Genomic DNA, 57,671 nt, shown 5'->3' with positions numbered 1-57,671 from the left:
GAAACGGAATCGGCGATAGCTGAAGGTAATTACGAACTGCTCGCAGATGGCCGCGGATTGCCAGCGCCAAGCGGTGTTCGCCCGCCAATCGTATCGGATAATTCTCGCTCTGTCGCGCAGAATGCAGCAGTTCCGAAACCGGTGGTGACGATGACCGAAAAAGAACGAGCCATCAAGAATGCCCAAAGCGCATCGCCGGGCTTTGAGACGGCAATCGGTCAGGGCACGGGAAGAGAGAATTCACCAGCTGTTGTCGCGCTTCCGCAGGTAGCCAGCGGCGCAGACACCAGCGGACCGCCCCTCGTCTCCCGTTCGGTGGAACGCAAAGTCAAAATTGGCAATGTTGAGCCACCTGCTGACAAGCCTGAAACTGTCACCAAACAGCCGGTCCAGCTGGTTAATTTTGATCTGGCGGAATCACTTCCGGATCGCGGTCCGCCGGCCAATAGCGGAGCCGAGAAAAAAGCACTTTCAGAGATAATCGGATCTATTGAGATTCCTGATTCCGAAAAAGCGTCCGGAGTCGTGCCAGTAGATCTCGCCGCCATCACACCTGCAAAACCGAAGGTCAAAGAAGTGGTGAAGGTGGAAGAAGCGAAACCGAAGAAAGTTGAGCCCAAACATCCGAAACGATTTTGGGTTCAGATTGCAACCGGTTCGAACATGAACGCCCTGAAATATGACTATCGCCGTTTTTCGAAAAAAAATACCGTTCTGTTCAAGGGCGTCGAAGGCTGGACTTCTCCATGGGGGCGAATGACGCGACTGGTCGTAGGACCATTTAGCGATCTGAAAGCCGCGAAAAAATTCGAGGCTGGCTACAGGAAAACTGGCGGAGACGGATTCGCCTGGGTCAGTGCCAATGGCACAGAAGTCAAAAAGCTCGCTGCAAAATGATTCAACCGGGATGATGTCGCTTGTTAGCTATGCATCTCATCCGGCTGAAAGTCGGGGACGCCTGCACAATGAAGCGCGTGGGCCGGTTCCCAATCTAATACGCGGACCGCGAGATGATTTTCAGCGTGACAGGGATCGCATAATCCACTCCATCGCATTTCGCAGATTGCGACATAAAACGCAGGTTTTCGTTGCGCCGGACGGCGATCATTTCAGGGTCAGATTGACGCATAGCCTTGAAGTCGCGCAAATCGGCAGGACAATTGCGCGTGCTCTGGGATTGAATGAAGATCTGACCGAGGCATTGTGTCTGGCTCACGATATTGGTCATCCTCCTTTCGGGCATGCCGGAGAAGATGCCCTGGAAGAAGCGCTGGATGGATTTGGCGGATTTGATCACAATGCCCAGACAATCAGAACCCTGTCCCGGCTTGAACGCCCTTATCCGCGCTGGGATGGTCTTAATCTGACTTGGGAAATGCTGGAAGGTCTCGCCAAGCACAATGGCCCGATTGAGAATCCGCCATGGGCATTGGCTCAGGCCAATGAAGATTTTGATCTGGACTTGACCAGCTGGCCCTCGCTGGAAGCCCAGATTGCGGCAGTTGCCGACGATATTGCCTATGACAATCACGACATTGATGATGGCATACGGGCCGGTCTCCTGACGGTAGACCAGCTGTTGGAATTGCCTTTCATAGCGGAACGCTGGGAAGCGATCTGCTCCAGTTTCCCGGATGTGGCAAAGGATCGTCTGGTACCAGAGCTGGTACGCGACCAGATTGGTCTGATGGTCAATGACGTGATCGAGACGACCACAAGGCGAATAGAGGAATCCGGAGTAAAAACCGCTGACGACATTCGCGCTGCCGGGATGATGATTGGCGGTTTTTCCGAAGCAATGGCAGCAAAGGAACGAATGCTGAAAGGCTTTATGTATGCCAATCTCTACAACCACCCCGAACAACTCAACGCTGCTGAAACGGCGCGCTTGGTTGTGTCGGATCTGGTGAAGGCATATTGCGCTGATCCTGCCCTCATGCCGGATAGCTGGGCCGCCATGCTTCCCGCACAAGAGCCCGAACGCATGCGCCATATTGCGGATTTTCTGGCCGGTATGACGGACCGATATGCTACCACCTGTCATGCCCGTATTTATGGAGAAAATCATGGCTGATCCGATAGTGATCGTCGGTGCCACCGGCTTGATCGGCAGTTTGCTTGTCCGGCAATTGCGCGACGACAATGGCTTTGATGATGTCCATGTGATTGTCCGGGAAAAGCGCGACATAAATTATGACGGCGTGACAGTGCATGTTGCACCGTCTGTGAAATGGTCTGAAATAATTGCTGAAATTCAACCCCATGCCATTGTTTCCTGCCTCGGATCGACAATGAAAAAAGCAGGCTCGAAAAATGCCTTTGCGGCAGTGGATCGTGATCTGGTCAGCGCATTAGCCAAGGCGGCAAAGAACGCCGGTGCAAAACACATGATCGCCGTTTCATCGACCATGGCCAATTCCTATGCCTCTAGCTATTATCTGAAGATCAAGGGGCAGGCGGAAGACAAAATGCGAGCGCAGCGTTTTGATCGGCTGGACCTGATCCGTCCCGGGCTGTTGCGGGGCGAACGAACCAATGATCAGCGCGCAGGGGAAAGCTTCGCTATCGCCGTGAGCCCGTTGATGGACAAGCTCCTCCACGGGTCTTTTCGCCGTTATCGATCAATTGATGCTTCTGCCGTTGCCAAAGCGATGGTGGTGCTGCTCAACGAGCAGAAACCGGGGCAGTTTATCCACGAAAATGATGAAATTTGGGACCTGAATTAGCTGGTAAACTGCGCGGGCTTTTCAAAGCCATTTTTTGTATCGAATCATTGACTCCCCCATCAACGTCATCCACTCATGAATCTGCTTTTTGATCGGCGCTTTCGGGCGAGGATCACGAGGTATTGCGGGAGAGCGTTTTTCTGTCCCACCGGACATAAAGACCGCCGAAGGAGCAACCGCCCCGGAAACTCTCAGGCTACTGGACCGCAATCGTCTCACAAGCACTCTGGAAAGAGAGCGGATGGCCATAATGGCTGACGCTCCACCGAAGGGGTAAGTGCCGGACCAGTTCCGCCATGAAACTCTCAGGTTCCGTGACAGAGGGGGCAGTTTTGCAGGGCTTTGCTGTGAGCTGTCTTATGTCTGAGCGGAAATTTAATGAGTGAAACCACTGAAAATCTGAAACAATTGCCACTCGGTGACTGGCACCGAAATCTTGGCGCGCGGATGGTGCCTTTTGCGGGCTATGAAATGCCGGTGCAATATGAAGGCGTAATGGCCGAACATCTCTGGACGCGCGAAAATGCAGGTCTTTTTGATGTCAGCCACATGGGACAGGTCCAGTTGATCGGCGAAGGTGCTGCTGAGGCGCTGGAGGCGATTACCCCGGGCAATCTGTCTGCGCTGGGTGTGGGCAAAATCCGCTATACGTTGCTGCTCGCACAAGATGGCGGCATATTGGATGACTTGATGGTCACCAATGCCAGGAACGACCTCTATCTGGTCGTCAACGGCGCAACCAAGCATGACGATCTGGCTTACATGCGTGCGCAATTGCCTCCGAGTGTGACAATCAATCATCTGGAAGATGCGGCCTTGCTGGCTCTGCAAGGACCGAAGGCCGCGGAGGCGCTGGCAAAGCTGGGCATTCAACCACTGCAGGATGGTTGGCCGGTACCGACGGACCTGTACTTCATGGAAGCCGGACCATTTCTCTGGAATGATGTCCCTGTCGGGATCAGCCGGTCCGGTTATACCGGCGAAGACGGCTTTGAAATCAGTATCCCGGCAGATCATGCCGAAGCTTTTGCCACTGCATTGAATGGTCTGGATGAAGTATGCCCGATTGGTCTGGGGGCACGCGACAGTTTGCGGCTGGAGGCGGGGCTACCACTTTACGGGCATGACATGGGGCCAGAAATATTGCCGGTTGAGGCCAATCTGAATTTCGCACTTTCCAAAGTGCGCCGGGAAGAAGGCAATTTCGCCGGAGCTGAACGCGTGCTGGGGCAATATCCGGACAAGGCCGCTACCAAGCGTATTGGCTTGTTTGTCGAAGGACGCCAGCCTGTACGCGAAGGTGCAGATGTGGTGGATGCCGAAGGAAACATTGTGGGCAAGGTGACCAGCGGTGGTTTTTCACCAACACTGCAACGCCCGATCGCGATGGCCTATGTACCGATGGCTCTGTCGATCACTGGCACCGCTATTACGGTTGAGCAGCGCAAGAAGCAGATCGCCTGCACTGTCGCCGATATGCCCTTTGTACCGCATAACTATCACCGCAAACCAAAACTATGAACGACTGGAAGAGGACGAGATTATGAGCCGATATTTTACCGATGAGCATGAATGGATCGATGTCGAGGGGGAAACCGCTACGGTTGGCATTACCGACTATGCCCAAGAGCAGCTCGGCGACATAGTTTTTGTGGAAACGCCGGAAATTGGCGCGGAGCTGGCACAAGGTGACGATGCTGCGGTCGTTGAATCGGTAAAAGCGGCATCGGATGTCTATGCTCCGATATCCGGTACCGTAATCGAAGCCAATGACGCGCTGGAAGACGAACCTGCGCTCGTCAATAATTCTGCCGAAGAAGATGGCTGGTTTTTCCGGCTGACCTTGTCTGACAAGGACGAGTTGGCGGATCTGATGGATGAAAAGGCTTACAAGGCCTTTGTCGAGGAACTTTAATACGCCGGGCCAGCGAAGGCTGGCATCTCGAATGCGATGTATGAAAGCCAGTTGGTTTTTCCCGAGGCCCCAGTCTTTGCTGGGGTGACGCAAACAAGGAATATATGATGCGTTATCTGCCCCTTACACCCAATGATCGTCAGGATATGCTGGCTACAATCGGTGCGAAGTCAATCGATGATCTGTTTGTTGATGTGCCCGCAAATGTGCAACTGGACGGGCCGATCAGGGATTTGCCAATGCACGCCGGTGAAATGGCAGTGGAAGCACATATGAAATCGCTGGCAAAACGCAACCATGCGGCGGGAGACATGCCATTTTTTCTCGGCGCGGGGGCGTATCGTCATCATGTTCCGGCGAGTGTGGATCATATTATTCAGCGCGGTGAATTTCTAACGGCCTACACTCCGTATCAGCCCGAGATCGCGCAGGGTACGTTGCAGACGCTGTTTGAATTCCAGACGCAAGTCGCGCGTCTGTTTGGCGTCGATGTCGCGAATGCGTCCATGTATGATGGCTCGACCGCCTGCTGGGAGGCCATCACCATGGCGCGGCGGATTACAAGACGCGGCAAGGCGATAATGTCATCCGGCTTGCACCCGCATTATGTGTCGGTCGCCAAAACCATGGCGCGCTTCACCAAGGATCAGCTCAGCTATACGGCTCCGGTTCTGGATGCTGCTACCGACGGGGCCGATCTTCTGGATCAGATTGACGACGATACAAGCTGTGTAGTGGTGCAATATCCAGATATACTGGGCCGGATCGACGACATATCGGCGCTGGCGGAGAAAGCCCATGCTCACAAGGCTTTGCTGGTTGCAGTGGTTACTGAGCCGGTTGCTCTCGGAGCGATTAAGTCGCCTGGTGAAATGGGTGCCGACATTGTCGTGGGCGAAGGTCAGTCGATTGGTGTCGGGCTGCAATTTGGCGGGCCATATGTTGGCCTGTTCGGGTGCAAACAGAAATATGTGCGTCAGATGCCCGGACGCTTGTGCGGGGAAACCGTGGATGCGGAAGGAAAGCGGGGTTTTGTTCTTACATTGTCGACCCGCGAACAGCATATCCGCCGGGAAAAGGCGACATCCAACATCTGCACCAATAGCGGGCTCTGCGCTCTGGCTTTCTCCGCTCACATGACTTTGCTGGGTGAAAAAGGTTTGCGGAAATTGGCGTTGCTAAATCACAAAAAGGCCGTCGCGGCTGCGGACAAATTGTCGAGAATTTCCGGTGTAACTTTGATGAATCACAGTTTTTTCAATGAGTTCACTCTTATTCTTGATAAAAGTTCCAGGGCCTTGGTACGCCGGCTGGCCGATCAGCGAATATTGGCTGGCGTGTCACTTGGTCGGTTGTACCCCGAGGAAGATGGTTTGTCGAAAGGTGTAATCGTTGCGGTTACCGAGACCACCAGTGACGAGGATGTCAATCAACTCGTTGCTGCACTTCAAGGAGAACTGGCATGAACATGCTCGCCAAAGGCCGACCGACCCGGCAGAATGAAAATGCGCGTTCGTCGAGTGATCCCGGACCTGCAACGTTCACGGGAAATCATGCCCTTATGGTCGATGAGCCATTGATTTTCGAAGCAGGGGCCTTTGATCAATCCGGTGTGGATCTGCCGGATCCCCCATTTGTTGAAAATCGCCTTGGCGGAATGGACCGGGATTCCGAAATCGCCATTCCGGGTCTGTCTGAAGCTGAGACTGTTCGGCATTATACCCGGCTCAGCAGACAGAATTATGCGATTGATGTCGGACTGTTTCCGCTGGGCAGTTGCACCATGAAGCACAACCCGCGATTGAACGAAAAAATGGCCCGGTTGAAAGGCTTTGCGGATATTCATCCACTGCAGCCCATGCACAGTGTACAAGGTGCTTTGGAAACGATCTATCAATTGGCGGAGTGGCTCAAGACGCTGACCGGAATGCCCGCCGTGGCGATGAGCCCGAAAGCTGGTGCACATGGCGAATTATGCGGCATCCTGGCGATCCGCTCGGCTCTGGAAGCCCGCGGTGATGCCAGGGAAGTGATACTGGTTCCTGAAAGTGCGCATGGCACCAATCCGGCGACGGCAGCTTTTGCTGGATACAAGGTTGAAGATATTCCGGCCAACGGCGCAGGACGCGTTGATCTGGATGCGCTAAAGGCCCGATTGGGCCCAGATGTTGCAGGTGTCATGATCACGAATCCCAACACTTGCGGATTGTTCGAACCGGACATGAAGGCGATTTCGGATGCAGTTCATGCTGCTGGCGGTCTGGTCTATTGCGACGGGGCGAATTTCAATGCGATTGTGGGCCGTGTCCGCCCGGGCGATCTGGGTATCGATGCAATGCACATCAATTTGCACAAGACGTTCTCGACCCCGCATGGCGGCGGTGGACCGGGATCTGGCCCGGTGGTTTTCTCTGAGGCGCTGGCGCCTTTTGCTCCGCTTCCCTTTGTCGAGAAAAAGGATAATGGCGATTTTTATCTGGTCGAGGAAGAAACCGCAGAAGACCATCATGACAATAGTTTTGGCCGAATGGTCGCGTTTCATGGGCAGATGGGCATGTTTACCCGTGCGCTGACCTATATGCTCAGTCACGGCGCCGACGGCTTGAAACAGGTTGCAGAAGATGCTGTGCTCAACGCCAATTATGTGCTGCGCAGCCTCGAGGATGTGCTGGACGCCCCCTTTGCCAGCTCGGGACCCTGCATGCATGAGGCCTTGTTTTCCGACAAGGGTTTTGCAAATGATCTGACAACGCTGGATCTCGCAAAAGGACTGATCGATGAAGGCTATCATCCGATGACCATGTATTTTCCGCTCGTGGTGCATGGCGCGATGCTGGTTGAGCCCACGGAGACTGAAAGCAAGGCAGCGATTGATCAGTTTATCGGAGCTTTGCGCTCGGTCGCCGAACGCGCCCAGTCGGGCGATGAACTGCTCAAATCCGCACCTCATTTCGCGCCGCGCCGCCGACTGGACGAAACACAGGCCGCACGCAAACCCATACTCGTCTGGAATGAGCCTGAAGAACTGGTTGAAGCGGCTGAATGATCCAGCGGCTGACCAGCCTGTTTGCACTGTGGACGGTGCTGGGAACCGCCTGGGCCTGGTTTGTCCCGGATCATTTTCTCTGGGTCGTTGACGGGCGTTTCCAGCCCATGGGGCAATCACTGGTCAGCGTGCTGCTCGGGATTATCATGCTGGGCATGGGGCTGACGCTTTCGTTCGATGATTTTCGGCGCATCGGGCGCATTCCAAAATGTGTGGCAGCCGGTGTGGCAATCCAATTTACGCTGATGCCTCTGGCCGGCATTTTGATCGCATCCGGCATGGAGCTGGAAGCAGGACTGGCAGTCGGAATCATCCTTGTATCTTGCTGTCCCGGCGGCACTGCTTCCAACGTGGTCGCTTATCTGGCCCGCGCCAATCTGGCGCTATCGGTGACCATGACAATGGCATCAACATTGATTGCGGTCATTGCAACCCCGCTGCTGACAGGTTGGCTTGCCGGAAAATTTGTAGAAATTGATCGCTGGAACCTATTTGTCAACATGGTGTCGATCGTACTTGTACCGGTTGTCGCGGGGGTTTTTCTCAATCGCTTCTTCCCGAAAATGACCAGCCGGATCAGCGTGATTTCACCACTTGCCTCCGTGATCGTTGTCGTCCTGATTGTGGGTGGTATCATCGCGGCTTCCAAGCCATTGATCGAAGAGCATTTCGGCCTGTTGTTGTTTGCGGTGTTGCTGCTTCATGTATTCGGTTTCTCACTCGGTTATTTGTTCACAAAGGTACTTGGTTTTGGCGTGGAAGAGCGCCGCACAATCAGTATCGAGGTCGGCATGCAAAATAGCGGGTTGGGGTCCAGTCTTGCATCCACGCCAACGTTCGCAGCACAATTTGCCAACCCGATGCAGGCGGCACTGGCACCGGTACCGAGTGCAATATCGGCCGTCTATCATGTCGTTATTGGCAGCTTCCTGGCCGCCGTCTGGCGCCGGCAAGCTTTGAAACATCAGCGATGACTGAATCGGGATCCGGACTGTTCCCCCAAACAGGGCTCGAAGCCCAACGCCATGCGCCTGCAACCTTGCGTAATCGGGATGCGATAGCCGCGGTGTTGCAGGACATATTGCCGGAGCAGGGCACGATCCTTGAAATCGCCAGCGGAACGGGCGAGCACGCAGTTTATTTTGGCCAGAAATTTCCGGGAATAACCATTCAACCCAGCGATCCCGATCCGGCAAACTGCCGTTCCATTCGTGCATGGACAAAGCGCGAAGCGATGACCAACATCTTGCCGCCACTTCCACTTGATGCGCTATCTGAAAATTGGGACGTGAGCGCTCCGGCTGCCATCCTGTGCATCAACATGATCCACATAAGCCCGTGGGAAGCGACAATTGGTTTGTTCGAAAAAGCAAAGCAGTTGCTGCAACCCGGCGCACCGCTTTTTCTTTACGGACCGTATTTCCGTGCAGATGTTCCTCCGGCACAGGGTAATCTCGATTTTGAACGCAGCCTCAAGAGCCGGAACCTGCAATGGGGCATAAGAGACGTGGCGGATATGGATGCGCTGGCGACAAAAACCGAATTCAGTCAGCATGATCTCATTGAAATGCCAGCCAATAATATTTCCCTTATCTATCGGAAACTATAGAACTATCGTCCTTGCCATGATTTAAGCGACCGCTTAACACCTTCTGCAAAACAAGATGGAGCTGGGGAAGATGGGCAAGGAAACACGAATTTGCATGGGGTCGTCCATTGCACATTGGGCGGCGAAGAATCCTGATAATATCGCGCTTGATGATTCCGCGGGTGCTCTGACCTATCGTGAACTTGATGTGCTGGTCACAGACTATGCCCGAGCAATGACCGGATCGGGATTGAAAAAGGGTGATCGGGTCTGCTGGCTCGGCAAGAATAGCGGACTCTATTTTACTCTATTTGCGGCCGCGAGTCGTGCAGGTCTGGTCATTGCTCCGATCGGCTGGCGACTGGCTGCACCGGAAGTCGCCTATGTTCTCAAGGATACAAAGGCACCGCTGCTGATCTGCCAGCCCGATTTCGCTGACGTTGCCAGAAATGCCGCGGAAGAGGCGGGAAGTGTCGAACAGATTCTGGTGGCCGGAGAAGCAGACGGTCTGCAATCACTGGATGAATGGCTGGTCAAGACGATGCCCGCTGATTTGCCGGAAACAGACTCCAGTGAAGGCGTGCTGCAGCTTTATACGTCGGGGACGACGGGCAATCCCAAAGGCGCGGTGCTGACAAATGACAACCTCTTTAAAATGAGGCCACTTGTCGAGAACAAACCGGAGCATGCATGGATTGACATAGGTCCTGAAGACAGCACGCTGGCGGTCATGCCATGTGCTCATATTGCCGGGTCCGGTATCGGGCCGATTGCATTTTATAATGGCGCAACGATGATGGTAATCCCCGAATTCACCCCTGATGCCGTGCTGGATTGCATCGACAAGGGACTCAACCAGTTTTTCCTTGTGCCGACCGCCCTGCAAATGCTGGTCAGCGTTCCGCGTGCACAAGATACCGACTTCAGCAAATTGCGCTCGGTTACTTACGGTGCTGCACCAATCCCTCTGGCGCTGCTGCAGCAATGCATCCAGACCATGCCCAACGCCCTGTTTTGCCAGCAATATGGCATGACCGAGACCACGGGCACCGTATGTATTTTGCCACCAGAGGATCATGATCCCGGCGGTAATGAGCGCATGCGCGGTATCGGCATTCCGTTGCCCGGAGTGGAGATGAAGATCGTCGATGAGAATCGCAACGAAGTCACGCCCGGCACAATTGGCGAAATAGCGACCCGATCCGGCCTGAACATGCTGCACTATTTCAACAACACCGCTAAAACTGCAGAGACGGTGGATGAAAATGGCTGGCTCTATACCGGCGACGCCGCGATCATGGATGAAGACGGCTATTTCTACATCAAGGACCGGGTGAAAGACATGATCATCTCCGGCGGCGAGAATGTCTACCCGGCAGAAGTCGAAAATGCGATCTTTGGCCACCCGCAGGTGAATGAAGTCGCAGTTATCGGTATTCCTGATCCAAAGTGGGGCGAGGCGGTCAAGGCGGTCGTGTCACCCAAGTCCGATGCTGGCGAAGTCGATACCGACAGCGTCATCGCCTGGGCTCGTGAACGGATAGCCGGATTCAAGGTTCCCAAGTCGGTGGATGTAATTCCGGAATTACCCCGAAATGCGAGTGGAAAGATTTTACGACGGGAATTGCGCGCGCCTTATTGGGAAGGGCAGGAGCGTGGGGTTAACTGAAGGAAAGTCAACGCCCGAGATGCTTTGAAGTTGCAACACGGATATTCCACGACCCGATACGAGCCAGTACATTTTTTTAGGCTAAAACGACGCTGATTCGTGCCGTTAACAGACATATTGGTCTGGTACATAAAGGTGTCAACGAAATGCTCCACAAAATCAAGACAAGCGATCTTGAACTGGGAATGTTCATCCATTCCATGGAGGGGTCCTGGTTCGAACATTCATTTTGGCGCTCCAGATTTGTTCTGAACGAAGCTGAGCAACTGGAAGCGCTGATGTCCGGTGAAGTGGGCTGGGTAACGATTGATGATGCCAGGGGCAAAGGATCGCCCGAGCACGCGCAGCGCAAAAGCCAACCGCCTGGTACAAAATTGGCGGTACGTTCAAGAAAACCGTCTCCGAAACAAAAGCAGCTTCCATCGGATCACCATCGATCATATTTGCCTCCATTGGCAGAACGGAGTGCAAAACGACTTTCTCCGCGCGAGCGTGCAGCAGAAATTCGCAAGGCATCCACCACGATCAAGCGTTCACGAACTGCCGTCATGGCACTGTTTGGGGATGCCCGACTTGGCAATGCGGTCAAATCCCGCAAAATAGCACCACTGGTGGAACGTATCTCCAGTTCGGTCGATGTGGACCCCACCATCATTCTGAACATGGCAAGACTGAAGTCAAAGGATGAATATACCTATCTCCATTCGGTTGCTGTTTGTGCGCTGATGATCAACCTGGCGCGTCAAATGCGTGTGCCCGAAGCGCAGATCAACGATATCGGAATGGCGGGTATGCTTCACGATGTCGGCAAAATGGCAATTCCTGATGACATCTTGCTGAAGCCTGGAAAACTGGATGACACGGAGTGGGTGACGGTGCGCAACCATCCCCAAAGAGGCCACGACATTCTGTCGGCGTCAGAAGGCGTATCCGACATCGCGCTGGAGGTCTGCCTTCGGCATCACGAAAAAATGGATGGCACCGGTTATCCCGGCAAGATTCCGGCTTCCAGTCTCAGCCTGTTTACCCGTATGTCTGCCGTCTGTGATGTCTATGACGCGCTGACATCCCAGCGATCATATAACAAGCCGCTCTCGGCATCGCAGGCGCTTGCCAAGATGCAGTCATGGAAGGGACATTTTGACCAGCTCGTCCTGCGAAGTTTTGTCGAGAGCCTTGGAATATTGCCAATCGGGACGCTGGTGCGGATGGATCGGGATGAACTTGGCATTGTGATCGGAGAATCTCCGTCCGATTATGCTGCACCCATCGTTCGCACCTTTCATTCGCTCGACAAAGATTGTGCGATTGCTCCAAAAGACATCGACACCGGTCGAAGTAAGACACGACGGCTACTTGCAGAAGAACATCCTGATGACTGGGGATTTATCGACTGGATCAATCTCTCCGCGGACCTGATAAATTCCAAACCGGCTGACTGAAACCGCCGGAGAATTTTTCCCGTTCTGAGCCCATTAGCGCGATGGTGACGCCTGTTCAAACTGGCCCAGCGCAAAACTCTGCGCGGCCATCCGCACTTCCTCGGCGAGATCCGAATCCGGCAAAGATCGGGCGATGACCATCCCGCCGACACACAAGGCTGCCAGAGACAGAGCCTGTTCACGGCCGCCTGTCTTTCCATCAGCCATTCCGTTTTCGAACAGCCCGACCATCGCTTGCAGCAATTGCTGATAGGAAGCCTGTACGTCAGGATTGGAGCGCGCAATATCAGAGGGAAGCGCGATCATCGGACATTGGCCGTCAATATCTCCCAGATGTTCCGGCGAAAGATATCCCATTATCATCTGGCGCATAATAACATGGCCGGGGCTGGCAGGATCGACGCCGGCATCCTTGCGCCACTCGGCACCACGTCCGTGCAGAAAGCTGGATACTGCGGCCTGATAGAGTTCTTCCTTGTTTTTGAAGTGATTATAGAAGCCGCCACGGGTCATTCCGGCTCTTTCCATCACCCGGTCGATCGTCACGTCCTGAAAGCCGTGGCGATTGAATAAAATGCGGGCCGCCTCAACAATCCTCGCGCGGCTCCGCTGCTTGTGTTCTGCGCTATATGGCATGGAACTGTCTCCTTGGAACATCGCCTAACATAGATTTAAAAATGTTCTTTAACATATTTAGATCGCCGCAATAAGGGGCGAGCCAACAAACTTCCAAACCCCAAAAGGAGAATGAAAATGCAGAAATTTATCCTCGCGTATCACGGCGGCCCCAGTGCGATGTCACCGGAAGAAGGTCAGAAACACATGGCAGACTGGATGGCCTGGATGGATGGCCTTGGCGATGCCGTGATTGACCGGGGCGTGGCGGTCGGGCAATCGACGACTGTCGGCCCCGACGGCGTAAGCGATGATGGTGGACCGAATCCTTTGTCCGGTATCACGACCATAGAAGCAGCGGATCTGGCTGCAGCTATAGAAATGACCAAGATATCCCCGCATATCACCATGGGTGGAACCATTGAAATTGCTCCGGTGATGGACATGTCGATGTAGGAAAAGAAGTCCACGTTCGCGGTCCTCTGTCTGAATCATCTATTCACTGACCGGGGCCGCGAACGCATCAATAGATCCACTGGTCTGAATTCAGTTGATGAATTTGCTCCAGTACCAGCCCGCATATTTATAGTGAAACCTGGCAGCTTTCATGTCGTTTTCAGACTTGAGTTTGTTCCCCAGTTTGCCATGTGCGGCAGCCCTCAAATGATAAACATACCCGTAATTGTCATTGGCTTTTACAGCTTTGTCGAGATCATTGACGACCAGATCATAATTGCCTTGGCGGTAATGAACCAGTGCCCGGATAAAGTGAAAATAAGAACTGCGTTGCGACAGCTCGATCACATTCGTGCAATCTTCAAGCGCCAGATCAAGGTCAATTTTCTCCATCATCCGCAACAGACAGCGGTCAGCCAGATAAGTTGCGCTATCGGGTTCCTCGTCGACAAGAGTATTCATCATTTCCAGGGCCTGATCGAACCTTCCCTCTGCCTGCAAAATTTCAATCTGCAGAGAGTCTGCACTGGTGTCGCTCAAGCCGTCTTTTTTGGCGTTTTCCAGAACCAAATTTGCCTCGTCATATTTTCCGTCACGCACGTGAAGCCTGATAATTTCGAGCAATGCGTCGAAATATGCCGGTTTGATCTCAGTTGCTTTCGTGTAACTGGCCAACGCAGATTCAGGATCAATGCCCAGTTGAAGATCACCAAGCCATTTGTAATTTTCAGAATTGGATTCAATGGCCAGCGCCGCCTTAAGGTCAGTGATCGCGCGCTCATAATCACCGATCGTCTGGAAAAAATAGGCCCGGTTCCGCAGCGGACCATCGTCATCAACCTTGGCAATCGCAACATGTCTGTCAAACGCCGCCTTGTGCTTTTCGATTCCGCTTGAGGCTTTGTAATTCTCGACTTCCAGCCAGGGGCCGGGCGCATCCGCTGGCAGAACAATTTCGACATCTTTTCGATTCAACAAGGCGAGCTTCTTTCTGGCTGGTTCAAACTCGGATGCCGGTAACTCCCAGCGATTCATGTAATATTCTTCGTCGGAAATGACTCTGGTGCCTTCTTTTCGCACAGAACGACTAAACTGATATCCACCAATTTCTTCGTTGACGTCAGTTCTGCCAAGCATTTCCGAATTTTCGTATCTCTCTGGCAATTCATAGATTGCCTGGTATTTGAAATAAATTGGATAGCTCAATTGTACCGGCAGATCGCGCAGTTCTTCCTTGTCGCGACTCTTCTGAATTTTGAAGGTACTGGGCATGCTCCAAAGCTCGTGCCTGCGCTTGTCGGATTTGGTTTTCCAGCCCAGATAAGCCAAACCTTTGGCTGTCAGATAGCCAGTCTCCAGTTCTTCATCATAAGTAAAATCTGATTCGGTTATCAGCCCCTCCAAAACATATTGAAGAGCCAGTTTTTCCCGAACTTCCTTCGTTTTCTCTGCTGATAACTGGGTAATTGCATCTTTCAGTTTTTGCGCATCGCTATCGCGCAAGGTCGCTTTAAGTTCAAATGGAGCCGGCAAATCCGTTCCAGCCGCCAGATCATAGGTAACTTTGGCCATCTGGTACGGGCGCCCGGGGCGACGGATGGGAATTTCTTCGAGGGCAGCATTTCTTTTTTGACTTGGTAATCCATAGCGATGCGTAGGTGAATCCGCCATGTCGGCAAGACGCGTTCCGCTGTGTGTGCCATCCAGCCAATATACTTTCCCATCCAGTTCGGCTTTCACGATGATATGGTTGAACGCCTGGAATGATGGAAGTCGTTCAGCGACCGCGTCCCGCTGTTTTGTGTTGACGAGCATGGGAACTGACTTGATCCCCAGCCGGCGCAACGCTGCCAAAAGCAAATAGGTCTTTGCTTTGCAGTCGCCATATCGCATCCGCCATGTATCTTCCGGGGTTTGTGGTGTGTAATTTCCAAATCCCATGCCGTTGTACAGATAACGAATTTTGTCTTGCACCAGACGCAATGCGAGGGCCATACGCTCCTTTTTGTCTGTAGTCTGTTCAGCAATTGCCTGAATTTCGAGATCCAGATCTCCGCCCGCCTCGATGCCATCATTTTCCGGGTAAAGCGCGGAATTAACCCGTGCAACGTCTGCCCATGACGCAAAGCTACTGACTTCAAAATAATTCTTCTTCTTAAAGCGCGCGGGAGCATTTTTCGGGATTTTGAAATCCTGATCTTTTGTTCGATATCCAAAATTCAGGATATTCCATCCGTTCTGACGGCTTTGCTCCGGTACAATATCCTCTTTCGATCCGCGCCATTTAATTTTCATTTTGTCCGGCCAGCGAACCAGCTGGCGCGTGAAATCAATATTGAAGTTTTCGCTCGTAAAACCCCCGATTGTTTGGACTCTGCCGGCCAACGCCTTATTCTGCGTGGTGATGGTAAAGCTCAGTCGGACGATATCACCAAGCTGCAAATCTTCGATCTGGGTGATCGTCGTAAGCATGCCATTGATCATTTGTCTTTCGAGATTTCTTTCCCGACGAATGACTTCAAAAACATCATCCTTTGCGGTCAGATCGATAAGTTGGGATCCGCGAACGATCTCATAGCGGTGAATGATCAAATCGCCTTGATCGGGATGCCATGACGGCCGGAACAGCGACATCATGCGCGACATCGTCTTGGCAGATTCTATTCGAACAGCAACATCCCGGTAGGAAGAAACCATTCCCGGATCGAGCTGCTTTTGCTGGTCAAGTATGACCAATAGCGCTTCGCTTTCAGGATTGTCTTCCAGTATTTGGTCGAGATTTGCTATCTGGACCCATTCTCCGGGCTTTGCAAATATCGGCTCTGCCGAAGCTTGCGCATTCGAGCTCATCAAAATTTGTATTATGCACATCAGTGCAAGAGTAAAAAACTTCATATAGTCTGTATCGCCCCCGATTCTGTAACTCTATTACAAGTAAGTTTAAAAACAAGACCTAGTTCTTGCTTGTCCCTATTTGAGTTATTCGGTGACTTGGATGGCTGTCGCCAGCCTAGCTTACGCTCTTGTCCTGCCCCTCCCAATAGGGCGCCCGCAGGTCGCGTTTCAGTACCTTGCCGGCTCCTGACAGGGGGAACGGTTCACTGCGGAAATCGATAGAGCGCGGGCACTTGTATCCGGCGATCTGGTCTTTGCAGTGAGCAATGATTGCATCGGCATCGGGTGATGCGCCTTCTGACGGAATGATGATCGCGTGCACTGCTTCTCCCCATTGTTCGCTGGGAATACCGACCACGCAGGCTCCGGCGACATCCGGGTGGGTGGAGAGCGCGCTTTCGACTTCGGCAGAAAACACATTCTCGCCGCCGGAGACTATCATGTCCTTCATCCGGTCGACAATATAGACGAAGCCGTCCTCGTCCTGATAGGCGCCATCTCCGGTGTGAACCCAGCCATCGACCAGAGCCGCTGCGGTCTGTTCCGGTTGTTGCCAATAGCCCAGCATGTTACCGGGACTGCGCGCCGCGATTTCGCCGACCGTGCCCTTGGGTACTTCATTGCCGTTCTCGTCAACAATTTTGATCTCGCAACCCCAGGCCGGTCGGCCGGCGGATCGGATCTGTTTGGACTTTTCGCCCTCCAGAACATGATCCCAGGGATCGAGGATCGTGACGAGGGGTGCCATTTCCGTCTGACCATAGGCTTGTGAAAAATCCACATCGGGTAACAAGGTCATTGCCTGCCTCAGCAGACCCTCGGGCATCGGTGATGCGCCGTAGAGATAATTTGTGACAGAGTCGAAACTGGCGACATCAAATTCCGGATGCTGCAGCACCATTCCAAGCATCGTCGGCACCAGCAAAGCGTGGGTGACTTTGTTATCTGCGATTGCGGCCATTGTCGAAACGGGTTCAAAGGACGGCACATAAACATGGGTTCCGCCCGCCATCATGGCACCGCCGCCTGCTGCCAGATCGGCCATATGGAACATTGGCGCCGTGTGGAGATAAATCGAATCGCTCCTGAAATTCGCCTGTCCGCCTAGCGCCATGTTATTGTACCAGAGCGCCTTTTGCGACACCATCACGCCCTTGGGAAAGCCGGTAGTTCCGCCAGTGTAGAAGAGGCCTGCAAGGTCATCATCCATCCGCATCGCATCTTCGCAAGGTTCGTGATTTGCGATCAGTTCTTCAAAGGAAAGCATTCCGTCGGGCACGTCTTCTTCGAGATAAATGATGGTTTTGACGGTTTCGGCATCGCTGCCGATTTCTTGAACCATGGGTGCGAAATGCTTGTCCACGAACAGGATTTCTGATTGGGAATCATTGAGTGAGTAAGCATTTTCCGTGGCTGACCAGCGCGTATTCATGGGGACAACCGCGCCACCCGCCCACCAGACCGCGAACATATATTCAGTATAGCGGTCGGTATTCAGCGCCAATATGGCGACCCGGTCGCCTTCTGCCATGCCCAGTGACCGCAGCGCGCTAGCCAGTCGCATGACACGCTGGCGAGTTTCTTCCCAGGTTTTGCGACGATCACCGTCAATGGTCGCAATGTGATTGGGACGGGAATCTGCAGCGCTGTTCAGCATTTGGGTCAAGTGCATGTCTGGTTCTCTCCTGTTTCGAATTCGGTCTTGTCCTAATGGGCTGGAAACCACTCGCCCTCGAATATTACGCCGTAAACTTTGATATCCCGCAAGTTTGCAGCACCTACCGCGTATGGATCCTGTCCAAGTACCGTAAAATCAGCTTTCTTTCCGGTGGCAAGGGAGCCGACCTTGGCATCCATCCCGATGACCTGAGCCGCTTCGATGGTGATTGCGCGCAAGGCCTTGTCGAGCGAAAGCTTCTCCTCGGGCGCTTTGAGATTACCGTCCAGTGTGATCCGGTTGCTTGCGACCCACGCAAGATAGAGCGGATCAATGGGCGCCATGTTGAAATCGCTGTGGAGCCCCAATGGTACGCCTTTTCGTTCGAGCGAGCCCAGCCTGTTCATCTGTGCAGCCCGGTCGGGGCCAAGGCCGGTCCGGGCATAGGCATCGCCCAGGATGCGGATGTAGTTGGGCTGAGCTGATACATAGATGCCCATTTGGGCAATCCGCCGGTTTTGCGCCTCAGTGGAATAGCCAAGATGCTCCATGATCAGTTTCTGGCCGGCACGTACCGGGAGCTTTTCGGAAATATCGAGCACGACATCGAGACCCTTGTCGCCGTTGACATGCGTATGCAGATTCCAGCCAGCATCCCAGAACCGCCGGGTCAGTTTTTCTTGTTCCTCTGGTTCAGTCAGCCATTTTCCTTCATGGCCATCGCTGTAACCGGGCGGGTTCATTTGCATATATTGTGCGAAAAAGGCTCCGTCTGCGAATAGCTTCACCCGGTTTGAAAAGAAGAATTTGTCGCTTTCATATTTCGCCTTGATGTCTTTGAGCCAGACATTGGGATCGTCTTTGATCAACGTAGCGACCGGTATCGCCAATATGCGAGATGGTGTCGTAGGTTGATCATACAAGCTTTTGAAAAGTTTAGATTCCATCTCTGGTCCACCAAATCCGCCAAAAGCCAAATCCGCGCTGGTTGTGACTCCGTTTTCCAACATCATCTGACGCATATCGGCCAGGCCCTGCTGGATTTTTTCAGGTGAAAACAGGTAAGGGCGCAGCTTGTCGACACCGTTGAAAAGTGCGGTCTCGCTGAGTATCCCGCGCTCATAATCGGCGTGACTGGGGTCTACTCCCGGCTTGATGATTTCTTTCTCGAATTCCGCTTTGCTTCCCAGCCCGAGCAGCTCCATCGCCGCGCTGTTTGCAATGATCTCGTGAAAGCTGCGCTGCCAGATAACCACCGCGCGATCGGGCGCGATCCGGTCCAGTTCAGCGCGATCGATATCTTCGTGGAATAGCTTGTGATGACCCCAGGTGATGAAGAGCTCAGCCTGACTTTTTGCCAGTTCTTCGCGCAACCGCGTTTCATAGTCTGCCTTGCCCCGGACTGCGGGATAGGATTTTCCGGGAAGTTCCCAGCTTTCCGGGCTGATGAACGGGATCGGCAGCATCATGATCGTCTGCATCGGGTGGATATGCGGCTCGACAAAGCCCGGCATCAGTATCTGTTTGGCAAAATCGCGATTAACGGTGACGCTCCGACCCCGCGTCCAGGCGTCCAATGCGTCCAGCTCGTTCGCCAGACCGAGGATGATCCCATCCGCAGTGGCGACAAATCTGGCTTCGGGAAAGCCTGGTTCCATTGTGATGATTTTCGCGGCTTCGTAAACTGTGACTTCGGGATAAGGGAGTTCTGCAGGACTGTCACTTGCCGATGCGGTTCCCGCTAACCAAATGACCGCCGCAGCTGCAGTCAGCCAATACAAGACGTTTCGCATGTTCTTCTCCCTCATTTGGCAAAAGGCTATGCGTTTCAGCCGCTTTTGCCAAGTCGTCAATTTGAGGTAGTTTGCAGTTTTACAGATTTCACATGTTCACGCCATGCGATGAACAAACCGGAGCCGATAATGATCGGTGCGCCGAGCCAGATCGAAAGGCCGGGCCACTGACCGAATACGGCGATGCCGATAACTGTTGCCCAGATCAGGGCACTATAGTCCATCGGCATGATCGTTGAAACCGGCGCAAAACGGAGGGATTGCGTAATCGTAAGCTGGCCCAGAGCTCCAAAAACTCCCACTCCAAGCAGATATGCCCAGGTTTTCGGGTCATGACCGCCTCCATATATCCACGCACACAGGGCCAGGGCCGGCAATGTGTAAACCGAAAACCAGAAAATGGTGACAATACTGGTTTCGGTTCGGCCCAGTACCCGGATGACCAGCGTAACCGAGGCCGTGACGAGTGCGCCTGCCAAAGCCACCGCAGCCCCGAATGCCGGAATAAGAGTTCCCCCCGGCTGGATAACGATCAGCACGCCAACAAATCCGATCAAGATGGCCGTCCAGCGCTGGACACCCACTTTTTCCCTCAGGATCAGCGCGGCAAACATGGTTGCGAAAATCGGGACCGTGAAGCTGATTGTTGTTGCATCGGCCAGGGGCAGGAGTGTCATCGCCCAAAAGTTCAGGCCCATTGCAAATATCCCAAGGACGGAGCGCATGAGGTGCAGCTTGTGCTTGTCAGATTTGATCGCGGGCCACCCGGCTTCGCTACGCCAGATCAGAATGCAAATTAGCGGCATCGCGGTTAGCTGCCGATAAAATAGACTTTCGGTAACATGGACGCCTTCTTGCCCGGCCAGTTTTACGAAGCCAAACATGATTGCCAGCGACAGCATCGCGGCCAGTCTTGTCAGAATCCCCGCAATTGGGCGGTTTTGACCTTGGGCTTGAGCCGCCGTAGATGTGATCTCGGCAGAGCTCATCGGGGATTGCCAATAAAGATAGGGTCACAGGAGTTGTGCATTGCCGCGGTAAATAGCATATAGCCCGCAAAAGCAATCAGGAGTCTTTCGCAATGCGCACGGTAACCCATGTTCTCGCCAATTCCCCACCCGCAGCGAGCGGCCGGACAAGCGATATATTTGATCCAAATAATGGCGGAGTTCAGGCTGAAGTGGAGCTTGGAAATCAGGCCGTTCTCGATACCGCAGTAGAAGCGGCTCTCGCGGCGCAACCGGCTTGGGCTGCAACAAATCCGCAGCGCCGTGCCCGGGTAATGTTCAAATATAAAGAACTTGTCGAAGCGCATATGGACGAGCTCGCGCACATGCTCTCCAGCGAACATGGTAAAGTGATTGCAGATTCCAAAGGTGATGTGCAGCGCGGCCTGGAAGTAATCGAATTTTGTTGCGGGATCCCGCACGTGCTGAAGGGCGAATATACGCAAGGCGCGGGTCCTGGCATTGATGTCTATTCCATGCGTCAGCCGATCGGTATCGGCGCGGGTATCACGCCATTCAACTTTCCCGCTATGATTCCGATGTGGATGTTCGGACCTGCGATTGCGACCGGCAACGCGTTCATTTTGAAGCCATCAGAACGTGATCCTTCGGTTCCCGTCCGTTTGACCGAATTGATGCTGGAAGCCGGACTTCCGGAAGGAATTTTGCAATGTGTTCATGGTGACAAGGAAATGGTTGATGCCATTCTTGATCATCAGGCAATCGGCGCGGTTAGCTTTGTCGGCTCATCCGATATTGCGCATCATGTTTATCGCCGCGGTGTGGCTGCTGGAAAACGAGTTCAGGCGATGGGCGGCGCCAAAAACCATGGTATCGTGATGCCGGATGCTGATCTCGATCAGGTCGTGACGGATCTTTCCGGAGCGGCCTTTGGTTCGGCAGGCGAACGCTGCATGGCATTGCCAGTGGTGGTGCCCGTCGGCGATGATACCGCTGATCGCCTGCGCGAAAAGATGATTCCGGCCATGGAAGCTCTCAGGGTTGGTGTCTCAACCGATGAAGAGGCGCATTATGGGCCGGTGGTCAACCATGCGCACAAGCAGCGAGTCGAAGGCTGGATTCAAAAAGGTGTCGACGAAGGCGCCGAACTGGTTGTTGATGGACGTGGATTTTCTTTGCAGGGCCATGAAGATGGATGTTTCATCGGACCTTCCCTGTTTGATCGGGTCACGACCGATATGGAAAGCTACAAGGAAGAGATTTTTGGACCGGTACTTCAAATCGTCCGTGCCAAAAACTTCGAAGAAGCATTGGCGCTGCCCAGCCAGCATCAATATGGCAATGGCGTGGCAATTTTTACGCGCAATGGTCATGCGGCGCGCGAATTTGCCAGCCGTGTCAATGTCGGGATGGTTGGTATCAACGTACCGATCCCGGTTCCGGTGGCTTACCACTCTTTCGGCGGCTGGAAACGCAGTGCCTTTGGCGATACCAACCAGCACGGTATGGAAGGTGTGAAGTTCTGGACCAAGGTCAAGACCATCACATCGCGCTGGCCGGATGGGACTGCGGATGGTTCGAACAAGGATGCTTTTGTCATTCCGACGATGGGATAACCGCGCAAGTCGGCCAGTCTCGATTCAGGACAGCAACGGAATATATCTGGAAAAGCGCGGTCAGGCTTGGGACAAGGGCCTTTTGTCGCTGTCCAGGAGTGTTCGCGAACAATGTCTGTGCGTTTCCATTTTGTCGGGAATAAACCATGATGGCGCTTTCGCCTCGGGTGTTTGCGATACTAATGCTGCTGGGCATTTCCATATTTGTCGTGCTGCAAATGCTGGCGCAATCGCCCGTGCCGCCGACCAGGGAAAATGTCAAAACGGCGGTACAGGCTCCAGCCGAAGATACCGGCAAGAGAATTGCCTTCAGTTTCGATGATGTCCCGCGCGGACCCGGTGCATTTTTACAATCGCAAGAACGGCCCGGATTGCTGCTGGAAGCTCTCCGTCACGGCGGGATTGAGCAAGCCGCCTTCTTCGTAAACCCCGGCCGCATAACCGAAAGCGACAGCGATGCGGAAACCGTGATGCGGTACGCTGGCGAGGGGCATGTTCTCGCCAATCATACCGCTCGACATTCGAGATTGTCTGCAGTGTCGGTTCAAACTTTCCTGGCCGATATCGATGCTGCGGAAGCCTGGCTGTTGGGCCGGCCCAATTACAGGCCTTGGTTCCGGTTTCCATTTCTCGATGAAGGCGGGAAAAACAAGGCGAAAAGAGATGCCGTTCGCGCAGGATTGAGGAAGCGCAATCTGATCAATGGTTATGTAACTGTCGACGCATCCGACTGGCATATGGAAGACCTCGCTCTTGCTGCGGCGAAGAACGAAAAGATGATGGATTGGAGTGCCTTGCGTGATCTGTTCGTTGAATCCTATGTCCAGTCTGCCAATTTCTCCGATGAGTTGGCCCGCCGTACATTGGGCCGTGCTCCGGTTCAGATGATCTTGCTCCATGAGACTGATCTAGCGGCCATGTTCGTCGACGACCTGGCCGTTGCTTTGAAGGCAGATGGCTGGGAAATTGTGACCGCCGATGAAGCTTATGCAGATCCCATGGTTGATATGGAGCCGGATGTTGCCTTCGCGGATGGAACCCGAACCCAGATGCTGGCTGCAGAACGAAATATTGGATCGCGCTGGTATCAGCGAAATGATCCAAAAGTAGCAAAAAAGCTATTTGCCGAGAGAGTGCTGCGCGAGTAAGTTCCCTCGCATGAAAAACAGGATTCTCCCGATTGCCGTTGCGGCAGTCTCGCTGGTGGTCACGACGCCGACAACCTTTGCCCAAACACCTGAGGCTACCGCGCAGGAAGTACTCAACACACACCCGATAATTGACGGGCATAATGACGTTCCTGCGCAAATCAGAGGGCGGTTTGACAGTGACTTCTCCAAATTTGATTTCCGCGATACGCTGGAAACGCCGGGGCCGGCTCCAAAGCCGATGCATACGGATATTGCACGTTTGAAAGCCGGCAAAGTCGGTGGACAATTCTGGTCGGTCTGGATTGATCCGGAATTGCCACAGGCCGAAGCTGTCGAGCGGGTCATTCAGCAGATTGACATCGTGCACCGTTTGGCAAACGAATATCGCGATCTCGAAATCGCCCTGACAGCTGACGATGTCGAGCGTGCAAACAAGTCCGGTCGTATTGCATCATTGATTGGTATGGAAGGCGGGCATTCGATTGGCAATTCGCTGGCCGTTTTGCGCCAGACATATGCGCTTGGAGCACGGTACATGACGTTGACCCACTGGAAAACGCTGGATTGGGCGGATGCTGCAACCGATGCGCCCAAAAGTGATGGCTTGTCGGAATTCGGCGTACAGGTGGTTCACGAAATGAACGCGATGGGCATGATGGTGGATATCAGTCATGTATCACCTGCTACGATGCATGATACGCTTGATGTTGCCCGAGCTCCGGTTATTTTCAGTCACAGCTCTGCAAATGGGGTCACGGACCATCCCCGCAATGTGCCGGATTCTGTTCTAAAACGACTTCCCGACAATGGCGGCGTGGTGATGGTTACCTTCGTGCCATCTTATCTCAAGGCGGAGCGGCGCGATTGGGAAGCGGCTGAAAAAGCCGAAGACGCGCGCGCCAAGGCGTTATATCCCGGTGAAGAAAAACGACGGGATGCACATATGACAAGTTGGCGTGATTCCAATTCGATGCCGGCCGTAACTGCATCCGATGTTGCCGATCATGTCGATCATATTCGCAAAGTTGCGGGGATCGACAATATCGGGATTGGCGGAGACTATGACGGCGTCCGGTTCTTGCCGGATGATATGCAGGATGTCGCAACATATCCCGTTCTGTTCGCGGAACTTGTTCGGCGCGGATATAAAAAAGATGATCTCGCCAAGATATCACGAGGAAACATTTTGCGGGTGATGCGCGAAACGGAGCGTGTTGCCGAGCACCACAAAACGGAAGTTAAATAGGTCAAAATGAACCAGTTTGCACTGACAGAAGATCAACTCGCCATACAGGATATGGCGGTAAAATTTACCGCTGATGCGATTACCCCGCACGCGGCGGAATGGGATGAGAAGCACATCTTTCCGCGTGATACGATCAAGCAGGCAGCAGAGCTTGGCTTTGGCGGAATTTATGTGTCGGAAGAATCCGGTGGCATAGGATTGGGCCGATTGGAAAGTGCTATCATCATGGAAGCCATGGCCTACGGCTGTCCGTCAACGAGCGCCTTTATCTCTATCCACAATATGGCGAGCTGGATGATTGATACCTTTGGCGCGCAGGTCGTCAAAGACAAATATTTGCCTGATCTCATTACGATGGAAAAGATTTCCAGCTATTGTCTGACCGAAGCCGGAGCAGGTTCAGATGCCGCTTCGCTCAAGACCAAAGCCGAGCGGGATGGCGACCACTATATCGTCAACGGTTCCAAGCAATTCATCTCAGGCGGCGGCGCCAATGAAGTTTATGTCACGATGACAAGAACATCGGATGACGGCTCCGGTGGTGTAACTTGTCTGGTGATTGACAAGGACATGGAAGGCGTAAGCTTTGGCGCGCAAGAGAAGAAGCTGGGCTGGCATTCACAGCCGACCGCGCAAGTGAATTTCGACAATGTCAAAGTTCCTTTGGAGAATCGCGTTGGTGATGAAGGCGAAGGTTTTCGCATCGCGATGGCCGGACTTGACGGCGGGCGACTGAACATTGGTGCCTGTTCGTTGGGCGGAGCGCAGCGCTGTCTGGACGAAGCGGTTGGCTATACCAAAGAGCGCAAGCAATTCGGCAAGGCGATTGCCGATTTCCAGAATACCCAGTTCATGTTGGCCGATATGGCAACCGATCTCGAATCTGCGCGAGCACTGCTTTACATGGCGGCTGCCAAAGTGACAGAGGGGGCGCCAGACAAGACGAAATTCGCTGCTATGGCCAAGCGACTGGCGACTGACAATGGCTCGAAAATCGTGAACGACGCGCTGCAACTTTTTGGCGGCTATGGTTATTTGCAGGATTATCCCATTGAACGTTTTTGGCGTGACCTTCGCGTCCATTCGATATTGGAAGGCACTAATCAGGTCATGCGGATGATTGTTTCCCGCGAGATGCTGCGGCAGTAAAAGGACCATAATGACAGACGATCTCATCATACGAAAATCCGGTCGTGTGGGGCATATAAGCCTGAACCGGCCCAAGGTCATTCACTCTCTGAATCTCGACATGTGTCTGGCGATGACCAAAGCGTTGCTGGAGTGGCGGGAGGATGACAGCGTCGAGGCGGTCATCATCGATCATAGCGAGGGTCGGGGGTTTTGCGCCGGCGGTGATATTGCGATGCTGCGTAGCTCCGGGCTGACGGATGGCAAGGAAGGGCGGGCGTTTTTCTACAAGGAATATCAGCTCAACCATTTGCTGTTTGAATATCCCAAGCCGGTTGTGGCGTTTATGGATGGCATCACCATGGGCGGCGGTGTCGGAATTTCACAGCCCGCCAGATTTCGGGTCGCTACACAGAACACCCGATTTGCGATGCCGGAAACCGGTATTGGGTTGTTTCCGGATGTTGGCGGCGGCTGGTATCTCTCGCGGCTGGCCGGCAGGTTGGGGCAGTTTCTTGCGTTGACCGGAGCCCGCCTCGATGGCGCAGAATGCAAGCAAGTAGGTCTTGCAACTCACTATCTGGAAGCGGGTCGATTGGAAGAAGCCAAAGAGCGGATCGCAGAAAATCCCAACCGTATCGAGGGTATTTTGGGTCAATTGACGGATACCGTGCCAGAGGCGCGCATTTCCGGAAATCTTGACAAGATAGATCGGTTTTTTGCCTCGGATATATTTGAAGAAATTCTCGCAAAACTGGAAGCGGACGATAGCGACTGGGCGGCAAAGGAACGTGATACACTGGGTACGAAAAGCCCGCAAACCTGCAAGGTCGCATTGCGCCAGTTGCAGGAAGGCGCTGCGATGGAAACGTTTGCCGACGAAATGCGCAACGAATATCGCATTGGCTATCATGTGCTGGTGATGCATGATTTTCTCGAAGGTGTGCGGGCGTTGATTGTTGACAAGGACAATGATCCCAAATGGGATCCACCAACACCGGAAGCCGTTTCCGATGAATGGATTGATGCAATTTTTGCGCCGCTACCGGCAGAAGAAGAATGGAAACCACTATGAGCTATGAAACAATTCTCTCCGAAAAGCGGGGACAAGTCACGTTGATGACATTGAACCTGCCCAAATCCCTGAATGCATTGAACAGCCAGGTTCTGGAGGAGCTGATCACTGCCTTTGCAGCGTTTGAAGCGGACGAAACCCAGCTTTGTGCGGTGTTAACCGGATCGGGCGACAAGGCTTTTGCCGCCGGCGCCGACATCAAGGAAATGTACGAAAAGGCCGCAGCGGATTTCTATCTGGAGGATTTCTTTTCAAAATGGACCAGCCAGATCGTCAAGACCACCCGCAAGCCTTGGATCGCAGCGGTCAACGGTTTCGCTCTGGGCGGCGGATGTGAGCTTGCCATGATGGCAGACTTTATCATCGCCAGCGACAATGCGAAATTTGGCCAACCGGAGATAAAACTGGGTGTGGCCCCCGGCATGGGCGGTTCCCAGCGTCTGACGCGCGCCGTCGGCAAGTCCAAATCGATGGATATGTGCCTGACGGGCCGGATGATGGATGCCGAGGAAGCGGAGCGTTCCGGTCTGGTGGCGCGCGTGGTTCCCCATGCTGAGTTGCTCGACGAAGCGATCAAGGCGGCAGGAGTTATCGCTTCAATGCCGCCCATGGCTATTCAGGTGAACAAGGAAATGGTCAATGCCGCGTTTGAAACCAACCTGGATCAGGGCTTGTTGCACGAACGGCGACTATTCCAGATCCTGACCGCTACCGAGGACAAGAAAGAGGGCATGGCGGCGTTTATCGAGAAACGCGAAGGTAACTGGAAGGGTCGCTGATATGAAAATCGGATTTATCGGATTGGGCAACATGGGCGGCGGGATGGCTGCCAATCTGGCGAAGGCCGGGCATGAGGTGCATGCTTTTGACTTGTCGGGTGAAGCACTTGCCAAAGCGGGCGAAGCCGGCTGTCTTCCGGTCAGTGAAGCGGCAGCAGCTGTGAACAATATGGAAGCGGTTGTGACCATGCTTCCTGCCGGGCAGCATGTCCGCAAAGTCTATGAATATGAAGTGATCATCAACGGCGATCCCGGCACGTTGGTGATCGACTGTTCGACGATCGACGTTGATAGTGCAAAAGATGTGGCGACTATGGCTGATGCCAAGGGACTTGTGCCGGTGGATGCTCCGGTGTCTGGCGGGATCGCGGCAGCCAATGGCGGCACGCTGACGTTCATGGTTGGAGGTAGTGAAGCGGGCTTCAAGCGCGCAGAACCGATCCTTGCTGATATGGGCAAGGCGGTCATCCATGCCGGAGCCAACGGGGCAGGGCAGGCGGCCAAAATCTGTAACAACATGCTTTTGGGTGCGTCGATGATCGCAACTTGTGAGACGTTCAAGATGGCGGAAAAGCTAGGTCTTGATCTCCAGAATTTCTACGATATTTCGTCCAAGGCTTCTGGCCAGAACTGGTCCATGACGAGCTATTGCCCGGTTCCCGGCGTAGGGCCGCAAAGCCCGGCGGATAATGGCTATGAAGGCGGTTTCGCTGCTGCTTTGATGCTCAAGGATTTGCGTCTGGCCATGGAAGCGGCCGAGAGTGCAGGAGCCGAGGTCCCGATGGGGGCCAAGGCGCAGGCGCTTTACGAGCAATATGCGGAAGCACAAGGGCAGGGCGGAATGGACTTTTCCGGCATCATCAACATGCTGGGCAAGGACTAAGCCTCAATGCCGCCGTTATGGATGATGTTTGCCGGCGTATCGGCAGTGATTGCCATAATTGCAGAGATCGCTAACCGGCGTCGCAATAACCGGAAAGACATAAACAATGTCGGGTTTATGCCGTGGTCAAGCATTGCCGCCATGGCATTGCTGACATTCGGCATTTCACTGGCTTTCGGATTCGGTTTTATCGAAGCCGGATAGTGCTAATTTTACAGGCAGGCTTCCAGCAATGGCTGATCAAAACCATATTGCCGCGCTTTTTCAAGCGTATAGGGGCGCAGGCCGGATGACACATAGTCACCGATAATCTTGCCGTCGGCATCTTCATCCAGATACTGATATTTGAACAATTCCTGGGTCACGATAACGTCACCTTCCATGCCGATGACCTCGGTGATGTTGGTTGTCCGGCGCGAACCGTCACGCAGACGTTTCACCTGAACAATCAGATCGACCGACTCTGCGATCTGGCGGGAAATGGCTTCTTTCGGGATCTTGATGTCGCCCATCAGGATCATGTTTTCCATACGGCCAAGACACTCGCGCGGAGAGTTGGCGTGAAGCGTACACATGGAGCCATCATGGCCTGTGTTCATGGCAGCGAGAAGGTCGAAACATTCCGCGCCACGAATCTCACCGAGAATTATACGGTCAGGGCGCATTCGCAGGGCGTTTTTCACGAGATCGCCAATGGTGATTGCACCTTCGCCTTCGAGGTTTGGCGGGCGGGTTTCCAGCGGCAACCAGTGTGGCTGTTGCAAGCGAAGCTCGGCAGCATCCTCAATCGTCAGCACGCGTTCGCCCGGATCGATCATTTTCGACATGGCGTTGAGCATTGTTGTTTTACCAGAACCCGTACCACCCGAGATAACCACGTTAAAGCGGCAAGCACCGGCAATTTTCAAGGCCGTACACATATCGTCCGACATCGACCCGAAGCCCTTCATCATGTCGAGTGTGATAGGCTTCTCGGAGAATTTACGAATAGAGATCGCGGTGCCCTTGAGGCTGAGCGGGGGCACGATCACGTTCACACGAGAACCGTCCTTCAAGCGCGCATCGGCCAGCGGTGTGGTCTGATCGACGCGACGACCTACCTGGTTCACGATACGCTGTGCGATCTGAAAAAGATGCTCTTCGTCACGGAATTGGATCGGTGCGATTTCGAGCTTACCCTTGATTTCGATATAGGTCTGCTCTGGGCCGTTGACCATGATATCGGAAATATCCGGGTTGCCTAGCAACTCTTCGAGCGGGCCGAAACCCAGTAGCTCGTCAACGAGCACTTTTTCCAGTGCAAATTGCTCGCGGCGATTCAAAGTCAGTTTAAGCTCGGTCAACACTTCCATGATGATCGGACGGAATTCTTCGGTCAGCTCTTCCTTGTTGAGCGTCGCAGCGGCTTCGGGATCAACCCGTTCGAGCAGGCGTGGAAGCACCTGTTCCTTGATCTTGTGAACGGATGCGCCAAAGCCTTCGTCTTTGTCAGCTTCTTCCGGGAGAGGGTTGGAGCGCTCAGCCAGACGCGACATCGCATCATCTTTATCGGCAGGCGCGGAACCTTGCTGTTCTTCACCCGGCAAAGGAACAGAATCTATCGGTGGAAATTGTTCACCACCCGATCCGTCTTCAGCTGCCTGTGAATCAATGTCATCTTTGGAGGCGGATTTTGATCCACCACCTGACATAGGTTTTGCAACACCAAAGGATGGACGGCCGCCACCCAAACCGTTTTTCTTGCCAAATGCGCTCATGGTTCTCCGCCGGAAATAGTTGCATTACAATTAGACACAGGCCCTGTTTCTACGAAAATGGTTAATCTTTCGATAATGCAACGCGCGCAAACCGTTTCGATCGGATTTGCGTATCTATCTAAGAAGTCGGTTGTTTCTGTTGCGATTGCCTGCGAATAGCACCGAATGGGTATTCAGGATCGGAATTTTGATTGAATGGCTCGGAATCAGCGAATAACCGGGCAGCAGCCAGCGGTATAACGCTTGCTTTGATAGCTTTTTCGGGATTTCCGGTTGGTGATGCGATCGTCAAGTCGATGGCGATTGACTGGCCGGCAGCAGCGGTAGCAGCATTGCGATTCAGTATTGGAGCTATTGCGCTTGCTGTTCTCCTGCTCTGGCGGGAAGGACGGGACGGTTTTCAAATCCGGCGCCCCTGGCTGCACGCAGCCCGCGGTCTGGCGCTGGCCGTAGGTACCATCACTTTCTTTTCGGCGATTTATATATTGCCTCTGGCGGAGGCAGTGGCAATCGCGTTTGTGAATCCCATTATTACCGCCCTGCTATCGGGATGGCTGCTCAAAGAGAAAATGCGGCCGGCTACCTGGGTGGCAACCCTGGTTGCTTTTGGCGGAGTGTTGATCATGCTTCGCCCAAATTTGGCAGAATTCGGATGGGTTGCCGTTCTTCCATTGGTCTCCGCCTTTGCGATGGCTGCCATGTTGATCCTGAATCGTATGGTTTCCAGCCAGCGTTCCATCTTTGCCGCCCAGTTCTATTTGTCCTTCTGGGCTGCCATTTTTCTGATCATTGCCGCAACATTGGGTCATTTGACGGTTCCGGTGATGGTAGTCGGCGGCTTGCCGGGCTGGGATGTCGTTATAAAATGTACGGTGATCGCAATAACGGCCACAAGTTGCCATTTCCTGCTGTTTATGGCGACGATGCGCACCACAGCGGCGGCCATAGCACCGCTGGTTTACATCCAGTTGATCATATCAAGTGCGATCAGCGTTTATATTTTCGGTGATCCGATCGATTCGATTGCATTGATCGGGGGTAGCCTGATTCTGCTCAGCGGACTGATGCTCTGGCGTAGCGAGCGGAAGGCGGCAACCGTGCTGGAAGCTTAGGAAACAGCTTCAGCAAGGACCGTCAAACCCTTTTCGTTCACTTCGGCAAAACCACCCTGAACCGTAATGGTCTCTGGAGCAGCGCCTTCGCTGGCATAGATCACCAGATCTGCATCGCGAATTGTTGACATGACTGGCGCATGATCGGCGAGCACGCCGAAATCGCCCTCGGTTCCGGGCACGACAACCATGAATACATCATCCGACCGGACCAGTTTTTCAGGAGTTACGAGTTCGAAATGCAGGTTTGCCATGTTCTTCAGTCCTGTATCGCTGCATCAAACACGGATGCGGCTTTCTCAAATTTGTCTCGGCAACCAGTGTTGCAAAAGCCAACAACTGCGCCTTTATATTCTGTCAAAGAGTCTGCTGACACCGGGTCTCCTGACCACGGGCAGATGTCATTGACACAATCTTCAAGGCGCAGCTCTGCCATTTAGGCCGCTTCTGCAGCCAGTTGCTTGCCTTTTTCGATCGCTTCTTCGATCCCGCCAACCATGTAGAAGGCGTTCTCGGGAAGGTGATCATATTCGCCGTCGACAACTGCCTTGAACGATTTGATTGTATCTTCCAGATCAACGAATTTACCGGGAATGCCGGTAAACACTTCTGCCACGTGGAAAGGCTGTGACAGGAACTTCTGAATTTTCCGGGCACGTTGAACGACCAGCTTATCTTCTTCGGAAAGCTCGTCCATACCGAGAATGGCGATAATGTCCTGCAGCGACTTGTATTTCTGCAGTGTTTCCTGAACGGCGCGGGCGGTGTCGTAATGCTCCTGGCCAACCACGCGTGGTTCGAGAACGCGCGATGTTGAATCGAGCGGGTCAACAGCAGGGTAAATGCCCAGCTCCGAAATCGCACGGTTCAAAACGGTCGTTGCGTCGAGGTGGGCAAATGACGTTGCCGGTGCAGGGTCGGTCAAGTCATCGGCAGGAACGTAAATGGCCTGAACTGATGTAATCGAACCCTTGTTGGTAGAAGTAATACGCTCTTGCAATGCACCCATATCAGTAGACAGGGTAGGCTGATAACCCACAGCCGAAGGAATACGGCCGAGCAGCGCGGACACTTCGGAGCCGGCCTGCGTAAAGCGGAAAATATTGTCGATGAAGAACAACACGTCTTGTCCTTCCTGATCACGGAAATATTCCGCCTGGGTCAGGCCGGACAGGGCCACACGTGCACGTGCTCCGGGAGGTTCGTTCATCTGGCCAAAGACCAGCGCCACTTTGGAACCTTCTGATTTTGGATTGCCATCATCGTCCTTGGCAATAACACCAGCGTCGAGAAACTCGTGATAAAGATCGTTACCTTCGCGGGTACGTTCACCAACACCGGCGAACACGGACGTTCCGCCGTGGCCTTTTGCGATGTTGTTGATCAGTTCCTGAATAAGCACGGTCTTGCCCACGCCGGCGCCGCCGAACAGGCCAATTTTACCGCCCTTTGCATAAGGTGCGAGCAAATCGACAACCTTAATTCCGGTAACGAGAATCTCATTGTCGGTTGACTGGTCGACAAAAGCCGGGGCTTCTGCGTGGATCGGAGCGACTGCTTTGGCACCAATCGGGCCGCGCTCGTCAATGGGTTCGCCAACCACGTTCATGATACGACCAAGCGTTTCCGGGCCAACAGGCATCTGGATCTGTGATCCGGTGTCGGTTACTTCCTGACCGCGGGTCAGACCTTCGGTGGAGTCCATCGCGATGGTGCGAACGGTGTTTTCGCCCAAATGCTGCGCCACTTCAAGCACCAGCCGGTTGCCGCCATTGTCGGTTTCCAGAGCGGAGAGAATGGACGGGATATCCGTATCAAAGGTGACGTCGACGACAGCGCCGATAACCTGTGAAATGCGGCCTACATTGTTGGTTTTTGCCATTTTGCTTCTTCCTTGCGTGCTTGCTTTACAGCGCTTCTGCGCCAGCGATAATTTCAATCAATTCAGTCGTAATCGCGGCCTGACGGCTGCGGTTGTAAATGATGGTCAGGTTGTCGATCAGTTCGCCGGCATTGCGGGTTGCATTATCCATCGCGGTCATCGACGCGCCTTGCTCGGATGCCATGTTTTCCAGCAAAGCGCCGAAAATCTGAGTGGTCAGGTTGCGTGGAAGCAACTCGGCGAGAATTTCTTCTTCATCGGGTTCGTAGTCCACAGCGCCGCCAGCTTCTGCAACAGTACCTTCCTGCGCAGCAATCGGAATGATCTGCTGCATCGTAGGTTCCTGGACCAGTGCTGATTTAAACTTGCCGTAGAACAGATGTGCGACGTCGAACTTTCCGTCTTCGATCAAATCTGTCAGTTCGAGCGCGATTGCCTTGGCTTCATCAAAGCCGGGGGCTTTGACGGCCGATGTATCGAAATGCTTCAATATCTGATTGGGAAATTGACGCTTGATGATTGGCAAACCCTTGCGGCCAACCATATAGAAAAGCACTGTCTTGCCTTCAGTCAGCAGTGCTTCTGCCTTGGCCTTGGCTTCTTTTACGATATTCGCGTTAAACGCCCCGCACAAACCGCGATCAGATGTCGCAACAACCAGCAGATGCGTGTCGTTCTTGCCGGTACCGGCAAGAAGCTTCGATGAATTTTCATCCACGGTGACTTTAGAGGCGAGGTTGCCCATCACCTTTTCCATCTGCTCGGCATACGGACGCGCGGCTTCGGCAGCCATTTGCGCACGACGCAATTTCGCCGCCGCAACCATTTGCTTGGCCTTGGTGATCTTCTGGGTGGATTTAACCGACCCGATCCGATCTTTCAGTTCCTTGAGGTTAGCCATAAATTCTCTTTCCCGTTGGGGTTAGTCAGGCTTAGCTAAAGGTTTCGCCGAAAGCAGCCAGTGCGTCTTCCAGCTTCGCTTTGGTGTCATCTGCCAAATCACCGCTTTCACGGATCGTTTTCAGAATGTCGGCATGTTCGTTACGCATATGTGCCAGCATTGCTTCTTCATAGCGCACAACATCATTCACATCGACGCCATCGAGATGACCGTTGGTACCCGCATAGATGGACGCCGTCTGTTCCTCGAATGGAAGAGGCGAGAACTGCGCCTGTTTCAAAAGCTGAGTCAGACGTTCGCCACGTGACAGCAATTTTTGTGTGGACGCATCGAGATCGGATCCAAACTGCGCGAACGCGGCCATTTCACGATATTGTGCGAGATCGAGTTTAATCGAACCGGACACTTTCTTCATCGCTTTGGTCTGCGCTGCTGAACCCACACGAGACACCGAGAGACCCACGTTAATCGCAGGACGGATGCCCTGGTTAAACAGGTCGGTTTCGAGGAAGATCTGACCATCGGTAATCGAAATCACATTTGTTGGGATATACGCCGAAACGTCACCGGCCTGTGTTTCAATGATTGGCAGAGCGGTGAGCGAACCAGACCCGTTGTCTTCGTTCATCTTCGCCGCGCGTTCCAGCAGGCGGCTATGAAGATAGAAAACATCACCTGGATAAGCTTCACGTCCGGGAGGACGACGAAGCAGCAGGGACATTTGACGATAAGCCACAGCCTGTTTTGAGAGATCGTCATAAACGATACATGCGTGCATGCCATTGTCGCGGAAATATTCGCCCATGGTCACACCTGTATATGGTGCGAGATATTGCAGAGGAGCAGGCTCGGAAGCTGAAGCGGCAACAACAATCGAATATTCCATCGCGCCGTTTTCTTCGAGGCTCTTCACGATTTGCGCAACTGTCGAACGTTTTTGACCAACGGCAACATAAATGCAGTAAAGTTTTTTGTTTTCGTCATCGCCTTCATTGACCGTCTTCTGGTTGATGAACGTGTCGATGGCGACTGCGGTTTTGCCGGTTTGACGGTCACCAATGATCAATTCGCGCTGGCCGCGGCCAACAGGAACGAGCGCATCAAGCGCTTTCAGACCGGTTTGCACAGGTTCGTGCACAGATTTACGCGGGATAATGCCCGGCGCCTTGACTTCGACACGGCTACGATCTTTGGTTTTGATCGGGCCTTTGCCGTCAATCGGGTTGCCAAGGCCGTCAACAACGCGTCCGAGCAATTCCTTGCCGATGGGAACGTCCACAATCGTACCGGTCCGTTTGACAACGTCTCCTTCTTTGATTTCAGCGTCAGAACCAAAAATCACGACGCCGACATTGTCAGCCTCAAGATTCAGCGCCATGCCCTGAATACCGTTCGAGAATTCGACCATCTCGCCGGCCTGTACCTGGTCAAGACCATGAATACGGGCGATACCGTCACCAACTGCCAAAACAGTTCCGACTTCTGAAACCTGAGCTTCGTTGCCGAAATTGGCGATCTGGTCCTTGATGACCTTTGAAATTTCTGCTGCGCGAATATCCATTATAGTCTTCCTTTAGCCCTTCATGGCCTGAGATAACGTGTTGAGACGGGTTTTGATTGAACTGTCGATCATCTGGCTGCCAATTTTGACAACAAGTCCGCCCAATATGGACGGATCGACAGATGTGGAAACACTCACGTCGCTGCCGACGCGCTTCTTGAGTTGCATTTTCAATGCTTCAACCTGCGCGTCATCCAGAGGATGAGCAGAGGTTACTTCTGCCGTGACTTCGCCGCGATGCCCGGAGGATAGCGTGGTGAAGGCGCGAATAAGAGCCGGGATCTGGTCCAGTCTGCGATTCGCAGCGAGAACGCCGAGCACATTGCCGGTCAGTTCATCGAGCTGTAGCGACTTGGACGTCGCGGCAATTGCCTTGCCGGCATCTGCGCGGGATAACACCGGACTGCTGGTGAGCGCAGTCAAATCATCCGATTCGGTCATCGCCTGGCCAAGAGTCGCGAGGCTCGTTTCTACCGCATCAATGGCTTTGTTTTCGGTGGCCAGAGCGAAGAGCGCAGTAGCGTAACGCCCTGCTAAACTCGCCCGAATGCCGCTGGAATTCTCCACGCGTTAGTAACTCCTTGCCGTAATTTACTGGCCTGAAATCCCGGCCAGTAACGGGATGTGATTTCATCTGTAAACTGCGCGAGAATCCTTTGATTTCGCCCACGGATGCGGGGCGTCTAGCAACCATTTTGCTGCGATGCAAGATGGCTTTGGGAAACATTTTCGACTTTCCAAAAAAACGCAGAATTTTGCGGTGTTTGATTATGTCACAGGTAATATTTTGCTTTGATCGCAAGAACCGGGATGCGGTGTTCGGGTTGTGGGCGCTAATTGGAGACAAATCGACAGACAGGAGATTCAAAATGACCTACCAGATCACGGGACTTAACCCGGTCGAAATGTTTCATGACAAGAATGAATCGGAGATTTCGGTTGTGCGGGTAACGGCGACCAGCAAGCCTGGCTTTCCGTGCCGGGTGTCGCTGGTGGATGCTGAAGAAGGGGAAGAGCTGATCGTGTTCCACCACGTATCGCATGACGTATCTTCGCCTTATCGCAGTGCTTATGCAATTTATGCCAGAACTGCTGCGGTCACGGCTGCTCAATATACCGACCGGGTGCCTCCGGTTTTTGAAGGGCGACCGCTAGGCCTGCGGGCTTTCGGAGCGGATGTCATGCTGAAGACTGCGGGGCTGGCAATGCCCGATGAGGCCGATAAAACCATCAGGCATTTGCTGGAACTGGACGAGGTGGCCTATATAGATGTGCACAATGCAGCGCATGGATGTTTCGTTGCGCGCGTGGAAAGGTTTGAACGATGAGCAACGACAGCATCGACGCCGATCAGGTTGATGGCGATCGGGCCTGGGCCGCCATGCAATCAAGAGACCGAGCTTATGACGGCAAGTTTGTGACTGGCGTTTTGAGCACCGGCATTTATTGTCGCCCATCCTGTGCCGCTCGTCACCCAAAACGTGAAAATGTGCGTTTTTTCGCGAAGCCTGAGCAGGCAGAAGCTGCCGGATTGCGTGCATGTTTGCGCTGTTTGCCAAAGGATGTGGCCCGCGATGATGCGGCTGTAAAGTCCGTTATTGATGCCATCCGCATGGCAGAGACTGTTCCGAAACTATCGGAACTCGGGAAGATGACGGGTTATTCTCCAAGCCATTTACAGCGCATTTTCAAGCGCGATACCGGATTGTCTCCTGCGGCATATGCCAGGGCTCTGAGGTCTGAACGGGCAAAAGATGCTTTGGAAGCGGGATCCTCGGTTACAGAAGCCATTCACGGTGCGGGCTATGGATCAGCTTCGCGCTTCTATGAGGAAAGGAAGATGGGAATGAAACCCGGGGCCTGGAAAAATGGCGGAGCAGGGGTGGTTATCCACTGGACCAATGTGGAAACATCTCTGGGCAGGATGCTGGTTGCGGCAACGAATAAGGGTGTGTGTTGTCTTTCTTTCAATGAAGGCGCAGAAGAATTGCGGGCCCGTTTTCCCCGAGCCGATCTGGAACGCGGGGGGAAGGAATTTGAAAAACTATTGAAGGACGTGGTCGCACAGGTTGAAACGCCCGGCCGCCCGCATTCCATTCCGCTTGATGTTCAAGGCACAGCTTTTCAGGAAGCCGTCTGGAACGAGCTCCGGAAAATTCCCCACGGCGCAACCCGCAGCTATGCAGATATTGCGGCAGCAATCGGCAAACCCAAGGCTGTTCGAGCCGTGGGCAGTGCCAATGGAGCCAATAATGTCGCCGTTCTGATCCCTTGCCACCGTGTGGTGCGCAGTGACGGAACCATGGGCGGCTATGCTTATGGATTGGAAATCAAAGAGAAACTGCTCAAAGAGGAGTCGGCGATATGAGCGATATGGTAGCGAGATTTGCAAAACTGCATCAACCGGGCAGACCGCTGATACTCTATAATATCTGGGATGCTGGAAGCGCGAAAATCGTTGCGGGTGCTGGAGCTAGGGCTGTGGCGACCGGAAGCCTCTCAGTTGCAGGAGCGCAAGGATATGAAGACGGCGAAGCATTACCGTTTGATGTTGCGGTTACCAATGCAAAGCACATCACATCGGTTGTCGATATTCCCGTCAGCATCGATCTGGAAACAGGCTATGGCGAACAGTCCGATGACGTAGAAGCTAATGCCCGATCGATGAAAGATATCGGCGTAGCTGGCCTCAATATTGAAGATCAGGATCTGAATTCGGGCGGATTGCGTGACATTGATGAACAGGCAACCCGATTGGCAGCCGCCGCAAGTACCGGCATTTTCGTGAATGCCCGAACCGATTTGTTTATCCAGACGCCCTTGCCGGAACATGATCAGGCACTGGTTCGACTGGCTCTCGAACGTGGCAAGGCTTTCGCAGATGCCGGCGCCCGCAGTTTGTTTGTTCCGTTTGTCAGGGATGAACAGTTAATTGCCACGCTTTGCGAGAAATCGGAGCTTCCCGTAAATATCATGATGATGCCAGATTCTCCAGAAATCCTGAGGCTGGCGGAACTGGGAGTCGCCCGGATCAGCTATGGCCCCGGTCCCTGGCGAGCAGCAATGGCAAGTTTCGAGGAGCAGGCAAAACGGATATTTCAAATCGAACTGTAATCACCGCCGTGCCTATTCGCCCAATGTGCACTCATAAACCAACCGTTCATTGGCTTGGCCCGGCAGTTCCTGGCGGACAGCCTTGACCATGTCTTCAATATCGGACAGCGACTGGTTGTCTTTCGTACAGGCCCGGTTACCATATTTCTGTCTGATCTCGCGTGCTCTGGTCATAGCGGCCAATCCGAGCAAATAACGTTCGGTCGTATATTCGCCGCGATTGGGATCGAAGCTGCTGATCGTAACCGTCTGCTCTTCGTTGGGGACGAATATCCGCGACCATTTGGCACCATCACGACCATATTGTGTGCGATCGTTGACACAGCCTCCATCTTCCCATTCGAATGGAACCTCATCGAGCTGTGATACGGTGATCCTGCTGCGTTGAGGATTTAGCCGGCAGACATATTTTCCCGAAGTTGCAGCCATTTGCTGCTCGTTTCCATTAGATCCCGCGGGAAATTGCTCTTTCATGGCAACGGCTACGCGGTCTTCAATTTCGGAAAAATCCGGTCTGGACAAAAACACAACTACGGATCCAATCAACAATATACCAGCGCCTGCGAGGGCCGCGCGGGCAGGGTTGATTTTTTCGGTGACAAACAAATAGCCTGCGCCGCCGGCAGCACCGAGAGATAATACGAGCATGAGAGCAGCAATTGCGATGTGGTTTTCGCGTTCGACAATGATCATCTGGGAGACGCTGGTCCGCAGTTCGGTTTGCAATGCCTCGCGTTTTTCAATTTCCGCTTTTTTGGCTGCCTCTACCGCGGCTCTGGCTGCATTTTCCCGTTGTTGTTCTGCCCGAGTGATATCTGCCGAGGATCGGCACGCCACCGATGAAGCATTAGCAGTTACCCCTGCCTTTCTCAAAAAGGCGAGAATTTCGCGATTGGAGACAGCGAAACCAAATTCTGCATCATTTCCATCGGACAGGGAACCAAAGCTGTTGGCACCCAGGATTCGCCCGCAATTGTCGATCAGCGGGCCGCCACTATTCCCGCTGGCAATAGGGGCGGTGTGCAGAATCGTATCAAATTCCCGGGTGGTTCGCCCGCCAGAGACAGATCCTCTTGTTTTTACCGGCGACATGGGATTGATAAGATCATCGAGATCAAGACCCTGTGCCCGATCAACGGAACCGGGATAACCCACGGCAACGACATCGGCGCCATCTGCAATCGGACCGCTGAACACAGTCATTGCCGGAATGCGCCCGCCGTCCTGAACCTGTATCAGCGCGAGGTCATTTCCCGGTGAAAAGGCAATGATTTTTCCGCCATAGCTTTTACCGCCCTGCGAGGGGATGATGCCGATAACCACCGACGGTTCGCTGCGCGCGATTTCCACGACATGTGCATTGGTCACGATCTTGTCGGGTGCCACTGCAAAGCCGCTGCCATGGCCGACAAAAGCAACTTTGTTGCCGTCCGTTGCGGCCAGGACTACACGGACTACGGAACGACTGGCTGCACTAATGTCCGCAGGGTCGGCTTGAACCGGACTCGCAACAAGGGCGGTGCACAACAGGCTGGCGAGGAGAATGAAGATTCTGGTCATCGGCACGACATGCGGCAAATTGCTGCAATATTCAAAGCTAATTTGATGTTTCGAACCTAGACGAAGCTATAAGGATCAACATCAACACCAACGCGCACCGCGCGTGGCCATTCCAGTTGTTCCAGCCAGTCCCGCACAATCACCTGCAACTCCACGGAGCGGTGCGCATGAATGAGCAGCCGGTGACGATGCCGGCCGCGCAACATCGCCAGCGGGGCGGGGGCCGGACCATAGACTGAAAATCCCTCTACCTTGGGTGCGGTCTGACCGATCATTCTGGCGACTTCCATGGCCTCACTATTGTCCTCCGAAGAAACGATAATGGCAGCTAGCCGAGCAAAGGGTGGCGCTGCAGCTGCGCGCCTCGCCTCCAGCTCGGCAGCGTAAAAGCCATCCCGGTCATTCTTGATAATGGCCTGTATGACTGCAGCATTGGGCATGCGAGTTTGAACATAGACATGTCCGGGTTTTTCGGCTCGACCGGCTCGGCCGGCAACCTGTGCAATTTGCTGAAAACTCCGTTCTGCTGCACGTAAATCGCCGCCTTCCAGTCCAATATCGGCGTCGACAACCCCAACCAATGTCAGATTGGGAAAGTGGTAGCCTTTGGTGACAAGCTGCGTCCCCACGACAATGTCGATAGCCCCGGCTTCCATTTGAGCAACAAATTCGCCGGCTTTGGCGGGAGACCAGATCGTGTCGGAAGTGACAATCGCCGTTCTGGCTTCGGGGAAGAGCATTTTTACTTCGTCACAAATGCGTTCAACGCCGGGACCGCAGGCAACGAGAGAATCTTCGTCGTCACATTCAGGACATTTTTCCGGTTGTGGCATGACATGCCCGCAATGGTGGCAGGCCAGTCTTCGCGTGAGCCGGTGTTCGACCATCCAGGCTGTACAGTTTGGACAGTTGATCCGGTGACCGCAAGTTCGGCACAAGGTCAGCGGTGCAAATCCCCGGCGGTTGAGAAACAGCAGGGATTGCTCACCTTTTTTGAGGTTTTCTTCCAAAGCGTTCACCAATGTCGGCGCGAGCCAGGAGCCTTTGGGCGGGATGTCCCGGGTCAGATCCAGAGCTTCCACAGTCGGCAAGGCGGCAGTGCCGAAGCGTGCCGGCAGTTCAAGCTGTTCATAGGTGCCCTGTTCAACCTGATGCCGACTTTCAATCGCCGGTGTTGCCGACGCCAGAACAATCGGGATCTTTTCGTGCATGGCGCGCATTACCGCAACATCACGGGCATGATAGCGCACACCATCCTCTTGTTTGAAACTGACTTCATGGGCTTCATCGACAATGATCAATCCAAGATTGTGATATGGCAGAAACAGAGCTGATCGCGCGCCCACAACCACTTTGGCCTCTCCCGAAGCAAGCGCTCTCCAGTTTCGTTTGCGATCAGATTGTTTCAATCCGCTGTGCCAGGCAACCGGCTCGGCTCCAAACCGCGTCTTGAACCGGTCAAGAAACGGTTCGGTCAACGCGATTTCCGGCAAGAGAATCAGAATTTGCTGATCTTGCGTCAGGGCCTGGGCAATGGCTTCAAAATAGACTTCCGTTTTTCCCGAACCGGTCACTCCATCGAGCAGGTATGGCTTGAATTTGGCTTTTTTTACCGCTGCGACAAGGATATCACCGACACGCGCTTGATCATCGTTTAATTCTACCTTTGAAAAACTGGCTTTGGGCAATGAAGTTACGGAAAATGCCGGTACTTCAAAGCGATCAAATGCTCCCAGTTTTTCAAGGCCGCGGATGACAGCTACGGATACGCCGGCCTTGTTTGCCAGTTCTCCGATGCTTGCCTGCGTGTCCCCAAGCGCGTTTAGTGCCTGTTCGCGCTGCGGTGTCATCCGACCGGGCACCACACCGTTCAAACGATATTCAATGATCGGACGATTGTCGGCGAAGGCTGCACCACTGGATAACACCATCCTCAAAACGGATGCAGGGGATGCCAGATAATATTGTGCGGTCCATTCGATGAGGCGCCGCAGCGGGGCAGACAGGGGAGGGACGTCGCGAAGTTCACGCAGAGGACGCAGGCGTTTCGCATCAATTTCATCGACCGGAAAGCTCTCCATATCCCAAACAACACCCGGGACAGAGCGCGGACCCAGGGGTGCCATGACTATGGATCCGGGTACCGCATACATGCCTTCCGGTACACTGTAATCCAGCGGACCCAGCGCAGCATTCAGGAGGATGACTCTTACTCTGTCAGATCCGCGATTCATTTGTCCGGTATAAGCTGGCTTTACGATGACGTCATCCGTTGCAGGCTTCTGATTTCATCTCGGCTGGTTATCCCACAAACTATCCACAGTTTTCTGCACAGTTTGACGGGGGAGCGGTTTCGCGGTTTCGTGAAAGACGATAGGCGATCCATACGCGTCGAGATTCTTACAATCAGGAGCACCGTTATGAAGTTTTTTGTTGATACCGCCGACACGAGCGAGATCGCCGATCTGGCCGCGACCGGAATGGTTGATGGTGTGACCACCAATCCTTCGCTGATCAAGAAATCTGGCCGCGACATCATGGAAGTGACGAAGGAAATCTGCGGCCTGACAAATGGTCCGGTCTCCGCCGAAGTCGTTGCACTCGATCACGAGACAATGATGAAGGAAGCAGAAGTGCTGCGCAAGATTGCTGACAATGTCTGCATCAAGGTGCCATTGACTATTGACGGGCTGAAGACTTGCAAGGCGCTCACAAGTGATGGAACCATGGTCAATGTGACGCTTTGTTTCTCCGCCAACCAGGCTCTGCTCGCGGCCAAAGCAGGGGCGAGTTTTATCTCTCCGTTCGTGGGCCGCCATGATGACAATGGCTTTGACGGCATGAAGCTGATTGATGATATTCGGCTGATTTACGACAATTATGCTTATGATACCGAAATTCTCGTGGCATCCATCAGGCACCCGGTGCATGTGCTGGAATCAGCTCGCATCGGGGCAGATGTTGCAACCATGCCGCCAAACGTTATCCGCGGACTGTTCAAGCATGTGCTGACAGACAAGGGGATCGAAGGATTCCTCGCCGACTGGAAAGACACGGGCCAGCAAATCGGATAATCGCCAGCCGTTGTTGATCAGAACCCTCGCGGAGCCGGATCAATTATGGCAAAGCTGCCACGCTGCACTTCCTGGACTTCAAGAGCGCGTTCCGAAATCCCGTTGCGACGGAATCGGAATACACCATCAAGCCCGATAAACCCGCCTGAATCAGTGAGCTGGTTGATCGGGAAGGGGGTTCCGACTTTCCAGCTTTGTGCCACTTTGACGGTCAGTAGAACGGAATCATATCCGAGGCTGGACAGACGAAAAGGTGCACGGCCGTATCGGCTCCGATATTTGGTTGCATATTGACTATAGAGGCCATCCGCGACGCTGGCGAACCAGGCGCCTCGCATCGACGGTGCACCGGCCAGATTGCTGCTGGTATTCCACAGATCGGTGCCAAGAATTTTGGCAGTGCTACTCGCATTTTGCCGGATAAGCGGCGCAGCTTTGACAGCCATTGCACCATTGTCAGCTAACAGGACCGCATCAAACTCGCCGTTCTCGGGGAGCTTTTTCGTGGCAGCGGCTACGGACGCGGAATCACGGTTGAAATTCTGGATCGAGACCACGGTTCCGCCGGCATCCTTGACCGACTTTAACAAAGTGGATGATGCACGTTGGCCATATACGCCGTTCGGTACCAGTGCGGCAAAGCGACTCATGCCTTTCCCTCTGGCATAGTTCACCACGCGCTCAATGGATTGGGAGGGAATGTGGCCCAGCAGGTACACGTTATTTCCGGCAACCCCGGCATCGTTCGAAAAACTGAGGATCGGAACGCCGGCGGGACGCGCGATATTGGCTGTTGCAACGACATTGTCGCTGAGCAAGGGGCCAAGAATCAACTTGTTGCCATCCGCGACTGCTTTCCGCGCGGCGGCGGTGACACCTTTGGCCGTGTCATAGCTTGTCATCCGGATATTCTGGGCCTTGGTATCCAGCAGCGCCATCGTGGTCGCATTGGCAAGTGACTGACCTACACCGGCATTTTTCCCGGTCAGCGGAACGAGCAGTGCAATTCTGTGATGCGTCTGATCAGTTGGCAGTGCACCGGATACTGGCGGGGGAGCCGGAGCTGGCGTTGGCGTGCGCTCGCCGCCACGAGGTACTATCGACTGACAGCCAGCCAGAAAAATCAGTGACGTGACGCCGGTCCATTTCATGATCCGCCGCAAGGCAGGTCTCGTTTCAGCTTGTCCAAATGTGCGATTGTCTGCAATGACCGTCATATGTCTGCTCCCGTTCAACCCGGTCTCTATATCGTGGCGACCCCAATCGGCAACCTTGGAGATTTAACCCGCCGCGCGGAAGCCACGCTTGCAGCTGCGGATCTGATTTTGGTGGAAGACACAAGAGTGACCGGTAAGTTGCTCAATCATATTGGAATAAAGTCAAAAATGATGGTCTATAACGACCATAAAGGGGCCAAGGACCGGCAAATCATTTTGGACGCAACGCGATGTAAAATTGTCGCACTGGTCAGTGATGCGGGGACACCGCTTGTTTCGGATCCGGGATATAAGCTGGTTTGTGATGCGCGTGATGCCGGGGTTCACGTGACGACCATTCCGGGGGCAAGCGCCGCGATAGCCGCACTGACCCTTTCCGGTTTGCCGAGCGATCGGTTCTTGTTTGAAGGTTTTCTCCCGAGCAAGACCAAGGCGCGCCGCGAAGCTCTTGGAGAACTGAAGGCACTGAAAGCGACATTGATATTTTACGAAAACGGGTCGCGTCTTGGCGCCATGCTGGATGATGCACTGGCTGTGCTGGGCGATCGGGACGCTTCGGTCGCGCGTGAGATTACCAAGAAATTTGAGGAGACGGTGACAGGGTCTCTGGCTGATCTGTCGCAACGCTACGGGCTGGAGAAACCAAAGGGTGAAATTGCAGTCGTGATTGGGCCGCCAGGTGCAGCGGAGCCTGCCAGCGCCGATGAAGTGGAGGCTGCACTGAAAGAGGCGCTTGAACGTTTGCCGGCTTCCAGGGCGGCTGGAGAGGTGGCCCGCCAATATGGAGTCGATCGCAGAATGCTGTACGAACTGGCCAGTAAATGGAAAGCCGGAACGGAAACGTGAACCGTGCGCTGGCGGAGAAACGCGGGCGCCGGGCAGAGAAGATTGCGGCGACCTGGTTGCGCTTGCATGGCTGGCGGATATTGGCCGAACGGGTTCGGACATCAAACGGCGAGGTCGATCTGATCGCGAAGCGGCGCGGAATGGTGGCTTTTGTAGAAGTAAAAGCACGTTCCCGGCCAGAAGATCTCGATCTTGCGATTGACCAGCATCGGCTGAAACGCGTGGCGGCAGCGGCCGAAATCCTCTTTCCCGAATATTGCCCCGATGGCGAAGATGCGCGTATCGATGTAATTCTGGTTGCACCGCGGCGCTGGCCAACCCATTTGACCAATGTGTGGCACGGCTTCTAGGGTCGCGCCCGTCCCTGAATATTGAAAAGGCTATGTAATGAGTTTGAAAATTGCCGTGCAGATGGATCCCATGGAAAGCGTGAATATCGCCGGTGACAGCAGTTTCGCGCTGATGATCGCCGCCCAAAAACGTGGGCATCAGCTCTACCATTATGACGTGAAGGGACTGACCTATCTTGGCGGCAAGCTGACCACGCCCGCTCGTCCGGTTACGGTGCAGCAAGTTGAAGGAGATCATTTCTCTTTTGGCGATCCGGTCAAACTCGATCTCGCCAAGGATATTGATGTTGTCCTGATGCGCCAGGATCCGCCTTTTGATGTCGGATATATCACCGCGACCCATCTGCTGGAACGAATTGAAGGAGAGACGCTGGTCGTCAACAACCCCGTATCCGTGCGCAACGCGCCAGAGAAAGTTTATGTTCTGGATTACGCCGAATATATGCCGCCCACACTGGTCACACGCGACATCGATGAGGTGCGAGCATTTCAGGCGGAACATGGCGGAATTGTTGTCAAACCGCTGCACGGCAATGGCGGCAAGGCGATATTTCTGGTGCCAGAGGATGGCAGCAATCTCAGCGCCCTGTTCGAAGTGTTTAACCAGACTTGGCCGGAACCGCACATGGTTCAGCCCTTCCTTCCGGAAGTGCAGGAAGGCGACAAGCGCATTGTTTTGGTCGACGGAGAAGTTGCAGGTGCGATCAATCGCAAGCCGGGCAAAGGCGAGTTCCGCTCCAATCTGGCGCAAGGTGGTTATGCAGAAGCGGCAGAACTGACTGAAAGAGAGAAGGAAATCTGCGCCGCCATGGGACCGGATCTGAAACGGCTGGGCATGATCTTTGTCGGAATTGACGTGATTGGGGGCAAGTGGCTGACCGAAATCAACGTGACATCACCGACCGGCATTGTCGCGATCGATGCGTTTAACGGGACCGATACGGCGGGTATGATACTGGATGCGATTGAGCGGCGGTTGGGGTAAGTGAAATGTCTGCAATATCCCGAAAGCGGAGGTTAGAAAATTGGATGCGTTATAGATTAAATATGTCATCTGCTTTACGAATACGACGGATTTGCTAGCGGATCGAGCCGATATATTTAGCCTAGGTCAAATCTCAAAAACTGCTATTTATATCAATATTTAACAAAGGATATGTCGTTCCAAATGGGCAATTCGAAGGGAAAATCTCAGAAACGTTTTGATCGAAAGACTCGTCGATCGATGATACTCGACAGCGCAGCCGAGCTGATTGCCGAAGAAGGCGTGGCACAATTGTCGCTTGAGTCCATCGGGCAAAAGGCAAATGTCAGCAAAACCCTCATGTATAGATATTTTGGGAGCCAGATAGAGCTGCTGAGAGAGTTGCTGGATCGCGAATATGACTCCCTTCGGGATCAGCAGGCTGTTGCTGCTGAAAATGCTGAAACATACGAGGACCTGGTCCGGAATGTTACAAGGGCCTACCTGAGCTATATCGAAGAGCGCGGTCTGATCATCGAAAAGTTGCAGGCCTATCCGAATATTTCGAACAAACAGGATCCAACCCATTACCGGCGCGAAGCGGCGGTCAGTTATCTCGCAAAACTTGTTTCGGACAGTTTTGACATTCCGATGGACATGGCGATCGCCTGCACTGATATTTCGTTTGGTTTGCCCGCATCGGCAGGCGATTTTCTGCTGCGCAGCAAAATGGATCGTCAAAAGATCGAGGATCTCACCGTAGCTATGATGATGGGCGGTATGATGGGTGTGCGATACGATGTTTCTGTCGCAGGAGCGAAATTGAAAAGGCCGACCCTCCCCAAAAAGAAGGGCGGATGAATAAATTCACCCGCCCAAGTCCACCCAGGGAGAAATTGGGGATCAGAATTTGAATCGAACCGACCCGCCGTAGGTACGCGGTTGGTTTCGGTAGCCGGACAATGATCCGGGCTGTCCCGTGCTTGGGAAAATGAGGGTGGTGTAAGCATTATCGGTAATGTTGCGTCCCCAGACAGAGAATTCCAAACCGTTTTCCAGGCCAAAGGTGATGGAGCCGTTCAATGTCTCGACAGCGCGGCGGAATTGCGGTGCTCCCAGGGATATCTGGACATTGCTTTCCATCAGATAATCTGCATGGAATTTGAGAGTATTCCCGCTGCCAAATTCATGGGCATAAGTGCCGCCAAAAGCGACCGACCATTTTGGAACACCAGCCGGACGCTGGCCCGACAAATCGGTTGGCACCACACCAAAGGTTGGCGACAATGCATTGCCGCCCGTGAAGCGATCGAACTTGGAGTCCAGATATGAAACGCCGGCCGTGAAGTTCAATTCCGGGATCGGAGATATTATCGTATCAAGTTCGAACCCTCTGACCGACTGTTCCTCTGCGTTGCCGAGGATAAACCCTGTGCCGGTAAAGACGTTCGCCTGAAAACCTTTCAGAGTCTGGTCAAAAAGCGCCAGGTTGACGGATAGGCCTTCCCAACTTCCTTTGATTCCAATCTCATAGACTTCTGCCTCTTCCGGTCCGGCAAATCTTGAGCCGGTTGTCAGGTTGTTGACAGCCAGCCCGGCATCTCGAATGGGAGATGCGGCCGGTGGCGGGGATCCAAATGGCGAACCAGGAATAAAATCCGCTGCGACGGGGCGAGTGTCATTGGACAGGTTGAAAGAGGATGCCTTAAATCCGGTAGCGTAGGTCGCATATAAACTGAGATTGTCACTCGCGTCATAGGAAAGCCGGAACGTATAGGAGAGATCGCTGTCCTTGGTGCGACCATCTTCGACTGCGTTTGGAAAATTGAGATATGGCGGATTGAATTGCAGCCCGCGCAATCCCAGAAACGGATTGGCAGCACTGGATGCAAGCGCCGAGGCCTGAGCAGGTGTTGCGCCATTGAAAATTGCCAGATTGAAGCCTGCCTGTACCAAGTCGATGCCCGAGAAGACATCGGTACTTACGTTGTTCGCCGTTACTTCTTTTTTGTCATGCGTGTAGTTGCCGCCCACGGTAAATGTCAGGCGATCGGTTATGTCAAAATCCAGTTGACCAAAGATCGAGAAAGCTGTGTTTTGATATTGCATGTCAAGGATCCGGCCTTGACCTACCCCGCCGAACGGACCGGCCGGGATATTCGGAATCAAAGCCCGAAGCGTGGGCTCAACGGCACTATAGGCGCCGCCAGAAACTGCATTGGCAAAGCGGACAAAATCTGGCCCGTTTTCAAATCTGGCGCCTCTATCGATATCCTCATGGAACAGGAATCCACCGATCAGGAAATTGACAAAACCATCGAAATCAGACGCTGCCCTTAATTCACCGGTGTAGGTATTGATGTCGACTGTGTTGATATTGACGCCGATCGAATTCAAGCTGGTAAAATCACTATCCTGATTGGCAAATCCATCGGAGCGGCGATAAGATCCTATGGCCGTCAGATCGACATCGCCCATGGACCAGTTCGACTGTAGTGAAATTCCGTAATTTTCGATTTTATTCTCTGGCGCGTAATTTACCGTGCTGAGAAGCGACAATGGTTCGTTCGAAATGACCTGCCCACCAAGAAATTGTAAGACGCCGCCCAAGGGACCATCAACAATATTGACCGCTCCACAACAAACCTCATCCAGCTTGTCATAGTCTGCGATCAGACGAAAACTCAGGTCGTCACTCGGTTTAAACAAAAGCTGCGCGCGAACGCCCCAGCGATCCCGATCATTCAGGTCGCTGTTTATCACGACATCACGAATATAGCCGTCTCGCTTGTTGAGATTGCCCGCAAGACTGAATGCAACAGTATCGCTAATCGGTCCGGTGATATCGGCCTTTGCGACAATCGCATTATAATTGCCGTAAGACAGTTCTGCCGAACCACCGAATTCAAATTGCGGTTCCTGCGTCACAACGCTGATGATGCCGGCAGACGCGTTTTTTCCGAACAGGGTCGACTGTGGGCCGTTGAGCACTTCGACGCGCTGCAGATTCGGAAGGTCACCAATTTGGGAAGCCGATCGAGAGCGATAAACGCCGTCGATGAAGACACCTACCGATGGTTCAATTCCTGGATTTGCAGAGCCGTTGCCAAAACCGCGGATGATGAAGTTGACGTTTGAAGACAGGCTGCTCTGGCTCACGCGCAGAGATGGAACGAGAGTTTGAATGTCGATCAGATCGCGAACCTGGGAATCCTGAATTTGTTCGGCTGTGGTAACGGAAACTGCAATCGGTGTTTCCTGCAAAGTCGTTTCGCGTTTGGAAGCGGTAACAACAATGATATTTCCATCTGATTCGGCTTCATCGGAAGCATCCTGAGCCATGGCAGTTCCGGGGACGCAGCACAGTGCTAACCCGCTGACTCCTGCCAGAAAGCTTCTCTGAACATTCACTTGCTTCGACATAAATTTAGTCCTCCCATTTAGAATTATTTTTGTAAACCACAAGTCCACATAAGTAGCGCCATATACTCAATATGAAGGATTTGAAAAGCATTATGTTGACTTTAAGTATACAAGAGGCGTAAGTCGTCGAAATCGATTGATCGTCTGGTGTGCAAATGTGGACAACGAAACAACCTGCTATAGTTTGGCCTGAATTTTGGCCTGAAATGGAGACAAAGGAATGAGACTTTCCCATCTGGCATTGGGCGCCGCACTGCTGCTCTCGGCTTGTTCGCGTATTTCCGGCAGTTCGGAACTGCCGGAAGATTCCGTGATCAAAGGCGTGAGTTATGTTGGCGCTTCGGTCAGCGACCTTGACCGTACGATTGAGCTTTATCAGAACGCAGTTGACCTTCGCCTCGTTGATGATTCGAAAATCGCAAACAATCCGCTGATCGATCAGATTGCCGGTCGCTCAGGTGTGGAAGCTGACACCCGGATGATGCGCAGCGTCAATGCGCAGGTGCGCTTTATGTCGTTCAAAAATCCTTCCGAAGAAGCACAGTCTACTCCGCATATGGCGGTACAAGGCCCCGGTATCATGCACGTGTGTTATCAGGTTGTGCAGGAAACCGAGTCCTACCAAAAGTTTCTGGCGGGCGGTGCCAAGCATATGGGTGCCAAGGAGATGCAGCAGCTTAATCCCAAAAATCCCGTCTATTATTCCTACTCACGGGATTTTGACGGCTTGATTGCAGAGATCGAGCATGTTGATATTTCCAAGTTGAATCTGCCCAAGCCGCCGAAAAACGAGCGTCGCATAAGACATGTTTCTCTAGCTACTCCAGATGTTGACCGGCTGGTTGCGTTTTATTCCGTATTTCTTGATCAACCGTCTCCGCGCCGCGGCGGAGAATGGTCATTCATGAGATCTTCCAGCGTAGAAGGTGACAACGTCAGCGGATTGAAGGGGGGTGAAACCGAAGCTGCCTGGTTCCAGGTCCGCAATCTCGAACTCGAAATGTTCCAGTTTCACAGCCACCCAACCAAGGATCTGGAGAAGCCCCGTCCGATTGATGCGCACGGATATAACATGATTGTGTTCGATGTGGCCGACATGAAACTCGCCCGCGAACAGTTCGTCAAGGCAGGCGGTAAAGTTGTGACGGAGCCTGGTCCGATGGATGGCGGTCAGATCATGTTCGGACGTGATCCCGATGGAAATCTGATCGGGCTGCAGACCGCGCCGACGGACGCAATAGTTTCATCGCGGAATTTCAAGAATAACGGTATTGAGTAGAAGGAATTTACCAAAATGATGTTTGATCTATCCGATCACGTTTCCGTCGTTACCGGCGGAAACGGAGGACTAGGCTTGGCCTATTGTCGTGGGCTGGCAAAACATGGAGCCAAAATCGCTATTTGGGGTCGCAACGAGGACAAAAACCGTGCTGCGGTCGAAGAGCTTCGCGCCATGGGTGCTGAGGTTGAAGCCTACCCCTGTGACGTTACCGATGAGGCTCAGATTGCCGAAGCTTTTGACAAAACGTTGGATCGTTTCGAAAAGATAGACAGTTGTTTCGCCAATGCCGGTGGCACCGGTTATCGCGGCTTTTCGCACCAGACAGACAGACAAACGTGGCTTGACACCATCGACCTCAATCTGATGAGTGTCGTGCAGACCTGGAAGCCCGTAACCGCCCACATGATGGAAAGAAAAATTGCCGGCCGTCTGGTCGTGACGTCATCCGTCGCCGCATTGGGAGGAACAGGCATGGCCGCAGGTTATTCTACGACGAAAGCGGCTGTTCGCGGGTTGGTACAGGCTCTTGCCGTAGAATTGGGGCAAGCCGGCATCAGGGTCAACGCAATCATGCCCGGTTTTATCGAAACCGAAATGTCGCTTGATACCAGCCAGGCATTTCAGGATGCGGCGCGTCGTCGCAGCGCAATTGGCCGGATCGGTGAACTGAACGACATGGAAGGTGTTGCAGTCTTTCTGGCTTCCATGGAGAGTGATTTCATGACAGGTCAGGGAATTATACTTGATGGCGGATCATCCATTTTTCCGCTTTGACGTCGATTGATTGCGGCTTTGGCATTACCGGACGGGAGAGAAAAAATGACCATTTCAACCATTCTGCATTGGGTTTTTACAATCCTGCTTGGCCTGATGGGTCTGGCGCTGTCTCTACTTGGCGGGTTTCTGGTTTATCTTGGCGGTAGTCCCTATTACATCCTTGCGGGTCTGGTGACGCTCGCGGTCACTTATTTGGTCATCAGGCGCAATCCAAAAGCGCCCAGGCTCTATGCCATATTACTGGCCGCCACGTTGATCTGGGCACTTTTTGAAGCAGAATTTGATTTCCTGTCTCTATTACCGCGTCTGGCAACATGGCTAGGGTTTGGGTTGTGGTTCCTGACGCCGTGGTACAGAAAAACCCTGATCAAGGCAGCGGACAAAGATTCTAAAGATTCCAAGGAAGAAACGATTGCGTCTCCCAGTAACTGGTGGGTCGGAGCGCCTTCGCTTGCAGCGGTTGCGCTGCTGCTGGCAACGAGCATTCCGGGGTATGTCCAGAACAGCACGGGTACGGTTCGCGCCGATAGCAAAGTTGTCGCAACTGACGACTGGCGGCACTACGGGAATACTGAAGGCGGCACGCGGTTCGCCACTGTGGAAGACATTAATCTTGATACGGTAAGTGGCCTGAAGGAAGTATGGCGTTACCGAACTGGCGTGGAAGAGGACTTTAAAGCGACGCCGCTCAACATAGATGGTGTCCTCTATTTATGTGCCGCGCGCAACGTCATGATGGCGATTGACGATACGACCGGTCAGGAAATTTGGCGATATGATTCGGGCATCGAGCCACCGATGAAAAACCAGTATGCCCGGACTTGCCGGGGCGTTGGTTATCATGAAGCGCCGGAGAGCTATACGGGTCAATGCAAGAAACGCGTCGTCACCGCGACCGTGGATGCGACCATTCTTGCCGTGGATGCAGCAACCGGCAAGCCATGTACGGATTTTGGAGAAAATGGTGTCGTCGATCTGTGGGAAGGCTTGGGTGACCATGAAAGGTTCAAATATTGGGTAACCTCTTCGCCATTGGTAGCGGGAGACAACCTGGTTATTGGCGGTCAGGTCGCCGATTCTCAGGACCTTGGTTTACCTTCCGGTGTCGTACGTGCTTTTGATGCAATGACCGGCGAGCTGGCATGGGCCTGGGACCTTGGTAATCCCGGCAACAACGGCGCGCCAGCCGAGGGCGAAACCTACACGCCGGGTACTCCCAATGCATGGTCGATCATGAGCTATGATCCCGAACTGGGCCTGATTTACGCTCCGACCGGCAACGCGTCCCCGGACTATTTTGGCAGTGCACGCCGGGATTTCGACAATGAATATTCTTCTGCGGTTGTTGCGATTGACGCCAGGACCGGGAAAGCAAAATGGAAGTATCAGACTGTCCATAACGACATCTGGGATTATGACGTGCCGGCACAGCCCGTGCTGGTTGATGTGAAGCGCGATGGAGAAATGGTTCCTTCTGTCGCGGTTCCCACCAAAATGGGCGATATCTTCCTGCTCGACCGCCGCGATGGATCGCCCGTCCATCCGATCGAGGAAAAGCCGGCTCCGCAGGCGGGCGGCGTAGAAGGTGATTATCTCTCACCGACGCAGCCATCCTCACCGCTCCCCAATTTTCATCCCTATCGTTATGAAAAGGATATGTGGGGTTTGACGCCAGTCGACCAGCTGGTTTGCCGGATCGAATATCGCACCATGAATTATGAGGGCATGTACACGCCGCCTTCTCGGCCAACCGGTATTACCCAAACAGGCACAATGCTCTATCCGGGCAATTTCGGTGGCTTCAACTGGGGCAGTGTGTCGGTGGACGCGGACAATGGATTGCTGATCGCGGCACCCATGATGCTGGCGCACCGGCTGGTGCTGGTCACGCCGGAGCAGGTTGCAGAGGCCGGGCCACTTGCCGCCCTTCTGTTGGGTGAGGGCCACCCTGCGGTCAGAATGAACCCTGATGACCCGATGCCAAAAACAGGAAAACCTGACCCCAATGATCCGCATGATATTCGTCAGATCAAGGCCTATGGTTATCCTCAGCCCTTCATGTCGCGGCTGGGCACACAGGTTCCCTGCTTCGAACCGCCATGGTCGCGGATTGCCGTAATGGATCTCAACACCAAGGAACTGCTGTGGAGCCGGCCGGCCGGAGACATGAGCCAGTCCGGTCCGTTCAATCTGCGTTCGGGAATTCCATACGATGTTGGTACGGCAGTACGAGCGGGAACACTTACCACGCGTGGCGGTCTGACTTTCCTGAGCTCTACAATGGATGCCAAGGTTCGCGCCTTTGACGTTCGCACCGGTGAAGAAAAGTGGGAGTCGCCTTTACCCGGCAACGGCCTGGCAACACCGATGACCTACCGCTCGAAAAAGGATGGCAAGCAATATCTGATTGTCACCGTTCCAAACCCGACCTGGCGTTATCCAAGGGATCCTTCGACCAACGAGTATATCGATTCCAAAAGCCACCGGGATGGCAAGGGTGGATATGTTATCGCCTACGCACTCGAAGACTAGTCGGCAGTCGGAGCATCGGTTTCGGGAGAAGCCGACGCTGTACTGATATGCTTTCGGATTGCGGCGGTCACTTCGTCGGCCTTGCGGACATGCGGCCAGTGGCCGATCTCGGGAAACATAAGCAGTTCCGCATCGTCAGATAGACTCATCATCCGATCCACCGCCGGCTGGCTGTATATCTGGTCATTTTCTCCCCAAATGTATAGCGCGGGAACGGTTACCCGCGCTTTTCTTGATGGCCAGAAATCCTCTTCGGAAATTGCGTCAGGGCTCGGCAGATTGGCCCTGTACCAGTTGATATGAGCATTTATGCGTCGGGGATCACCCGTGGCTGCACGGAAGAATTCGCCTTCGTCAGCGGTTAGCTTGCCGGATTCAACCAAAGGTTTGTAGGCACCATCGTAGACCGCCTTGTCACCACCCAGAGCGACAATCAGCAGGGGATTGGCGCTCTTGAAACTCTCAACATATTTCGCGGTTTCGCGAGATTCCGGGTCAGTCTCCAGAATGTGCAAACTGGCATTTTGTGATGTCGCGCCCACACCGGTTACGGAAATGACACGATCCGGGTAGCGCTGAGCAAATCCGATGGCCAAGGCCGAACCCCAGTCATGTCCCACGAGATGCACCTTTTTCACTCCCAGATGATCGATCAGGGCATTCAGATGCTCGGCCATTGCCTCCAGCCTGTAGGGTTTGCTTTCCAGGGGAGCGTCTGATTTTCCGGCGCCCAGACTATCAACCGCGACAACATGATAGTCGTTCTTCAGACCTTCTACCTGCCGCAAAAAAGAGAACCAGTAGGATGGAAAGCCATGCAGGAATATGACGGTCTCGCCTTGTCCGGCTTCGACATAGTGCAAATTGAGTCCACTATGCTCAAAATATTTCTCTCCAAGCAGTATTTCGGGCAATCCGGCCGCATTGGCATGCACTACCGCCGGATCAGCAGCCGACCGGTCAACTTGCACCTGGGTATTAGACCATTTCAGTGCGAAAACTGCGAGAATCGAGATGCAAATAAAAATGCCCCACATCACGCGTTTGACCATCGACATATTCCAGCTCCTTTGAACGAACGGGATTCCTCTGGAGCATATGTTTACTTCGAGTCAACAATACGTTGTCATCGATGCTGGCGATCATGCTTCTGCGGACGTGTGAGTGAAGGGTGGGTATTGTAGCTTTCGAAATGATCGCGAATGCCCCGGAGCCAATTCGACTTTAAGAGGGTGTGGGACAAAATATGTTGAAATTTGCCAAGCTTCCGAACAGTGTTTACCAAGCAAACCAATAATGCTGACCGCGACAAACCGTGATGTCCGCTTTTGCGCCCAACGCGGACGCTGGCGTTGTGACAGCAATATCCCGAAAGCGAACATTAGGAATGGAGTCATCTGATCAATTTGCTTGGAGAGCGATATGCTTGAGCACTTCACCAAATCTAGTGCCTGCTCTATCCTGAGATCAAATAATGATCGTTAGTTTGATCGTGCAATTCCAGGACCAAGAAACGACAAGTGTAATCAGACTATCGCTAAATTGCTTTGGTTAAATACTGCACTGTCTTTTGCTTCAACACTCCTGGACCTACGCGTAAAAACCCATTGTACCATGAAATTCAAGTGAGGCTTTATTGGGCGGTAGGAGATTCACCTCCGCACGCAGATAGGCGCGCCCAGCATTGCGAGTTTCTATCTCAAGGTCTGCATAAAAGGCGTTTTCCAGTGTCTCTGTTTTCGTGACATCTGCAGCAAAGAAAGCGGCCCGTCACAGCACTATTCTCCTGGCGTATGGCTTCCAGAATCGAGGCTGCCTTGCTCTTTGAACGAGAGATCAGGGCAATATCAAATCCCTCGCCAGCGAATTTCCTGGCAAGCGAATGGCCCAGACCTTCGCCGGCGTCGACAATTGTACATATCGGGTTGTTCCTCGTCATGATGTTTCTCATTGTTTTGAGCCATGAGGTCGGTTTGAGAGCCGCATCAAATACGGCTCTCTTTGTCTGATCAAACTTGAATAAGTTCGATTCTATAACCATCCGGATCGGCGATATGTGCCAATGTGTATATCTTGCCGGTTTCAGCGGGTTTGATAGATAACTCACCCGCCGGGCGCAGAATTGTGACGTCTCGCTCTTTCAAAAAAGCTTCCACGGCATACACGTCTTTCACCGCCAAAGTGATATTCCCAAAGGCCGTACCATGCTCATAACCATCATTCTCCCAGTTATATGTCAGTTCCAAGATTGTATCATTCTTTGGGTCGCCATATCCCATGTAGACGGCTGTGAATTTCACATCCTCAAATGTCTCACGGTAGAGTTCTGTCATGCCGAGCATGTCGCGATAAAATGCGATTGATGCATCAATGTCGCTTACACGGAGCATTGCGAACATCATCCGGTGAGGGGCGATGTGGTTTGGGATCGACATTATATTTTCCTTCAAACTATTGAATTGTATAATATTAAGAGAACAAACTGAGGTCCGATGGGTGGACTTAGGCCGCCACGGACTGTGTGTTTAGTTCCGGATAGTCGGTGTAGCCCTCGCGTCCGCCGCCATACAAAGTTGCTTCGTCGACAGTGTTTAGCTGCGCACCTTGCACCAATCTCTCGACAAGATCAGGATTGGCGATAAACGGACGTCCAAAGGCAACAAGATCAACG

Annotated in this window: 48 protein-coding genes, 2 pseudogenes and 1 riboswitch (1 of these 51 running past the window's edge); of the genes and pseudogenes, 32 read left to right on the top strand and 18 right to left on the bottom strand. The window is 53.3% G+C overall.

What is annotated here, in order from left to right; genetic code table 11:
- The 11 genes from ABJI30_RS09540 to ABJI30_RS09490 form a co-directional block, all read left to right on the top strand.
- On the top strand, positions 1-897 hold the 3' portion of the coding sequence (locus ABJI30_RS09540) for an SPOR domain-containing protein (RefSeq protein ID WP_348017958.1). Its footprint begins 933 nt before the window's first position; only the last 897 of its 1,830 coding nucleotides appear in the window; its start codon lies beyond the left edge, outside the window; its stop codon occupies positions 895-897.
- Positions 898-907: 10 nt separating this feature from the next.
- The gene (locus tag ABJI30_RS09535) at positions 908-2,074 is read left to right on the top strand and encodes a deoxyguanosinetriphosphate triphosphohydrolase (protein ID WP_348018171.1); all 1,167 of its coding nucleotides are present in this window, start codon (positions 908-910) and stop codon (positions 2,072-2,074) included.
- Positions 2,067-2,726, top strand: a complete 660-nt coding sequence (locus ABJI30_RS09530) for an NAD(P)H-binding protein (RefSeq protein WP_348017957.1) — start codon at positions 2,067-2,069, stop codon at positions 2,724-2,726. Before ABJI30_RS09535 ends, ABJI30_RS09530 begins: the two co-directional genes overlap by 8 nt.
- Before the next feature lie 115 nt (positions 2,727-2,841).
- A riboswitch (glycine riboswitch) is annotated at positions 2,842-2,943 on the top strand.
- A gap of 161 nt (positions 2,944-3,104) precedes the next feature.
- Positions 3,105-4,247 (top strand): glycine cleavage system aminomethyltransferase GcvT, encoded by a 1,143-nt coding sequence (gene gcvT, locus ABJI30_RS09525; protein WP_348017956.1) that lies wholly within the window; start codon positions 3,105-3,107, stop codon positions 4,245-4,247.
- A 22-nt stretch (positions 4,248-4,269) separates the two neighbouring features.
- Positions 4,270-4,641, top strand: a complete 372-nt coding sequence (gcvH, locus tag ABJI30_RS09520; RefSeq protein ID WP_348017955.1) for a glycine cleavage system protein GcvH — start codon at positions 4,270-4,272, stop codon at positions 4,639-4,641.
- Between the two features lie 107 nt (positions 4,642-4,748).
- Positions 4,749-6,107: an aminomethyl-transferring glycine dehydrogenase subunit GcvPA gene (gene gcvPA, locus ABJI30_RS09515; protein WP_348017954.1), complete on the top strand. Its 1,359-nt coding sequence runs from the start codon at positions 4,749-4,751 to the stop codon at positions 6,105-6,107.
- A complete protein-coding gene (gene gcvPB / locus ABJI30_RS09510; protein WP_348017953.1) occupies positions 6,104-7,687 on the top strand; it encodes an aminomethyl-transferring glycine dehydrogenase subunit GcvPB in 1,584 nt (527 codons plus the stop codon). The genes gcvPA and gcvPB overlap by 4 nt, the downstream gene beginning before the upstream one ends.
- A complete protein-coding gene (locus ABJI30_RS09505) occupies positions 7,684-8,661 on the top strand; it encodes a bile acid:sodium symporter family protein (protein WP_348017952.1) in 978 nt (325 codons plus the stop codon). Before gcvPB ends, ABJI30_RS09505 begins: the two co-directional genes overlap by 4 nt.
- Positions 8,658-9,296 (top strand): DUF938 domain-containing protein, encoded by a 639-nt coding sequence (locus ABJI30_RS09500; protein WP_348017951.1) that lies wholly within the window; start codon positions 8,658-8,660, stop codon positions 9,294-9,296. Before ABJI30_RS09505 ends, ABJI30_RS09500 begins: the two co-directional genes overlap by 4 nt.
- 55 nt (positions 9,297-9,351) lie before the next feature.
- Positions 9,352-10,944 (top strand): long-chain-fatty-acid--CoA ligase, encoded by a 1,593-nt coding sequence (locus tag ABJI30_RS09495; protein WP_348017950.1) that lies wholly within the window; start codon positions 9,352-9,354, stop codon positions 10,942-10,944.
- A 146-nt stretch (positions 10,945-11,090) separates the two neighbouring features.
- Complete coding sequence (locus ABJI30_RS09490; RefSeq protein ID WP_348017949.1) at positions 11,091-12,386, top strand: HD-GYP domain-containing protein; 1,296 nt, start codon at positions 11,091-11,093, stop codon at positions 12,384-12,386.
- Positions 12,387-12,419: 33 nt separating this feature from the next.
- Here ABJI30_RS09490 and ABJI30_RS09485 read toward each other — a convergent pair whose 3' ends face one another.
- The gene (locus ABJI30_RS09485) at positions 12,420-13,022 is read right to left on the bottom strand and encodes a TetR/AcrR family transcriptional regulator (protein WP_348017948.1); all 603 of its coding nucleotides are present in this window, start codon (positions 13,020-13,022) and stop codon (positions 12,420-12,422) included.
- A 117-nt stretch (positions 13,023-13,139) separates the two neighbouring features.
- Between ABJI30_RS09485 and ABJI30_RS09480 the strand changes: the two genes are divergently transcribed.
- Positions 13,140-13,457 (top strand): YciI family protein, encoded by a 318-nt coding sequence (locus ABJI30_RS09480; protein WP_348017947.1) that lies wholly within the window; start codon positions 13,140-13,142, stop codon positions 13,455-13,457.
- Between the two features lie 90 nt (positions 13,458-13,547).
- Here ABJI30_RS09480 and ABJI30_RS09475 read toward each other — a convergent pair whose 3' ends face one another.
- The 4 genes from ABJI30_RS09475 to ABJI30_RS09460 form a co-directional block, all read right to left on the bottom strand.
- Positions 13,548-16,307 (bottom strand): DUF3857 domain-containing protein, encoded by a 2,760-nt coding sequence (locus tag ABJI30_RS09475; protein WP_348017946.1) that lies wholly within the window; start codon positions 16,305-16,307, stop codon positions 13,548-13,550.
- Positions 16,308-16,467: 160 nt separating this feature from the next.
- A complete protein-coding gene (locus ABJI30_RS09470; RefSeq protein ID WP_348017945.1) occupies positions 16,468-18,024 on the bottom strand; it encodes a long-chain-fatty-acid--CoA ligase in 1,557 nt (518 codons plus the stop codon).
- A gap of 35 nt (positions 18,025-18,059) precedes the next feature.
- A complete protein-coding gene (locus ABJI30_RS09465) occupies positions 18,060-19,802 on the bottom strand; it encodes an amidohydrolase family protein (protein WP_348017944.1) in 1,743 nt (580 codons plus the stop codon).
- Between the two features lie 56 nt (positions 19,803-19,858).
- On the bottom strand, positions 19,859-20,791 hold the full coding sequence (locus ABJI30_RS09460; RefSeq protein WP_348017943.1) for a DMT family transporter: 933 nt from the start codon (positions 20,789-20,791) through the stop codon (positions 19,859-19,861).
- Between the two features lie 92 nt (positions 20,792-20,883).
- Between ABJI30_RS09460 and ABJI30_RS09455 the strand changes: the two genes are divergently transcribed.
- From ABJI30_RS09455 to ABJI30_RS09420, 8 genes and pseudogenes are all read left to right on the top strand, one after another.
- Positions 20,884-22,386: a CoA-acylating methylmalonate-semialdehyde dehydrogenase gene (locus ABJI30_RS09455; protein WP_348017942.1), complete on the top strand. Its 1,503-nt coding sequence runs from the start codon at positions 20,884-20,886 to the stop codon at positions 22,384-22,386.
- Positions 22,387-22,532: 146 nt separating this feature from the next.
- Positions 22,533-23,534 carry a polysaccharide deacetylase family protein gene (locus tag ABJI30_RS09450; RefSeq protein WP_348017941.1) on the top strand — a complete coding sequence of 334 codons (1,002 nt, stop codon included), beginning with the start codon at positions 22,533-22,535 and terminating at the stop codon, positions 23,532-23,534.
- 10 nt (positions 23,535-23,544) lie between these two features.
- Positions 23,545-24,783 carry a dipeptidase gene (locus ABJI30_RS09445; RefSeq protein ID WP_348017940.1) on the top strand — a complete coding sequence of 413 codons (1,239 nt, stop codon included), beginning with the start codon at positions 23,545-23,547 and terminating at the stop codon, positions 24,781-24,783.
- Positions 24,784-24,789: 6 nt separating this feature from the next.
- Positions 24,790-25,932: an acyl-CoA dehydrogenase family protein gene (locus ABJI30_RS09440; protein WP_348017939.1), complete on the top strand. Its 1,143-nt coding sequence runs from the start codon at positions 24,790-24,792 to the stop codon at positions 25,930-25,932.
- Positions 25,933-25,942: 10 nt separating this feature from the next.
- Positions 25,943-26,986: an enoyl-CoA hydratase/isomerase family protein gene (locus ABJI30_RS09435; RefSeq protein WP_348017938.1), complete on the top strand. Its 1,044-nt coding sequence runs from the start codon at positions 25,943-25,945 to the stop codon at positions 26,984-26,986.
- Positions 26,983-27,765 carry an enoyl-CoA hydratase-related protein gene (locus ABJI30_RS09430; protein WP_348017937.1) on the top strand — a complete coding sequence of 261 codons (783 nt, stop codon included), beginning with the start codon at positions 26,983-26,985 and terminating at the stop codon, positions 27,763-27,765. The genes ABJI30_RS09435 and ABJI30_RS09430 overlap by 4 nt, the downstream gene beginning before the upstream one ends.
- Positions 27,758-28,648 (top strand): annotated as a pseudogene (gene mmsB / locus ABJI30_RS09425) (3-hydroxyisobutyrate dehydrogenase); the annotation flags it as partial. The gene ABJI30_RS09430 and the pseudogene mmsB, both read left to right, overlap by 8 nt.
- 6 nt (positions 28,649-28,654) lie before the next feature.
- The gene (locus ABJI30_RS09420) at positions 28,655-28,852 is read left to right on the top strand and encodes a hypothetical protein (protein ID WP_348017936.1); all 198 of its coding nucleotides are present in this window, start codon (positions 28,655-28,657) and stop codon (positions 28,850-28,852) included.
- Between the two features lie 8 nt (positions 28,853-28,860).
- On the opposite strand, the gene ABJI30_RS09415 is transcribed toward ABJI30_RS09420, so the two are convergent.
- Complete coding sequence (locus tag ABJI30_RS09415; protein WP_348017935.1) at positions 28,861-30,405, bottom strand: CpaF family protein; 1,545 nt, start codon at positions 30,403-30,405, stop codon at positions 28,861-28,863.
- Between the two features lie 191 nt (positions 30,406-30,596).
- On the opposite strand from ABJI30_RS09415, the gene ABJI30_RS09410 reads away from it, so the two are divergent.
- A complete protein-coding gene (locus ABJI30_RS09410; protein WP_348017934.1) occupies positions 30,597-31,517 on the top strand; it encodes a DMT family transporter in 921 nt (306 codons plus the stop codon).
- Here the strand turns inward: ABJI30_RS09410 and ABJI30_RS09405 are convergent.
- From ABJI30_RS09405 to ABJI30_RS09385, 5 genes are all read right to left on the bottom strand, one after another.
- Positions 31,514-31,771 carry an ATP synthase F1 subunit epsilon gene (locus ABJI30_RS09405; protein WP_348017933.1) on the bottom strand — a complete coding sequence of 86 codons (258 nt, stop codon included), beginning with the start codon at positions 31,769-31,771 and terminating at the stop codon, positions 31,514-31,516. The two genes, ABJI30_RS09410 and ABJI30_RS09405, sit on opposite strands and share 4 nt — an antisense overlap.
- A gap of 182 nt (positions 31,772-31,953) precedes the next feature.
- Positions 31,954-33,399 (bottom strand): F0F1 ATP synthase subunit beta, encoded by a 1,446-nt coding sequence (gene atpD, locus ABJI30_RS09400; RefSeq protein WP_348017932.1) that lies wholly within the window; start codon positions 33,397-33,399, stop codon positions 31,954-31,956.
- A gap of 25 nt (positions 33,400-33,424) precedes the next feature.
- Positions 33,425-34,300, bottom strand: coding sequence for a F0F1 ATP synthase subunit gamma (locus tag ABJI30_RS09395; protein ID WP_348017931.1), 876 nt, complete (start codon positions 34,298-34,300; stop codon positions 33,425-33,427).
- A gap of 31 nt (positions 34,301-34,331) precedes the next feature.
- Positions 34,332-35,861, bottom strand: coding sequence for a F0F1 ATP synthase subunit alpha (gene atpA, locus ABJI30_RS09390; RefSeq protein WP_348017930.1), 1,530 nt, complete (start codon positions 35,859-35,861; stop codon positions 34,332-34,334).
- Between the two features lie 12 nt (positions 35,862-35,873).
- Positions 35,874-36,428 (bottom strand): F0F1 ATP synthase subunit delta, encoded by a 555-nt coding sequence (locus ABJI30_RS09385; protein WP_348017929.1) that lies wholly within the window; start codon positions 36,426-36,428, stop codon positions 35,874-35,876.
- A gap of 302 nt (positions 36,429-36,730) precedes the next feature.
- On the opposite strand from ABJI30_RS09385, the gene ABJI30_RS09380 reads away from it, so the two are divergent.
- Genes ABJI30_RS09380 through ABJI30_RS09370 form a run of 3 tightly spaced genes read left to right on the top strand, consistent with a single transcriptional unit; the run spans position 36,731 to position 38,975 of the window.
- Positions 36,731-37,189: a DUF1203 domain-containing protein gene (locus tag ABJI30_RS09380; protein WP_348017928.1), complete on the top strand. Its 459-nt coding sequence runs from the start codon at positions 36,731-36,733 to the stop codon at positions 37,187-37,189.
- Entirely contained in the window at positions 37,186-38,229 is a 1,044-nt protein-coding gene (locus tag ABJI30_RS09375; RefSeq protein WP_348017927.1) for a methylated-DNA--[protein]-cysteine S-methyltransferase, read from the top strand. Before ABJI30_RS09380 ends, ABJI30_RS09375 begins: the two co-directional genes overlap by 4 nt.
- Positions 38,226-38,975, top strand: coding sequence for an isocitrate lyase/phosphoenolpyruvate mutase family protein (locus ABJI30_RS09370; RefSeq protein WP_348017926.1), 750 nt, complete (start codon positions 38,226-38,228; stop codon positions 38,973-38,975). The genes ABJI30_RS09375 and ABJI30_RS09370 overlap by 4 nt, the downstream gene beginning before the upstream one ends.
- Positions 38,976-38,987: 12 nt before the next feature.
- On the opposite strand, the gene ABJI30_RS09365 is transcribed toward ABJI30_RS09370, so the two are convergent.
- Together ABJI30_RS09365 and ABJI30_RS09360 are read right to left on the bottom strand one after the other, a co-directional pair.
- A complete protein-coding gene (locus tag ABJI30_RS09365) occupies positions 38,988-40,535 on the bottom strand; it encodes a trypsin-like peptidase domain-containing protein (RefSeq protein WP_348017925.1) in 1,548 nt (515 codons plus the stop codon).
- A 56-nt stretch (positions 40,536-40,591) separates the two neighbouring features.
- Positions 40,592-42,769 (bottom strand): primosomal protein N', encoded by a 2,178-nt coding sequence (locus ABJI30_RS09360; RefSeq protein WP_348017924.1) that lies wholly within the window; start codon positions 42,767-42,769, stop codon positions 40,592-40,594.
- Positions 42,770-42,955: 186 nt separating this feature from the next.
- On the opposite strand from ABJI30_RS09360, the gene fsa reads away from it, so the two are divergent.
- Positions 42,956-43,609 (top strand): fructose-6-phosphate aldolase, encoded by a 654-nt coding sequence (gene fsa / locus ABJI30_RS09355; RefSeq protein WP_348017923.1) that lies wholly within the window; start codon positions 42,956-42,958, stop codon positions 43,607-43,609.
- A 17-nt stretch (positions 43,610-43,626) separates the two neighbouring features.
- On the opposite strand, the gene ABJI30_RS09350 is transcribed toward fsa, so the two are convergent.
- Positions 43,627-44,826: a penicillin-binding protein activator gene (locus ABJI30_RS09350; protein WP_348017922.1), complete on the bottom strand. Its 1,200-nt coding sequence runs from the start codon at positions 44,824-44,826 to the stop codon at positions 43,627-43,629.
- Here ABJI30_RS09350 and rsmI point away from each other — a divergent pair, their 5' ends adjacent.
- The 4 genes from rsmI to ABJI30_RS09330 all read left to right on the top strand — a co-directional run bounded on the left by rsmI (position 44,827) and on the right by ABJI30_RS09330 (position 47,847).
- Positions 44,827-45,672, top strand: a complete 846-nt coding sequence (rsmI, locus tag ABJI30_RS09345) for a 16S rRNA (cytidine(1402)-2'-O)-methyltransferase (protein ID WP_348017921.1) — start codon at positions 44,827-44,829, stop codon at positions 45,670-45,672.
- Positions 45,669-46,022, top strand: a complete 354-nt coding sequence (locus ABJI30_RS09340; protein ID WP_348018170.1) for a YraN family protein — start codon at positions 45,669-45,671, stop codon at positions 46,020-46,022. Before rsmI ends, ABJI30_RS09340 begins: the two co-directional genes overlap by 4 nt.
- A 37-nt stretch (positions 46,023-46,059) precedes the next feature.
- Positions 46,060-47,007: a glutathione synthase gene (gene gshB, locus ABJI30_RS09335; protein WP_348017920.1), complete on the top strand. Its 948-nt coding sequence runs from the start codon at positions 46,060-46,062 to the stop codon at positions 47,005-47,007.
- Between the two features lie 183 nt (positions 47,008-47,190).
- Positions 47,191-47,847, top strand: a complete 657-nt coding sequence (locus ABJI30_RS09330; protein ID WP_348025468.1) for a TetR/AcrR family transcriptional regulator — start codon at positions 47,191-47,193, stop codon at positions 47,845-47,847.
- 42 nt (positions 47,848-47,889) lie between these two features.
- Here ABJI30_RS09330 and ABJI30_RS09325 read toward each other — a convergent pair whose 3' ends face one another.
- Positions 47,890-50,409 (bottom strand): TonB-dependent receptor, encoded by a 2,520-nt coding sequence (locus ABJI30_RS09325; protein WP_348017918.1) that lies wholly within the window; start codon positions 50,407-50,409, stop codon positions 47,890-47,892.
- A 220-nt stretch (positions 50,410-50,629) separates the two neighbouring features.
- Between ABJI30_RS09325 and ABJI30_RS09320 the strand changes: the two genes are divergently transcribed.
- The 3 genes from ABJI30_RS09320 to ABJI30_RS09310 are packed head-to-tail and all read left to right on the top strand — an operon-like array spanning position 50,630 to position 55,000.
- Entirely contained in the window at positions 50,630-51,688 is a 1,059-nt protein-coding gene (locus tag ABJI30_RS09320; protein WP_348017917.1) for a VOC family protein, read from the top strand.
- Between the two features lie 15 nt (positions 51,689-51,703).
- The gene (locus tag ABJI30_RS09315) at positions 51,704-52,465 is read left to right on the top strand and encodes an SDR family NAD(P)-dependent oxidoreductase (RefSeq protein ID WP_348017916.1); all 762 of its coding nucleotides are present in this window, start codon (positions 51,704-51,706) and stop codon (positions 52,463-52,465) included.
- A 45-nt stretch (positions 52,466-52,510) separates the two neighbouring features.
- On the top strand, positions 52,511-55,000 hold the full coding sequence (locus ABJI30_RS09310; protein ID WP_348017915.1) for a PQQ-binding-like beta-propeller repeat protein: 2,490 nt from the start codon (positions 52,511-52,513) through the stop codon (positions 54,998-55,000).
- Here ABJI30_RS09310 and ABJI30_RS09305 read toward each other — a convergent pair.
- The 3 genes and pseudogenes from ABJI30_RS09305 to ABJI30_RS09295 form a co-directional block, all read right to left on the bottom strand.
- On the bottom strand, positions 54,997-56,058 hold the full coding sequence (locus ABJI30_RS09305; RefSeq protein ID WP_348017914.1) for an alpha/beta hydrolase: 1,062 nt from the start codon (positions 56,056-56,058) through the stop codon (positions 54,997-54,999). The two genes, ABJI30_RS09310 and ABJI30_RS09305, sit on opposite strands and share 4 nt — an antisense overlap.
- A gap of 951 nt (positions 56,059-57,009) precedes the next feature.
- A complete protein-coding gene (locus ABJI30_RS09300; RefSeq protein ID WP_348017913.1) occupies positions 57,010-57,435 on the bottom strand; it encodes a VOC family protein in 426 nt (141 codons plus the stop codon).
- A 67-nt stretch (positions 57,436-57,502) separates the two neighbouring features.
- Positions 57,503-57,671, bottom strand: a pseudogene (locus ABJI30_RS09295) (alkene reductase); the annotation flags it as partial.

The organism is Parasphingorhabdus sp. (genome assembly GCF_039968395.1).
Taxonomy (GTDB): Bacteria; Pseudomonadota; Alphaproteobacteria; order Sphingomonadales; family Sphingomonadaceae; genus Parasphingorhabdus.
Note: the sequence above shows the minus strand (reverse complement) of the source record. Positions and strands in the feature narration are given on the sequence as shown.

What these genes read in the sequence shown, in the direction of transcription:
- ABJI30_RS09480 (WP_348017947.1), top strand. Translation starts at nt 13,140, where the DNA reads ATGCAGAAATTTATCCTCGCGTATCACGGCGGCCCCAGTGCGATGTCA.
- ABJI30_RS09415 (WP_348017935.1), bottom strand. Translation starts at nt 30,405, where the DNA reads ATGAGCGCATTTGGCAAGAAAAACGGTTTGGGTGGCGGCCGTCCATCC.
- ABJI30_RS09535 (WP_348018171.1), top strand. Translation starts at nt 908, where the DNA reads ATGATGTCGCTTGTTAGCTATGCATCTCATCCGGCTGAAAGTCGGGGA.
- ABJI30_RS09350 (WP_348017922.1), bottom strand. Translation starts at nt 44,826, where the DNA reads ATGACGGTCATTGCAGACAATCGCACATTTGGACAAGCTGAAACGAGA.
- ABJI30_RS09325 (WP_348017918.1), bottom strand. Translation starts at nt 50,409, where the DNA reads ATGTCGAAGCAAGTGAATGTTCAGAGAAGCTTTCTGGCAGGAGTCAGC.
- ABJI30_RS09530 (WP_348017957.1), top strand. Translation starts at nt 2,067, where the DNA reads ATGGCTGATCCGATAGTGATCGTCGGTGCCACCGGCTTGATCGGCAGT.
- ABJI30_RS09500 (WP_348017951.1), top strand. Translation starts at nt 8,658, where the DNA reads ATGACTGAATCGGGATCCGGACTGTTCCCCCAAACAGGGCTCGAAGCC.
- ABJI30_RS09320 (WP_348017917.1), top strand. Translation starts at nt 50,630, where the DNA reads ATGAGACTTTCCCATCTGGCATTGGGCGCCGCACTGCTGCTCTCGGCT.
- ABJI30_RS09365 (WP_348017925.1), bottom strand. Translation starts at nt 40,535, where the DNA reads ATGACCAGAATCTTCATTCTCCTCGCCAGCCTGTTGTGCACCGCCCTT.
- ABJI30_RS09435 (WP_348017938.1), top strand. Translation starts at nt 25,943, where the DNA reads ATGACAGACGATCTCATCATACGAAAATCCGGTCGTGTGGGGCATATA.
- ABJI30_RS09470 (WP_348017945.1), bottom strand. Translation starts at nt 18,024, where the DNA reads ATGCACTTGACCCAAATGCTGAACAGCGCTGCAGATTCCCGTCCCAAT.
- fsa (WP_348017923.1), top strand. Translation starts at nt 42,956, where the DNA reads ATGAAGTTTTTTGTTGATACCGCCGACACGAGCGAGATCGCCGATCTG.
- ABJI30_RS09370 (WP_348017926.1), top strand. Translation starts at nt 38,226, where the DNA reads ATGAGCGATATGGTAGCGAGATTTGCAAAACTGCATCAACCGGGCAGA.
- gcvPB (WP_348017953.1), top strand. Translation starts at nt 6,104, where the DNA reads ATGAACATGCTCGCCAAAGGCCGACCGACCCGGCAGAATGAAAATGCG.
- ABJI30_RS09420 (WP_348017936.1), top strand. Translation starts at nt 28,655, where the DNA reads ATGCCGCCGTTATGGATGATGTTTGCCGGCGTATCGGCAGTGATTGCC.
- ABJI30_RS09460 (WP_348017943.1), bottom strand. Translation starts at nt 20,791, where the DNA reads ATGAGCTCTGCCGAGATCACATCTACGGCGGCTCAAGCCCAAGGTCAA.
- ABJI30_RS09305 (WP_348017914.1), bottom strand. Translation starts at nt 56,058, where the DNA reads ATGTCGATGGTCAAACGCGTGATGTGGGGCATTTTTATTTGCATCTCG.
- ABJI30_RS09485 (WP_348017948.1), bottom strand. Translation starts at nt 13,022, where the DNA reads ATGCCATATAGCGCAGAACACAAGCAGCGGAGCCGCGCGAGGATTGTT.
- ABJI30_RS09330 (WP_348025468.1), top strand. Translation starts at nt 47,191, where the DNA reads ATGGGCAATTCGAAGGGAAAATCTCAGAAACGTTTTGATCGAAAGACT.
- ABJI30_RS09465 (WP_348017944.1), bottom strand. Translation starts at nt 19,802, where the DNA reads ATGCGAAACGTCTTGTATTGGCTGACTGCAGCTGCGGCGGTCATTTGG.
- gcvH (WP_348017955.1), top strand. Translation starts at nt 4,270, where the DNA reads ATGAGCCGATATTTTACCGATGAGCATGAATGGATCGATGTCGAGGGG.
- gcvT (WP_348017956.1), top strand. Translation starts at nt 3,105, where the DNA reads ATGAGTGAAACCACTGAAAATCTGAAACAATTGCCACTCGGTGACTGG.
- ABJI30_RS09315 (WP_348017916.1), top strand. Translation starts at nt 51,704, where the DNA reads ATGATGTTTGATCTATCCGATCACGTTTCCGTCGTTACCGGCGGAAAC.
- ABJI30_RS09405 (WP_348017933.1), bottom strand. Translation starts at nt 31,771, where the DNA reads ATGGCAAACCTGCATTTCGAACTCGTAACTCCTGAAAAACTGGTCCGG.
- atpD (WP_348017932.1), bottom strand. Translation starts at nt 33,399, where the DNA reads ATGGCAAAAACCAACAATGTAGGCCGCATTTCACAGGTTATCGGCGCT.
- ABJI30_RS09310 (WP_348017915.1), top strand. Translation starts at nt 52,511, where the DNA reads ATGACCATTTCAACCATTCTGCATTGGGTTTTTACAATCCTGCTTGGC.
- ABJI30_RS09450 (WP_348017941.1), top strand. Translation starts at nt 22,533, where the DNA reads ATGATGGCGCTTTCGCCTCGGGTGTTTGCGATACTAATGCTGCTGGGC.
- ABJI30_RS09495 (WP_348017950.1), top strand. Translation starts at nt 9,352, where the DNA reads ATGGAGCTGGGGAAGATGGGCAAGGAAACACGAATTTGCATGGGGTCG.
- gcvPA (WP_348017954.1), top strand. Translation starts at nt 4,749, where the DNA reads ATGCGTTATCTGCCCCTTACACCCAATGATCGTCAGGATATGCTGGCT.
- ABJI30_RS09380 (WP_348017928.1), top strand. Translation starts at nt 36,731, where the DNA reads ATGACCTACCAGATCACGGGACTTAACCCGGTCGAAATGTTTCATGAC.
- ABJI30_RS09375 (WP_348017927.1), top strand. Translation starts at nt 37,186, where the DNA reads ATGAGCAACGACAGCATCGACGCCGATCAGGTTGATGGCGATCGGGCC.
- ABJI30_RS09430 (WP_348017937.1), top strand. Translation starts at nt 26,983, where the DNA reads ATGAGCTATGAAACAATTCTCTCCGAAAAGCGGGGACAAGTCACGTTG.
- ABJI30_RS09455 (WP_348017942.1), top strand. Translation starts at nt 20,884, where the DNA reads ATGCGCACGGTAACCCATGTTCTCGCCAATTCCCCACCCGCAGCGAGC.
- ABJI30_RS09490 (WP_348017949.1), top strand. Translation starts at nt 11,091, where the DNA reads ATGCTCCACAAAATCAAGACAAGCGATCTTGAACTGGGAATGTTCATC.
- atpA (WP_348017930.1), bottom strand. Translation starts at nt 35,861, where the DNA reads ATGGATATTCGCGCAGCAGAAATTTCAAAGGTCATCAAGGACCAGATC.
- rsmI (WP_348017921.1), top strand. Translation starts at nt 44,827, where the DNA reads ATGTCTGCTCCCGTTCAACCCGGTCTCTATATCGTGGCGACCCCAATC.
- ABJI30_RS09475 (WP_348017946.1), bottom strand. Translation starts at nt 16,307, where the DNA reads ATGAGCTCGAATGCGCAAGCTTCGGCAGAGCCGATATTTGCAAAGCCC.
- ABJI30_RS09505 (WP_348017952.1), top strand. Translation starts at nt 7,684, where the DNA reads ATGATCCAGCGGCTGACCAGCCTGTTTGCACTGTGGACGGTGCTGGGA.
- ABJI30_RS09300 (WP_348017913.1), bottom strand. Translation starts at nt 57,435, where the DNA reads ATGTCGATCCCAAACCACATCGCCCCTCACCGGATGATGTTCGCAATG.
- ABJI30_RS09440 (WP_348017939.1), top strand. Translation starts at nt 24,790, where the DNA reads ATGAACCAGTTTGCACTGACAGAAGATCAACTCGCCATACAGGATATG.
- ABJI30_RS09445 (WP_348017940.1), top strand. Translation starts at nt 23,545, where the DNA reads ATGAAAAACAGGATTCTCCCGATTGCCGTTGCGGCAGTCTCGCTGGTG.
- gshB (WP_348017920.1), top strand. Translation starts at nt 46,060, where the DNA reads ATGAGTTTGAAAATTGCCGTGCAGATGGATCCCATGGAAAGCGTGAAT.
- ABJI30_RS09395 (WP_348017931.1), bottom strand. Translation starts at nt 34,300, where the DNA reads ATGGCTAACCTCAAGGAACTGAAAGATCGGATCGGGTCGGTTAAATCC.
- ABJI30_RS09360 (WP_348017924.1), bottom strand. Translation starts at nt 42,769, where the DNA reads ATGAATCGCGGATCTGACAGAGTAAGAGTCATCCTCCTGAATGCTGCG.